This is a genomic window from Nocardioides sp. L-11A, from assembly GCA_029961745.1.
Classification (GTDB): Bacteria; Actinomycetota; Actinomycetes; order Propionibacteriales; family Nocardioidaceae; genus Nocardioides.
This window is the reverse complement of the sequence record CP124680.1, coordinates 689,659-745,771: the sequence shown is the minus strand read 5'-3', so window position 1 is coordinate 745,771 and position 56,113 is coordinate 689,659. Positions and strand designations below refer to the sequence as shown.

Genomic DNA, 56,113 nt, shown 5'->3' with positions numbered 1-56,113 from the left:
ACACCTACCTCGCCTGCAGCGACAGCTGCGACTGCGCGCCCACCGTGCTGCCGGGCACCGTCGCCCTGGCCGCCTGAGCGTGGATCCAGGCTGAGCCGCCCGCGCTCAGCGCCCGTCGGGCTCCTCCGCCCGGGCACGGACACCATCGGCACCATCCGGACCAGCCGCGGACGAGGACTGCTGGCGCCGCCGACGGATCTCGGCGCGGGCGAGGACGAAGGCCACGACCACGGGTACGACGTACTGGGCGTTGTCGAGGACGAACTCGACCCAGCCCGGCACCGTGACGTCCGGCAGGTCGACGCTCGGCCACGGGATGCTCGGCAGGTCGATGCTCGGCCAGGGGATGCTGGGCAGGTCGATGTCGGGCCACGGGATGTCCGGCCAGGGGATCGTCGTCGCCAGGCGGGCCAGCAGGGCGATGACCACGATCGGCACGATGACGCCGGCCGCGGCGCCGAGCGTGGTGATCGCGGTGTAGCGGCGTGGGTGGGCGAGCACCTTGTCGTGGTGGACGGCGGCCGGGGAGCCCGGCGCCGGGGTGAGGTCGGTCCCGCCGACCAGCTCCTCCGGACCCAGCACGGTCGCCCGCCGGGGCCTGGTCGAGAGCCGGGTGGTGCGTACGACGAGGCGCACCGCCGCGCCCTCGCGCTCGTGCGGCTCGGCCAGGGTGACCTTCGCGTCGGTGATCTTCTTGGTCGCGACCGGCCGGTCGTCGATGCTCCAGGAGAGGAGGGGAAGCAGCCCGCCGCTCATCTCGACGCGGTGGTGGCGGCCGTCGACGACTCCCTCCCATACCTGCACCGGGGGCTTCTCGCTCATGATGCGTCCACGGTAGGCGGCCGGATCGACCGACCACATCCTCCGGCAGGCTGGTCCTTCCCGACTTTGGTCGAGGATCGCCGGCCGGACGCCCGTGCCCTGTGGTCTACACCGGCAGCAGGAGCAGCTGGATCCGAGCCCGCTCGTCCGGACTCAGGTGCGGCCCGTAGTAGTCGACGAGGTCCTGCCGGGCCAGCGCCTCGGCGGCCCGGCCGTCACGGTCGCGGATCGCCTGCAGGTACGCGCCGTGACGGCGCAGCGTCTCCTGGATCCGCTCCGACGGGTCGCCGGACTCCTTGAGGTTCTCGGTGGTCAGCGCGAGCACCGTGTCGCGCGCGAACTCGCTGCAGGCGCTGAACAGCGAGTTGCTCGAGCAGGACGCGACAGCCAGGTGGAAGGCGACGTCGGCCGCGGAGAACGCCTCGTAGGAGATGCCGGCGGCCTCCTCCATCCGGGCGAACGCCTCCTCCATCGACCCCAGCGCAGCCTCGTCGTGCAGCTCGGCGGCCAGGCGCACGGCACTGCCCTCGACCACCATCCGGAACTCGATCAGCTCACCGACACCGATCTGTCCGAGCTTGACGAAGGTCGTCAGCGCCTTCGCCAGCCGCGCCGAGGAGTTCGCCTGGACCGTCGCGCCGCCCGGGTCACCGGGGCGCGACCGGATCAGGCCGCCGCTCTCCAGCACCCGCAGCGCCTCGCGGACGGTGCCGCGGGAGACGCCGAACTGCGCCATCAGATCGCGCTCGGACGGCAGCCGGTCACCGGGGACGAGCTGGCCGGCGAACACCGCGTCCTCGATCTGGGCGACGACGCTCTCGTAGGCGCGCACCGGGGTGACGCTGGTGAACTGAGGACGGGCCTCATCGCGGGAGCTGGTCACCGCCTGGACTCCTCAAGATCGCGGCTGGTTCGGAAGGTCGAGCGAGGCGAGCGTATCCGGCAACCCGGTGAGATCCGGGAGGACCCCGACGACCTGCGCCGGGTCCCGGCCCTCGCGCTCCCGATCGACGAACACCGAGGGCACGCCGGCCCGGGCCGCCGGGAGGACGTCGTGGAACCAGCTGCAGGCCACGTGGACCCAGCGCCCCTCGACCGGACGCGCCCGGCGGCGGAACTCCTTGAAGTGGCCGAGGTCGGGCTTGTAGGAGCCGACCTCCTCGGCCGTGACGACGACGTCGATCGGCGCGCCCAGCAGGTCGAGCGTCTGCGCGATGACGTCGTCGTCGACGTTCGAGAGGATGGCGAGGCGCCAGCCGGCGGACCGCAGCTCCCGCAGCACGCCGGCCGTCTCGGCGAACGGCTGCCAGGTCGGCATCGTGTCGGCGAGCACCGTGCTCAACGCGTCCGGTACGTCGATGCCGAGCTCCCGCGCGGACGCCAGCAATCCGTCGCGCAGCACCTCGCGATAGCTCAGCAGCGGACGCCGCTGCTGCAGCGCCGGCTCCGCGCGGTGGTAGCCCGCGAGCAGATCGGCGACCCGGGCCGGGGCGACCCGGGCCAGGGCGTCCTCCATGCCGGTGCGCCAGTCGACCAGGGTGCCGTAGCAGTCGAACGTCAACCACCCGCGCTCCGTCGTCATCGCCGCGTCCGATCCTGGAGCCGGTCGGCGATCTGTCGCGCGTCGACGATCGCCCGCTCGTGCTCGACCACCGCACACTCGCCCAGCGCGTCGCTGACGACCACGCGGAACCGCAGGCGCCGCCCCTCCCGGCCGACCGCGCTCGCGACGGCCGTCAGCGTCTCCCCGACCGGCGTCGGCGCCCGATGGCTCACCGTCGCGGCCACGCCGACGGTGATCTGCCCGTCGGCCAGCTCAGCCGCGACCGCCTCGTGGCAGGCGACCTCGGCGAGCCCGAGGACGAAGGGCGTGGCAGCGGCCTCGGGGAAGTCCGCGCCGAAAGCGCGCGCGGTGTCGGCGGCGCTCACCTCACGGGCGAGGGTCGCCGTCCGCGCGGCGGGGGTGGGGTCGTTCATCGCGGTCCTCTCGCAGGTCGTCGTCCGGGCATTTTCCCCGGACGGCTTGACATGGATCACTTTTCTGCTCTTCACTCTAGCACACTGGTCCTACCAGTACACCTAGTAAGCACGACGTCAGGAGGCGCAGCATGGTCGCGAACACCGGCACGGGATCTCGGGCCACCACTCATCCCCGCCACCGCCACCGCCGGCGGCTGGCCGGCGTCACGCTCGCCGTGGCCGCCGTCGCCCTCGCGGGCACGGCCTGCGCGAGCCGCGACACCGCCACCGGAGTCACCGACGGCGACCTCGCGATCGGCGTCGGCGTCCCGCTGTCAGGCCCCTACGCCCGCGCCGGCCGGGAGACGGTCAACGCCGTCAAGATCGCGGTCGCCGAGATCAACGAGGCCGGCGGGATCGACGGGCGCAAGGTCAAGGTGCTCGAGGGCGACGACCAGGGCGAGCCGCAGACCGGTCAGTCCGTCGCCCAGAAGTTCTGCGACGACGACGCGGTGGTCGCGGTGATCGGCCACTACAACAGCGGCGTCACCATCCCGGCCTCCGACGTATACCGCCGCTGCGGGCTGGCCCAGGTCTCGCCGCTGAGCTCCAACCCCGAGGTCACCAGCCGCGGCCTGGAGAACATCTTCCGGGTCGGCGCGCGCGACGACTACATGGGCCCGGCGCTCGCGACGTACCTCGCGACGAAGACCGACCTCACGAAGATCGGCACCATCGACGACCAGTCCAGCTACGGCGTCGGGCTGGTCGACCAGTTCACCGCCAAGGCCGAGCAGGCCGGGCTCGACATCATCAAGTCGGCAGCCATCAAGGCCGGCGACAAGGACTTCCGCGCCGTGCTCGGCTCCTTCCCCGACGAGACCCAGGTGATCTACTTCGGCGGCTACCCCGCCGACGCCGCGCTCCTGGCCCAGCAGGCGCGCGAGGTCGGCCTCGACGTCCTGCTCGCCGGCGGCGACGGGCTCTACGACCCCGACCTGCTCAAGGGAGGCGACGCGGTCGAGGGCACGCTCCTCACCGCGAGTGCCGGCAACCCGACCGATGACGCCCAGGCGTTCCTCGACGCCTACCGCGCCGACTACGGCCAGCCGTCCGGCTACGGCCTGCTGGAGTACAACGCCGCCCGGCTGGTGCTCCAGGCACTGGCCGACGTCGACGACCTGAGCCGCGACGCCGTCGTCGACGCGATCTCCGCCATCACCTACGCACCGGTCGAGGGCGGCGCCCCGATCGAGTTCGACGACCAGGGCGACAACGCCAACGCCCAGGTCCACATCTTCACGGTGGCCGACGGCGCGTTCGACGAGGTCGCCGTCCTCAACCCGGACGAGTTCCGCTGATGGACGTCCTCAACTCACTGCCGCAGCAGCTGGTCTACGGGCTGGCCCTCGGCTCCGTCTACGCGATGATCGCGCTCGGCTACTCGATGGTCTACGGCGTGCTCGAGTTCATCAACTTCTCGCACGGCGAGGTGTTCATGGTCGGCGCGTTCGCTTCCCTGCTCACCCTGACCGCCCTGACCGGCATCGGCGGAGTCGTGGCCTGGGGACCGGTACTGCTCCTGCTCATGCTGTTGGCGGCGATGGCGGCCAGCGGCGCGCTCGGGGTGGCGGTCGAGCGCCTGGCCTACCGGCCGCTGCGCCGCAGCAGTCGGCTCGCCCCGCTGATCAGCGCGATCGGCGTGAGCCTCATCCTGCAGAACATCGTGATGCTCCTGCAGGTGCACTTCCAGGGCGACTCCCGGCCCCAGTTCGTGCCGGCCGGCGACGTCGTCCCGGCCGGCAGCTGGGAGGTCCTGGGCGTGCGGATCAGCCACACGGCGGGCCTGGTGTTCGGCGTGAGCATCGTGCTGATGCTCGCCCTCGGTGCACTGGTCACGCGCAGCGCGCTCGGCCGCTCCATGCGGGCCACCGCCCAGGACCCGGAGGTCGCGGGCCTGATGGGCATCAACGTCTCGGGGGTGATCACCCGGACGTTCCTCATCGGCTCCGGGCTGGCCGGCGCCGCGGGGTGCCTCGTGGCGCTCTACTACACGCAGATCGACTACACGATGGGCTTCAGCGCCGGGATCAAGGCGTTCGCCGCCGCGGTGCTGGGTGGCATCGGCAGCATCCGGGGCGCGATGGCCGGCGGTCTCGTGCTCGGCGTGACCGAGGCCTTCGCGGCCACCTTCATGTCGGCGGCGTACAAGGACCTCATCGCGTTCGCGCTGCTCGTCCTGGTGCTCGCCATCCGGCCCGCGGGCCTGCTCGGCCGCAAGACCCTGGAGCGGGTGTGATGACGACCCTCGCCCCGTCCCCGCCGGTCGAGGCCGAGCCCGCCCGCCGAACCTCCTCGCCGGACGCCGCGTCGCGGCGTACCGCCGCCAAGCAGGTCGGCGCCCTCGTGGCCGTCTGCCTGCTCGTCATCCTCGCCGCGCCCAGCGACTACACGGTCCGCATCGCGACGCTGGTGCTCGTCTACGCCGCCCTGGCGATGGGCCTCAACGTCGTGGTCGGCCTCGCCGGCCTGCTCGACCTCGGCTTCATCGCGTTCTTCGGCGTCGGCGCGTACACCTACGCGCTGCTGGCCAGCGATCTGCACGACATCCACCTCAACTTCTGGGTCCTGCTGCCGGTCGGGATGCTGGTCGCGGCGATGCTCGGCGTCCTGGTCGGCCTGCCGGCGTTGCGCACGCACGGCGACTACCTGGCGATCGTCACGCTGGGCTTCGGCGAGATCGTCTTCATCCTGCTCGTGAACCTGGACCGGCCGGTCAACATCACCAACGGCCCCCAGGGCGTGCTCGGGATCGACCTGCCGTCGATCGGCGGCTGGGAGCTCGGCGGCGAGGGCGTCTTCCTCGGCGCGTTCGGCCTGACGCCGACGATGCAGTTCTTCGTCCTCGCCACCCTGTACGTCGCCGCGGTGATGTACTGCGCGCTCCGCCTCCGCGACGCGCGGCTCGGCCGGGCCTGGCGGGCGATGCGCGAGAGCGAGGCCGCGACCAGCTCGTGCGGCGTCAGCATCGTGCGGGCGAAGATGTCGGCCTTCGTGTTCGGCGCCAGCGTGGCCGGCGGCGCCGGCGTGCTGACCGCCGCCTGGTACGGCTCGGTGTTCCCCGACAGCTTCCTGTTCTCCGAGTCCATCAAGGTGCTGGCGATGGTGGTGCTCGGCGGCATCGGCAGCGTCTGGGGTGCTCTCGCCGGCGCGCTGGTGCTGGTCCTCATGCCCGAGCTGCTGCGGGAGTTCGACCAGTACCGCCTGCTGATCTTCGGCCTGGTCCTGGTGCTCGTGATGCGCCTGCGGCCACAGGGCCTGTTCGGGTCCCGCGGCCCCGGAGTCCGCGGCCCCGGCATCCGTGCCACCGGCACGCTCGGGGACCGGATCCGACGGCGGCTGCGCCGTCCCACCGACCGAGGAGGTAGGTCATGACCACCGAGCAGCTGCTCGCGGCCCACGGGCTCGCCAAGCGCTTCGGGGGGCTGGTCGCGGTCGACGGCGTCGACCTCGCCGTGCCGGCGGGACAGATCGTCGGCATCATCGGGCCCAACGGCGCCGGCAAGACCACGCTGCTCAACCTGCTCAGCGGCGCGCTGCGCGCCGACGAGGGCACGATCCTGCTCGACGGCGCGGACATCACCCGCCGCAACGCCGCACAGCGGGCGGCACTCGGGCTGCGTCGTACCTTCCAGAACATCCGGCTCTTCGGGGGGATGAGCGTCCTCGAGAACGTCGTCGTCGGCATGCACGCACAGACCCGCGGCTGGATCGCCGGCGGCATCGTCGGTGGCCCCCGGGTCGCCCGGGCCGAGCAGGACGCGTTCGACACCGCCCTCGCGGTGCTGGACGCGCTCGACCTCGGCACGAGGGTCGACCACCTCGCCGGCAGCCTCTCGTACGGCGAGCAGCGCCGCGTGGAGATCGCCCGTGCCCTCGCGTCGTCGCCGCGGATCCTGCTGCTGGACGAGCCGGCCGCCGGACTCAACAGCGCGGAGAAGCGGGCAGCGGCCGAGCTGATCCGCACCCTGCCGGAGCGCTACGGCCTGTCCGTGGTCCTGGTGGAGCACGACATGGACCTGGTGACCCACACCTGCGCGACGGTCTCGGTGATCGAGTACGGCCGGCCGCTCTGCGCCGGCCGGCCCGCCGAGGTGCTCAGCGACCAGCGCGTCATCGACGCCTATCTCGGAACGGCGGTGGCCCGATGACACTCGACGCGACGGACCTGGAGGTCGGCTACGGCGCGGTCCGCGCCCTCAAGGGCGTCAGCCTGCGGATCGCGGACGGCGAGGCGGTGGCCCTGATCGGCAGCAACGGGGCGGGCAAGAGCACCACCCTGAAGACGCTGAGCGGCATGCTCACGCCGCGGTCGGGCGCGGTGCGGCACGACGGCACGGACATCGCCGGGGCACCCACGCACGTAATCGCCCGGCGCGGGATCGCGCACGTCCCCGAGGGGCGTCGCCTGTTCCCGCGGATGAGCGTGCGCGAGAACCTCCGCCTCGGCGCCTTCCACCGCAAGGACCGGCAGGTCCAGCAGGATCTCGACGCCCAGCTCGACCTCTTCCCACGGCTGCGCGAGCGGCTCGACCAGGAGGCCGGGACGCTCTCGGGCGGCGAGCAGCAGATGGTGGCGATCTCGCGCGCCCTGATGTCACGACCGTCGCTGCTCCTGCTCGACGAGCCGAGTCTCGGCCTCTCCCCCCTCATGGTGACCACCGTGTTCGAGGCCGTCGCCGCGATCCACGCGTCCGGTACGGCGCTCCTGCTCGTCGAGCAGAACGCCGGTCAGGCGCTCGCGGTCACCAGTCGCGGCTACGTGATGCGCAGCGGCGAGATCGTCAAGGAGGGGGCCAGCCAGGAGCTGGCGACAGACCCGATGGTGCGCGAGATCTACCTCGGCGCCGCTCCCTCCCCCGAGCCCGCGGCCTGACCCGGGCCATCCCCCACCGACCAGAGGAGTACCCATGACCACCCCCAGTCCCGAGCCCGTCGTCGTCGAGTCCGGACCCGGCGACGTCGCCGTGATCACGCTGAACCGCCCACAGGCGCTGAACGCGCTCAACGTCGACCTGCTGGTCGGCCTCACCGACGCCCTGCGCGAGGTCCAGGGCGGCGGCCCGGTCGTCGTCCGCGGCGCCGGGCGCGCGTTCTGCGTGGGCGAGGACCTCAAGGAGACCCTCGCGCCGCGGACCGGCACGGCCGAGGAGCTGCGGACCGCGTTCGAGCTGCTCCAGGACGTCACCCGGCTGATGGTCGGCAATCCCGCGCCGATCGTCGCCGCCGTCCAGGGGTACGCCGTCGGCGGCGGTGCCGAGATCGCGCTCGCGGCCGACCTCGTCGTGCTCGAGCGGGGTACCCGGATCCGGTTCCCCGAGGTGCCGATCGGGCATGCGCACACCGGCGGCATCAGTGCCCGGCTGCCGCAGCTGGTCGGGCTGATGCGGGCCAAGGAGCTGCTCCTCACCGGCCGCTGGATCGAGGCCGAGGAAGCGTCACGCATCGGGCTGGTCACCACGGTGGCCGACGACGCGTCCCGCGTCGCCCTCGACCTGGCCGCGACGCTCGGCGGCCAGCCGGCCCGTTCGCTCGCCGCGACCAAGCGCGCCGTCGAGGCGGCCTGCTCGACCCAGCTGGAGCCGACCCTGCGCCTGGAGGTCGAGGCGGCGCTCTACTGCTTCGCGTCGGCCGAGGCCGAGGCCACCTTCGAGCAGTTCACGACCAGCGGCACCGTGGCAGGCGCTCGATGAGCCTGCTCGTCGGCTCGCTCGACATCGACCGCACCCTCCCCGAGCTGCTGGACCGGGCCGCCCACCGATGGCCGGACCGGGTCTTCCTGCGCATCGACGGCGTCGACACGACCTTCGCCGAGTTCCGCGACCAGGTCACCCGACTCGCGAGCGGACTGGCCCGACAGGGCCTCGGCCCGGGCACCCGGCTGAACGTCTTCATGCGCAACTCGCTCGCCTGCGTGCAGACCTGGTTCGCCGCCACCTGGCTGGGCGCGTCCTGGGTCCCCGTCAACACCGAATGGCGCGGCCAGACGCTCCACAACGCGATCGCGCTCGCCGACCCCGCCGTCGTCGTCGCGGACGGCGACCTCGCCGACGCGCTCCGCGACGCACTGGGCGACGACCTCCGGGCCCCGCTGCTGTCGGCCGCGATGCCGGACGGGGTCGCCTCGCTCGCCGCGTGGATGGGCGGCGCCGGCCTGGCTCCGGCCGAGCAGCGGTCGACGGACACGGCCGGGATGCTCTACACCTCGGGCACCACCGGCCGGTCGAAGGCGTGCGTGCTGTCCCATCGCTACTTCGTCTCCCAGGCGGCGATCGCGGTGCGCGACTTCGGGCTGGGTGAGGACGACGTCCTGTACTGCCCGTTCCCCCTCTTCCACGCCGACGCCACCGCCCTCACCACCGTGCCCGCGCTGCTCGTCGGCGCGACCGCCGCACTCTCGCGACGGTTCTCCGCGTCGCGGTTCTGGGACGAGGTCCGCGCGACCGGCGCCACGGTCTTCGACTTCATGGGCGCGACCCTCTCGATCCTCTACAAGGCCGACCCGCGGGCCGACGATCGCGACCATCGGGTCCGCCTCGCGTGGGGCGTGCCGGTCCCGGACTGGGCACCCGAGTTCGAGCGGCGCTTCGGGCTGCGGGTCGTCGAGCTCTACGGCAGCGTCGAGGCGAACATCCCGATCACCCAGCCGTGGGATCAGCCGAAGGTGCTCGGCTCCTGTGGCCGGGTCACCCCCGAGTTCGAGATCCGGCTCGCCGACGAGGGGGGCGACGACGTACCGGACGGGGAGGTGGGCGAGCTGCTCATCCGCCCCCGCATCGCGGGCACCGTCCTCGACGCCTACTTCGCGAACCCCGAGGCGACGGCGGGCGCCTTCCGCGGCCTGTGGTTCCACAGTGGCGACCTGGCCCGGCGCGACGGCGACGGCAACGTCTTCTTCGTGGGCCGCGGCAAGGACTCGATCCGGCGGCGCGGGGAGAACATCAGCGCGCTGGAGGTGGAGGAGGGCATCGAGGCACATCCCGACGTCCTCGAGTGCGCCGCGGTGGGCGTGCCCAGCGAGCTCACCGAGGAGGAGGTCAAGGTGTTCGTGGTGCCGCGGCCGGGCAGCGGCGTCGACGCGGCGTCGATCTGGAAGCACAGCGAGGCGACGATGGCCCGCTTCCAGGTGCCCCGCTACGTCGCGTTCGTCGACGCGCTGCCGAAGACGCCCACCGGCAAGGTGAGCAAGTCGGCCTTCGCCGACGTGTTCGCCGACGTGCCGACGTACGAACGACAGGACACCCGGTGATCCCTGCTGAGGGTTCGGGAACGAAGCGGCTGACCGGCGTGCCGTCTGAGCGCCTTCCCCGCGCGGCCCGGAGCAGCGCTCAGGCCTCCGCGCGGCGGGTCACCTCGGTCAGCAGCGTGTCGACGTCCGTCTGGTGATAGCCCTCGCGCCAGCGGGTGGTGCCGAAGGTCGCGTCCTTCACGAGTGGCCGCACCGGACGCCCCGCGTCGAGCTCCTCGACCAGGCGGTCGAGGAGCTCGTCGACCTGGCCCATGTCGTAGCCGTGAGCGATCCGCACCGGCCGGAACCGCGCCTCGCGGATCAGCGCCTGCAGGCCACCGGAACCGCGGTTCGGGTAGTACCGATTCATCCCGTCCACCCTCAGGGGTACCTCAGGTCCACGGTCTCCTCGCTGATCTCCCACAGCCGGCGCGCGTTCTCGGCGTTGCGCGCCAGCTTGCTCCGGCCGACCTCGCGGGGCCGGCCGGAGAGCTGCCGGTACCCGCCCGGACCCACGAACGTGTTCCCGGGCAGATCGGCGGTCGCGGCCATCAGCGACGGCCAGGCGCCGGCCTCGGCGGACTGGGAGACCGCCTTCACGCCGGCGTCGAGGATGGTGGCGATGCCGCCGGAGGAACGGCCGTACTGGCCGTTGGCGGCCAGATGGGTGCCCGCGAAGCCGGGGTGGGCGGCCAGCGCGCGGACCGGGAGGTCGGCCGCGCGCAGGCGGCGGTCGAGCTCGGCGGTGAGGTAGAGATTGGCGAGCTTCGTCTGCCCGTAGACCCGCCAGGTGTGGTAGCGCCCGGTCTGCTCGCGCGGGTCGCCGAGCGGGGCCTTGCCGGCGAAGGTGTGGAACAGCGAGGACACGGTGACCACGCGACCATCGGCACTCTGCACGAGTTGGGGCAGCAGCAGGCCGGTCAACAGGAAGGGCCCGAAGTGGTTGGTCGCCATCTGCAGCTCGAGCCCGTCGGCGGTGCGGGAGTACTTCGTGCCCATCACACCGGCGTTGTTGACCAGGACGTCGATCGGGCCGACCTGTGCGACCGCCGCGGCCGCCGTGCGGACCGAGCTGAGGCTGGCGAGGTCGAGGTGCAGCGCCTCGAGCTGGGCGCCGGCGACGTCGGCGCGGATCGCGGCGACGGTCTCCTCGACCTTCGCCGGGTTGCGGCCGGCGAGGATCACCCGGGCGCCGCGGCGGGCCAGCTCGAGCGCGGTGTGGTGGCCGAGACCCCCGAGCGTCGGCCCGGTCACCACCACGGTGCGGCCGGACTGGTCGGGCAGGTCGGCGACGTTCCAGTCGGACATCGGTCTTCCTTAGGGCGTGGTGGCGAGCCCGGCGACGATCCGCTCGCCGAGCTCCTGGTCCCCCGAGATGGTGACGGCGCCGGGCGCCGCCGCGCGGCGGCCGCCGGCGAGCACGATGAAGCTCTCCCGGTCCAGGGCGAGCGACACCGTCGGCGCGTCCGGTACGACGTCGAGCCGCTGTGCCCGGCCGTCGTCGCCCACCCGCACCGCGATCGGCGTGCTGCCCTCGACGGCGAGCAGCGCCGTCGTACCGGCCGGCGGGGCGATCCGCTTGCCGACGACGAAGCCGAACGCCTCGACGAGATAGTCGGCCGTGTGCTGAGCCCCCGGCGTGTCCAGGCCGCCCGGACGACCGACCGCGCGGCGGATGTCCTGCTCGTGCATCCACACGTCGAGCGGACGGTTGCGCAGCAGGGTCCGGGTGTTCCAGCCGATCAGGCCGAAGATGCCGTCGGCAGGAGCGGCGGCATCCTCCGGCGGCGCGGCGTCGAGCGCCGCGCGACGCGCCCCGGTCGCCGTACGGATCTCCTCGATGATGGCGGCCGGATCCCGGTCGCGACGGGTGACCACGCCGATCTCGGTGAACTGCCCCATCGGCCCCGTGACGTGCGACGGGGCACCGATGTCGGCGCTCTCCTCCGGCCCGCCCGCCAGGATCGACTCCAGGTGGGCGGTGTGCGACGCGACCGCCTTCACGTCCCAGCCGGCGAGGTCCGTCGGCGTGCTCCAGTCGTCGGGGCCGAGCTCCTCCAGCAGGGCGACGAAGTCGCCGACCGCGCTCCACCAGTTCTCGACGTAGCCGGCCAGGAGGTCGCGGTCGCTCATGTCGCCGAGCCTAGCGACCCCCGCCGCGGCCAGCGGCAGGAACGCCGGACGAGGAGGCGCAGGGAGCGAGGAACGAGCGACCGGAGCCGAGGAGCACGGCGTTCCCGCCGTGCCGACGTGCTGCCGCCAGGCGGACGGTGGCCGTACGCGGGCCAACCGCGTGCGCGGCAGCGCGGCGCGAGGAACGAGCGACACGCTCGCGCCGATCAATAGGGCGTGGGAACGCGCGCCGGGACACCCTTGCGGGTGAGGTACTTCTTCACCGTCGGCACGCCGGCCGGGAAGGTGAGCCGCGCGGCGTACATCGCCCGGCGGCCGTACTTCTCCCCGCCGTTCCAGGCCCAGTAGCCCGCACCCTTCGGCTTGGAGGAGTGCAGCCGCACCCAGCCGTGGAAGTAGAGCGTGGTGCGCCCCTTGTGCTTGAGCACGTCGCCACCGGCCGGTCCGCAGAGGCCGCCGGTGATGGTCCGGTCGAGCAGCACCGCCGGCACCGAGGCGGACCAGTCGGTGAGCGACGGGGACTGGCGCCAGGTCTGCTGGTAGGAGCACCGGGCGAAGTCCCCCTCGGAGGCGAACAGGTAGTAGCCGCCGGCGTTGCGCAGCAGCACCGGGTTCTCGATGACACCCTCGGCCCGCACCAGCTCGACACTCGGATCGGCCGGGTCCTGGCCGGTGCGCACCTTGCGCCCGCTCCTGCTCAACGGCAGCAGCCGGATGGACGACGGCCGGCCGTCGGTCTTGTACACCAGGTAGTGCTGCTTGCCCTCGGTGTACAGCGACGGGTCGATCACGCCGCGGCTGGGCAGGTCCGGGGTCGCGACCGGGTCGTGCGCGGTCGGCACCAGCGCCCGCGACGGGCAGACCAGCGGCCGCTTGCCGACCGGCCTGAACGGGTCGAGTGCCTTCTTGGCCACGGCGACGCCGATGCAGCGCCCGAACTCACCGAGGCCGGCGACCGGGACCGCGAAGTAGAGGACCCACCTCTTGCCGACCTTCGCGATGTCGGCCGCCCAGATGCCGCCCTGCTCCGCCGCCCACGCCGGTCGCCGGGTGAGCACCGGCTGCTCGTAGCGCCAGGTCCGGCCGGGGTCTTTGTAGGCACGGTTGATCTGCGGCCCGGTCGCCACCACGACCATCCGCTTGCCGACCATCGCGACGCTCGGGTCCCCCACGTTGCCGTTGAAGAACGGCTCGGGGTAGCGCTCGCTCGGGTCGTCGGCCCGGGCCGGCGTCCCGCACAGGGTCAGCACCAGCGCGGCGAGGACGGCGAGGACGCAGGCGAGGCGGGGAGCGGGTCGAGACACCCGCAGACCATAGGCCACGCCGGGCCCGAACCGACCCCCCGGCGTACGACGACGGCCGCCCCGGTTGCCCGGAACGGCCGTCGCACGGTCAGACGCCGTGGGGCGTCGACGGTGGGATCAGAAGGCAGCCTCGTCGAGCTCCATCACGTCCAGGCCGGTGGCCTGGGCGATCCGCAGCTCCGCGGACACCCGCGGCAGGTTGAGCTGCGCGAACCACTGGGCAGCGGCGAGCTTGCCCTCGTAGAACGCCTTGTCGTTGCCGGCGTCGCCGTCGAGCTTCTCCAGCGCGACCTCGGCCCCGCGCAGCAGCAGCCAGGCGCAGACGACGTCGCCGAGCGCCATCAGCAGCCGCGTCGTGTTGAGCCCGACCTTGTAGATGTTCTTGATCTCGTCCTGGGCGGACATGAGGTCGTTGATCATCAGCCCGACCATCGCCTCGGCGTCGGCCAGTGCGGTGGCGAGCAGCTCGCGCTCGTTCTTGAGGCGGCCGTTGCCCGCACCCGACTCGATGAACGCCTTGATCTCGCCCGCGAGGTGGCCCAGCGCCTTGCCCTGGTCCTTGACGATCTTGCGGAAGAAGAAGTCCTGGCCCTGGATCGCGGTGGTGCCCTCGTAGAGCGTGTCGATCTTGGCATCGCGGACGTACTGCTCGATCGGGTACTCCTGCAGGAAGCCCGAGCCGCCGAAGGTCTGCAGCGACTCGGTGCCGAGCAGCACCCAGGAGCGCTCGGAGCCGTAGCCCTTGACGATCGGGAGCAGCAGGTCGTTGACGGCCTCGGCCAGCTCGTCGCGCTCGCCGGCGGCCTTGGCGCGGTAGACCGTGTCCTGCCAGGTCGCGGTGTAGAGGACCAGCGAGCGCATCGCCTCGGCGAAGGACTTCTGGGTCATCAGCGAGCGGCGTACGTCGGGGTGGTGGGTGATCGTGACCCGCGGCGCGGCCTTGTCGGAGGCCTGCGTGAGGTCGGAGCCCTGGACCCGCTCCTTGGCGTAGTCGAGCGCGTTGAGGTAGCCGGTCGACAGCGTCGCGATGGCCTTGGTGCCGACCATCATCCGGGCGTTCTCGATGACGTCGAACATCTGGCGGATGCCGTCGTGGACCTCGCCGAGGAGCCAGCCCTGCGCGGGCTCGCCGCCGCCGACCTGCGGGTCGCCGAAGGTGAGCTCGCAGGTGTTGGACACCTTGATGCCCATCTTGTGCTCGACGTTGGTGACGTAGACGCCGTTGCGCTCGCCGGTGAGCTCACCGGTCTGGTGGTCGAAGTGGTACTTCGGGACGAGGAAGAGGCTCAGCCCCTTCGTGCCCGGGCCGCCGATGCCCTCGACGCCCTTCGGGCGGGCGAGGACGAGGTGCATGATGTTCTCCTGCAGGTCCGACTCGGCGCTGGTGATGAAGCGCTTGACGCCGGAGATGTTCCAGGAGCCGTCCTCGTTGGGCGTGGCATAGGTCTTGCCGGCGCCGACGTCGGAGCCCGCGTCGGGCTCGGTGAGCACCATGGTGGCGCCCCACAGGCGCTCGACCATGATCTCCGCGATCCGGACGTCGCGGGCGACGCCGTTGGCGTTCTTGAAGACGACCGAGCCCATCGACGGGCCCGTGCAGTACATCCAGATCGGCGCGTGCGCGCCGAGCACCATCTCGGCGCTGCCCCAGACCAGCGACGGCGGCGCGGTGGTGCCGCCGATCTCCTCGGGCAGGCCCAGGCCCCAGAAGCCCGACTCCATCCAGGTGTCGTAGGACTTCTTGAAGGACGCCGGGAGCGGCGCGGTGTTGGTCGCCGGGTCGAACACCGGCGGGTTGCGGTCGGAGTCGACGAAGGAGGCCGCGAGGTCCTCGCGGGCGATCCGCTCGACCTCGGAGAGGATCTCGCGCGCGGTGTCGGCGTCCATCTCCTCGTAGATGCCGGTGCCGAGGTAGTCCTGCACGTTGAAGAGCTCGAAGAGGTTGAACTCGATGTCGCGCAGGTTGCTCTTGTAGTGGCTCACAGTTCCCACCATTTCCAGGGTTCGGAGAGGGTTCTCATTGGCTGCTACTCGCCAGTAACTTCATCATACGGGGGGTGCTAGCTGCGGGCAAGCACGGGGGCCGCGCGATCGCTCACACCCGCCGCCGCCCAGCGGTCCAGGACACGGGGCCCGCGAACCCCACCTAGGTCGACTGAGTCGATCGAGCAATCTGACAGACTGTCCCCATGCGCGTCTCCGCCAAGTCCGACTACGCACTGCGGGCCCTGATCGCCATGGCGAGCCGGTCCGACGGTCGGGCGGTGAGCGCCGAGGAGCTGGGCCGGCTCCAGGACATCCCCCACGGCTTCCTCCAGGCGATCCTCGCCGACCTGCGCCGCGCGGGCATCGTGATGTCCCAGCGCGGCCAGTCCGGCGGCTGGCGGATGGCCCGCGAGGCCGCGACGGTCTCGGTCGCCGACGTGATCCGCGCCGTCGACGGCCCGCTCGTCTCCGTCTACGGCCTGCGCCCCGAGGCGGTCAACTACAACGCCGCCGCCGAGGTCCTCCAGCACGTGTGGATCGCCGCCCGCCGCGCCCTGCGCGAGGTGTTCGAGGACGTCTCGATCCAGCAGCTCGCCGACGGGGAGCTCCCCGAGACCGTCACGTCCCGAACCGCGGACGACGACGCCTGGGCTCCGCACTAGACCCACTCGGGTTGTCGGTTCAACTACCGGATCTGTTGCGAAACGCGCGCGCTGGCGACGAATTCGGTAGGTGAACCGTTCAGGCGGCGCTGTTCAGCTTCCGCTTCAGCTTGCGGCGCCTGCGATCCAGCTCCTCGAGCCGGACCTCGAGGGAGGCGTTGCGGCGGGCCAGCCGCTCGATCTCGCGCAGCGCCTCCGGCAGGGTCTGCAGGGTCGCCGACGCGCGCGGTACGGCGTCGAGCCGCAGGGACGCCGTACCGAAGCCGACGGTGCGGCCGAAGGCGGTCCAGACCTCGCCGGGCTCGAGGCCGTCGGTCTCGATGACATGCAGGCGCTCGGGCTTGCGGCAGGCCCCCTGCCAGCGCGCGATCGCCGAGGTCTCGTCCTCGTGGCCGGCGGTGAGCACGACGTGGACCTGGTGGCCCGCGAGGGCGTCGACGAGGAGCGCGACCTGGTCGGGGGCGGCCGCGGCGAGCAGCGACTGGCTGAAGACCAGGTCGCAACGGCTGCTGCGGGCCCTGCGGACCAGGCGCGTCCACTGGCCCTCGACGTCGCTGCGCTTGAGGCCCCAGTCCCGGTGGGAGCGGGTCATCTCCACCGCGGCGCGGAAGCTCTCCGCCGTCGACCGGGCGAGGGAGGCGACGCCGAGCTCGACGAGCGCCGCGTGATGGTGGGCGAGGGCCGACTCGACGACGTCGCCCGCGCCGGGCATGCCCACGTGGATCCAGGCCTTCTGCTTCTTCGCCATGCTCGCACCGTGACAGTCGCCGATGAGCGCCCCGTGAACCCACGGTGACGCGGAGCGGTCCACTCGGAGGGCTAGAACACGTTCTAGATTCGCCCTACGATGGGCCCATGATCACCTCCGACGCGATCGTCTGGAACGCGCCCAACGACCCGCACCCGGCCCGCGCGGCATCCCAGCGCTCCTACTCCGCGGTCGCGAAGGGCGACCTCGCCGAGTGGCTCACGGTGTACGCCGAGGACGCGGTGCTCGAGGATCCGGTCGGCCCGTCGATGTTCGATCCCGAGGGCAGGGGGCACCACGGCCACGCCGGCATCTCGGCGTTCTGGGAGAAGGCGATCGCGCCGATCGCGACCTTCGAGTTCCAGATCGACGACTCGTTCGCCAACCCGGGCGGGAACACCTGCGCCAACATCGGCCGGATCAAGACGTCCTTCCCCGACGGCTCGCACACCACGACCGACCTGATCATGGTCTACGTCGTCGACGACGACGGCCGGGTGAAGTCGATGAAGGCGTTCTGGGAGCCGGACCGCACGATGGCGAGTTTCACCTCCGCCTGATCCGTCCCGGAAAATCGGTGGCGGGGGCGCCTAGGGTGGATCGACGTGGAGCCCCTCACCGAGCAACAGATCCGTGCGTCCTTCGTGAACTGCTCGAAGGGCGAGGCGAAGCGGCTCAACGTCCCGCGCACCCTCGACGAGCAGCCGTGGGAACAGCTCGACTTCCTCGGCTGGCGCGACCCGCAGTCGCGGGTGCGGGGCTACGTCGTCGCCGAGGTCGACGGGGCGCCGTACGGCATCGTGCTCCGGGCGACCGACGGCAGCGCCGGGATGCCGCGCAAGAACCTCTGCGGGCTGTGCCTGACCCCGCACGGCTCCGGCGGCGTGGTGCTGATGGTGGCGCCGCGCGCCGGGAAGGCCGGGCAGAACGGCGACTCCGTGGGCACCTACATGTGCGCGGACCTGCAGTGCTCGCTGTACGTGCGCGGCAAGAAGGTCAGTGACCAGGGCCGGCTGCCGGAGTCGCTCGGCCCGGAGCAGCAGGTCGAGCGGCTGACCGACAACCTCGCGACCTTCCTGCGCCGGGTGCGGGGCTGACCGCGGCCGTCACTCCGCGATCGCGGCGGCGAGCCAGCTGACCAGCGGCGCAGCCGACACCAGTCCTCACGAACGCGACCTGGCGCCTCTTGTCCCTTCGCGAAACGAACGTCAAGGGCAACGGGAAATCGTTGACAGCCCTATATCCCGCATGCCAACATGGCGTATCGCTTGACGTGAATGATCTTCTTCAAGCGGTCGAGATGTAGATCGACGGTCCCGGTGATGCCGAGCGCCCCGGATGACCGACCTTCTGCTGACGTATCCGATCGTTCGAATGCACGCCATCCGCGCGTGACGGACGCTACGTCAGAGAGGAGTCGATCCGAATACATCACCTTCTGTTGCGACTCGTCCCCGATGGGTCGCACCCGCCACTCAGTACCAGGGCCTTCTCGGCCGTTACTGAGACCGCGGCACCCCGTCTCTGATTCGACGTCGTTCCCGCGACGTCAATTCGTGACGCCCTGATTTTGGGCGCGAGCCTTTCTTGGCGACCCAACAAACCCAATCGCTGCCTACAAGTGAGGAACTATGAAGACCATTTCACAGCTTGCGCTCAGCGGATTGACCGTTGTTCTCGGATTGACCGTCAGCGCGTGCGGCTCGGACTCGAACGCTGCCGACACGTCGGACCGTCAGCCGGTGGAAGGCGCGACCGACATCGCGGGCTACGCCCCGGACGACGCGGCATGTCAGCGGAACAAGGAAGCAGGGAAGATCACCTACATCTCGTCCTACAGCTACGCCGCCAGCGGCTCGATCATGGACGTCTTCATGGCGCGAGACCTGGGCTATTACGACGCCCTGTGCCTCGACGTCGAGATGAACACCGCCGGCGCGTCGGGCCAGCAACTGGTCAACGCCAACAAGGCCCAGTTCACCTCCGTGGGGTCGGCGCCCAGCGTCCTGGACACCGTGGTGAACGCCGACAACATCACCGCGGTGGCGACCTACGGCACCACCGACCCGCACTGCATCCTGGCCCACAAGGACATCAAGACCCTCAAGGACCTGGAGGGCAAGCGGCTCGGCTACTTCACCCAGGTCGCCCCGGTGGCCCGGGCACAGCTCGCCAAGGCCGGCGTCGACCTGGACAAGGTGAAGTTCACCAAGATCACCAACTACGACCCGACCATCGTCACCCGCGGCACGATCGACGCCGAGATCGCCTACGCGTCGAGTCAGTGCGCCAGCCTCAAGGAACAGGGCATCGAGTTCAGCGAGTTCCTGCCGGCCGACGCAGGCGTCGAGAGCACCTACAGCGTGATGGAGGTGAACTCGACCTTCCTCGAGGAGCACCGGGACACCGCCGCCGACTTCATGCGGGCCACGTTGAAGGCGCTCCAGTACTGCCTGGACAACGAGGACAAGTGCGTGGAACACGTGACCGAGCTGGCCGCCCAGGACAACCAGGGCGACTCGTTCCCGTTGGACCAGCAGAAGCGGACCTGGGCCGTGGAGTCGCAGTGGATCCGGGACAGCACGGTCAAGCCGCTGGGTGCCCACACCCGTGAGGAGTGGGAGGCAGCCGCTGCGCTGACTCGGGAGTTCAGCGACACGAAGGAGATCCCGGATCTCGACACCGTGGTCGACTTCGACCTGGTCACGGACCTGTACGACGCTGCCGGCGTGCTGATCTGGCCCGGCGAATGAACGCGGCGCTGACCACCGCAGGTGCCGAGGTCACGGCACGAGGAGTCACCAAGAGGTTCGGCGTCCGCGGCCAACCGGTCACGGTTCTCGATGACGTCGATCTGCGCATCGCCCCGGGCGAGTTCGTCTCGGTGATCGGTCCCAGCGGCTGCGGCAAGTCCACCCTGCTGCGCATCATCGCCGGGCTCCTGGATGCCGACGAGGGGTCGGTCGCGATCAACGGCGAGGCAGTTCCCCAGGCGATTCGCCACAAGGCGATGGGACTGGTGCCGCAGACCCCGGCCCTGCTGCCCTGGCGCTCGGTACGCGACAACGTCCTGTTGCCCACCCAGGTGAACACCGCTGCCAACGCGGGCCGCAACCTGTTGGACGTCGACGAGCTGCTCACCTCCTTCGGCCTGGGGAAGGACCTGCGCAAGTACCCACGCCAGTTGTCCGGTGGCATGCAGCAGCGCGTCGCGATTGCCCGCGCCTTCGTGTTCGACCCGCCCGTCCTGCTCATGGACGAGCCGTTCTCAGCCCTGGACGAGATCACGCGGGACCAGCAACGACTGGGGCTCCTGGACTTCTGGCAGTCCAACCGGCGGTCGGTCATGTTCATCACGCACTCGGTTCCCGAGGCGATCCTGCTTTCGGACCGCGTGGTGCTGATGGCGGCTCGACCGGGACGAATCGCCGAGATCACCGAGATCGACCTGCCACGACCCCGGGACGAATCGGTGTTCCTGAGTCCGCAGTTCCGTGAGTACGAGATCCGGATCCGGGAGGGCCTGAGGAGGGTGATGAAGAATGCCGAGGACTGAGGAGGCATCCAGCGTGACGGTGGAGCTGGAGCAAACACGTCGACCACGTGCCGAGAAAGCCGCAGGAAAGACCCTGAAGAGTGCGGTTCCGAAGGGGTCTGCCCGGGCGCGCTGGCGTTTCGGTCTCTGGGTTCCGCCCCTGGTCACCTTTGCGCTGCTGGGAATCGCATGGGAATATGTGGCCCACTCGAACCCCTTCGTCATCCCACCTCTGGGAAATATCGTCGAAAGCATCACCAACGACCCCAGCGCCTATGGGAACAATCTCCTGGTCACCCTGAAAGAGGTGGCGGTGGGAGGCGGCGCTGCCGTCGTCCTGGGTTATCTGTTGGCCGTTCTGATGTGCGAGTTCAAGATTCTGGAACGCGCTCTCATGCCGGTGGTGATGGTCATCATGGTGACGCCGGTGATCGCGATTGCTCCGGCGTTGGTCGTGGCCTTCGGATTCGGGATGCTGCCCAAGTACATCGTCACCATCATCGTGGCGATCTTCCCGATCCTGATCAACTCCCTGGCCGGGCTCAGAGCGGTGGACCCGGGCACGCTGGACGTGCTCCGGGTGGTCGACGCGAGCAGGTGGGAGATCTTCTGGAGGCTACGGTTCCCGGGGAGCATGCCGTTCTTCTTCGCCGGGCTGAGGATCGCCATCCCCTTCGCGATCATCGGGGCCGCGGTCGCCGAGTTCGTGGCTGCCGGAGAGGCGGCCGGGTTGGGCGCCATGGTCTCCATCGCCGCATCCCAGGCGAACCTCGAAGTGACCTGGGCCGGAATCTCGATGTTCTGCGCGCTGGGACTGCTCCTGGTCGCTGTGTTGACGCTGCTGCGCCGTCGGATCCTGTGGTGGGACAACCACGGCCGGGCCCCCAAGTAGTGCCGGAGCCGGCCCGTGGCCCGCGCGGACGGGCGGCCGGCAGTGACGTTCGAAGGTCCACAGATGAGTGAGAGAAGAAGGTGTTCGTTGTGAGTTCTGGAGTCAGGTTCACCAGCATGATCGAGTCCACGAAGGAGGACTGGGACCTCATCACGCCGGGCTGGGCGACCGAACAGAGCAAGGTGCCCGAGCACGCCCTGCAGATGTTGCGGACTCTGGGAGACGCCAAGGGCGAGTTCCCGATCACTCGGCTCGAACACTCCCTGCAGACGGCCACCCGCGCCGAGGCAGATGGTCGGGACGAGGAGTACATCCTCTGCGCGTTGCTGCACGACATCGGGGACGTGATGGCTCCGGCCAACCACCCCGACATCGCCGCGGCGGTACTGAAGCCGTTCGTCTCCGAGGCGAACCACTGGATGGTCGCCAACCATGACGTCTTCCAGGGGTACTACTTCTGGCACCACCTGGGGTGGGACCGCAACACCCGGGAGAAGTTCCGCGGCTCCGAGTACTTCGAGTACACCGAGGAGTTCTGCTTCAAGTACGACCAGGCCGCGTTCGACCCGGACTACGTGAGTGCCCCGCTGGAGCACTTCGAGCCGTTGGTGCACGAGATCCTGTCCCGCAGGAACTCGTTCTGACCGCTGGGGGCGGGGCCGGCTCGGTCCGGCCACGCCCCCTCTGCTGGGCCCCGGCGGCGTGGAGCTGGGGAGTTCGTTCGTCACGGTCCGGAGTGGAGGAGGGGAGATGTCGTTGCCTGCGTTCAGGGTCGAGGACCTGCGGGTGTACGAGTTCGAGTTCGATGGGTTGCCGCACGCCATGGTGCGGGTGCGACTCGACCAGGGGGTGACGGGATTCGGTGAGGCGAGCGATGGATACGGGTTCGCCCATCCCGGTCTGCTGCGCACGATCGTGCAGGACGTGCTGGCTCCGCTGCTGGGACGACCGGGCCTGGTCTCGGTGCCCCAGGTCGCCGGTCTGCTGAAGTCGGAGCTGCGGCGCCGACCCGGGCTCGCCGGCCCGGTCGGCCACGCCGTGAGCGCGGTCGAGATGGCCCTGTGGGACGCGGTGGGTCGCCGGGACGGGCTTAGCGTGCGCAGCATGCTGGGCGGCCACCGGGAGCGGCTCGGGGTCTACGCCTCCAGCCACTTCCTCTTCCAGGGCGATGCCGACTGGCACGTGCACAACCTCGAGCCCTGGCTGGCGCGCGGGGTGGGGGCGGTGAAGCTCCGGCTGGGACTGGACTGGCGTACGGACCTGGCCACCCTGGCCCAGGTGCGCGATCGACTGGGGCCGACGGTCGACATCTTCGTGGACGGCACCGAGCACTACAGCCTGGACACGGCCCTGCGCGTCAGCCGGGCCCTGGCCGACCTGGGGGTCTCGATGTTCGAGGAGCCCCTCCCCCAGGAGCGGCACCTGGGCGTGCAACGGCTGGTGGATCAGTCCGCGGTGGCGATTGGGTACGGTGAGCACTTCGGCATGGCGGGGGACTACGACCACGCGATCAGGGACGGGCGTGCCGACGTCCTCCAGCCGGACCCGGCCACCTCCGGGGGGCTGCTGGAGATGGTGCGGATCGGGGAGCTCGCCGAACTGGCCGGTGTACCGGTCATGCCGCACTCGGCCGCCGGCCCGGTCGCCTTCGCGGCGAACCTGCACGCCTCCAGTGCCCTCACGACGCTCCGCCTGGTGGAGTTCCCCTACTCGATGGCGGAGCCGTGGCACGAGATCCTCGACGCGAGCCCCTTCACCCTCGAGCACCTGGAGAGGGGTGCGTTCGCGGTGCCGACAGGACCGGGCCTGGGCATCGAGGTGCACGAGGCCGCGCTTGCCGGGCGCTCTGCTCGGGTCACCGACATCGCGGTGCCGGCCAGCACTGCTGCTTGGACGGACTGGTCACAAGGCAACGTCTGACCCTGACCTGGTCGAGCGGTGTGCCGGGTGGGCAGCCCGTTCCAGGAGGACGAGCAACAGATCGGACTGCTCCGACTACTCGGCGATCGCCTCGGCGACCCAGGTGACGAGCGGGCGCAGCCGGCGCCAGTCGTCGCGGACCCGGTCGAGCAACTCGGCGGTGTGCACGACCGGCTCGAAGCCGTAGGACCGCATACCGAGCACGGTCCTCATCTTGAGCAGCTCGATGCGCGGGTGGTCCTTCTCGTAGCCCCGGGGCGCGGTCTTGAGCCGCTCGCCGGCCACCTCGAAGCCGCCGCGCTCCAGGTCGCGCAGGATCCGCTGCAGCACCTTGCCTGTCTTCTCCTCGGCCATCGCCTCGCGCAGCCGGGCGAGGCGGGCTCCCGACGCCTCGTAGATCCCGCCGCCCACCCGGACGCCGGGCGCCGCCACCTCGACGTACCACCCGGTCGCCGAGCCGACGCCGACGAACGCACCCTGGTGGGTCTTGTAGGGCGTCTTGTCCTTCGCGAAGCGCACGTCACGGTAGGGCCGGAACACCTTCGCCGCGCCGAACTCCTGGCCGAGCGCGTCGGTCAGCGCCACCATCGGCGCCTTCACGCTCTCGTTGTAGACCGACTTGTGCGCCTCCCAGAACGACTTGGTGTTGTCGACCTCGAGGTCGTCGTAGAAGTCGAGTGCCGCGACGGGGAATCCGGTGAAGTCCACGTCAGGAGGGTACGGCGGGCCGGTCGGTGCGCACCCGCGGGACCGGCACGTTCCAGCGCAGGGCGTGCTGGATGCCGATGACCATCAGCCGGTCGTCGGTGGGCCGCGCAGGGTCGTACCAGATCACGGTCCGCTGCCCCTCGACGAGCGGGGCGCTGGCGGGGATGATGACACCGCGGCGCACACGGTAGACGGTGCCGTCGACGCCGGTGAACCGGAAGACGGCCGTGGTGATCACGTTGGACGCCTCCTCGAAGTCGTCGGGGTCCAGGCCGGACTCCACGACCGTGGCCGCCACGGGGGTGCCATGGGCGATCAGGTCGAGTTCCAGACGCCAGCGCCGGTGCCGCCGCGCGGCCGCCGCGACCGCGAGGAGCAGCGTGAGCGCACCGGCCGCTGCGCCGATGGCGGCGGCCCCGGCGTACCACCCGGTGACGCCCAGCTCGATCACGGCCAGCCACAGTCCGCCCGCAGCCGCGGGGAGCAGGACGCCGGGGGCGTGCAGCTGGCCGAGCGAGCGCGGGTACCGGTCGACGAGGAGGGACCAGGTCAGCCAGCCGACCACGGCCGCGAGCGTCCCGCCGATCGCGGCCAGGCCGATCGAGTCGCCCGCGACGTACGCCGCCGGTGCATCGTCGTTGCCGTCGATGACCGTGCAGCCGATGCCGTAGCCGGCGTACACCCCGCCGATCAGGAGCAGGCACAGCGCGGTGAGCAGCCCGAGCGGACGGCCGGTCCGGGGCTCGAAGGTGAAGGGCGGTGGCTCCTCGTGCGCCATGGCCCCATTCAACCCGACATCGGCCCGGCGTCGCCCGGGTGGAATGGGGCACCCTGGTGCTACCGGGCCGACCGGCCCCGACCGGAGGAGAGAGCATGGCGAAGAAGCGCTGGAGCGACCTGAGCCCGCGGACGCGGCGGATCATCATCGTGACCGGGGCGGTCGACGGCGCGCTCAAGGCGGTCGCGCTCGCCGACCTGAAGCGCCGTGACGAGGACCAGGTGAACGGCTCGAAGCGGGTGTGGGCGACCGCGCTGGCGCTGGTCAACTCCGCCGGCATCCTGCCGATCGTCTACTTCCTGCGCGGGCGCCGCTCCCCCGCCTGACGCGGCGTGGCAGCGTGGCCGCACACCGGCGTCGTCTCGCCGCCCTGCCGAGCCTGGACGCACCCAACCCGACCGCGGCGTGGCAGCGTGTCGCCCGCGCGCAGCGCGTCGTCTCCCCGCCATGCCGAGCCTGGACGCACCCAACCCGACCGCGCGCGTGGCAGCGTGTCGCCGCCGGCGCCATGGCTGCATGCAGACGTCGTCGTGCCGCCCTGCCGAGCCTGGACGCACCCAACCCGACCGCGGCGTGGCAGCGTGTCGCCCGCGCGCAGCGCGTCGGAGGCAAGCATGGGCCCGAAGGGTCTGTGCGCCGCCTTCGACTGGCGACACGCTCACGCAACTCAATCGGAGCGGATGACGAGGTTCGAACTCGCGACATTCAGCTTGGGAAGCTGACGCTCTACCAACTGAGCTACATCCGCAGACCCCGGCGAACCGGAGCGAGGAGGATGCTACCCGATGGGCTGGAACGTCGGTCGCTTCGGTGCCACCCCGTCGCCCGACGAGCGGCCGGTGACCCGGCGCTGCACCCACGGCGCCAGGTGGGTGCGGGCCCACGCGAGGTCGGCGGCACGCTGCTCGCGCGCGGACAGGACCGGCGCGGACACCGGGTCGAACGGCTGGAGGTCGTGCTCGACCCCGAGCGCGTCGAGGGCCGCGATCGCGATCGCCTGGTGACCGACGGCGTTGAGGTGCAGCCGGTCCTCGTCCATCACCTCCGCCACCTTCCACCCGCGCATCCGCCACATGTCGACGAGCGTGGCGCCGTGCTTCTCCGCGATCTCGCGGGCCCATTCGTTGAAGATCGCGGTCCGGCCGCGGATCACCTTCATCACCCCGCTGTCGCCGGTGTCGGCGATGGTGAACATGACGACGTGGGCACCGCCGGCCGTGAGCCGGCCGATCGCCTCGTCGTACGACGCCGCGAGGGCGTCGATGTCGACCTTGGGACGCAGCACGTCGTTGCCGCCGCCGTGGATGCTGACCAGGTCCGGGCCCAGCGCGAGGGCCGCGTCGACCTGCTCGTCGATGATCGCGGGCAGCTTGCGGCCGCGGATGGCGAGGTTGGCGTAGCCGAAGTCGACGCCCTCCGCGCTCGCGCGCGCGGCGAGGGCCTCCGCCGTCCGGTCGGCCCATCCCCGCAGGCCGTTGGGGCGCGCCGGGTCGGGGTCACCGACCCCTTCGGTGAACGAGTCGCCCAGGGCGACGTACCTGCTGAACGTCATTGCTGCATTCTGCGCCCGTGATCGGCGCCACGCGCAACCGGCACCGGCCGGTAGGGTGCGGGGCGTGCTGCTCAGCGACCGCGACATCACCGCCGAGATCGACGCAGGCCGGATCGGCCTGGAACCGTACGACCCCGGGCTGATGCAGCCGTCGTCGGTGGACTTCCGCCTCGACCGCTTCTTCCGCGTCTTCGACAACCACAAGTACCCCTCGATCGACCCCGCTGCCGACCAGTCCGACCTCACCCGGGTGGTCGAGCCGGAGGGCGACGAGCCGTTCATCCTGCACCCCGGAGAGTTCGTGCTCGGCTCGACGTACGAGGTCGTGACGCTGCCCGACGACATCGCTGCGCGCGTCGAGGGCAAGTCCTCGCTGGGCCGGCTGGGCCTGCTCACCCACGCGACGGCCGGATTCGTCGACCCCGGCTTCTCGGGGCACGTGACACTCGAGCTGGCGAACGTCGCGACCCTGCCGATCAAGCTCTATCCCGGCATGAAGATCGGACAGTTCTGCTTCTTCCGGCTGTCGTCGCCGAGCGAGCACCCGTACGGCTCGGCGAAGTACGGCTCGCGCTACCAGGGGCAGCGCGGTCCCACCCCGTCACGGTCGTTCCAGAACTTCCACCGCACGACGATCTGACTTGTCGGGCATCTCCTGCGCTTGTCGGGCGTTGCAACGCCCGACAAGCGCAGGAATCACCGGTCGACCGGCGATTCCTGCAGTTAGGTTAGCCTGACCTCATGACCGTCGAGCAGAACGAGTACGTCGCCACCCTGCCCATGCTCCTCACCGAGGTCGAGGTGCTGCGTGTCGAGCGCGTCTCGCCCTCGTTCGTGCGCGTGGAGCTCGGCGGCGCGGCGCTGGCCGAGCTCGGTCCGGACGGACCGGTCCACGACCAGCGGATCAAGCTCATCTTCCCCAACGCGGCAGGCACGCTGCCGTCGTTCGCGCACGCGGACGAGTCCTGGTGGACCACCTGGATCGAGATCCCGGAGCACGAGCGGGGCTCGATGCGGACCTACACGATCCGCGACATCCTCGGCGAGGGATCGGACACCCGCCTGGTCGTCGACATCGTGGTGCACGAGAGCGACGACGCCGACGGACACGGCGACGGCCTCGACGGCGCCGGCAACCGCTGGGCGCTCCAGGCGGCGCCCGGGCAGCGCCTGGTCACACTGGCGCCCCGCAAGGGCCACGAGTTCGGCGGCATCGAGTGGTCGCCGGGCGAGGCGAGCCGCCTGCTGCTCGTCGGCGACGAGACCGCCGTCCCCGCCATCCGCGGGGTGCTGCGCGACCTGCCGGCCGACGCGACCGGCGCCGCGTACCTCGAGGTCCCGGTCGACGCCGACATCCAGGAGCTCGTCGCACCGTCGGGCGTCGGCGTGACCTGGCTGCCGCGCAACGGCGGCGCCCGCGGCGAGGAGCTCCACGCCGCGGTCCTCGCGCACCTCACCGGCGCCACGCACACCGAGGCCATCGTCGTCACCGACGACGAGATCGACCCCGACCTGTGGGAGACGCCGGTCCACTCCTCCTCCGGCGAGGAGGTCGCCACCGCGACCGCCGTCCCGACCGGCGACGCGCCGTACGCCGGCCTCTACGCGTGGATCGCCGGCGAGTCCAAGGTCGTGACCGGCCTGCGCCGCAAGCTGGTCAAGGACCTCGGCCTCGACCGGCGCCAGGTCGCCTTCATGGGCTACTGGCGCGAGGGCGTCTCCATGCGCTCCTGAAGCGCGGTCAGGCCGCGCCCCACAGCGCGAGGTACGCCGCGCGGTAGTCGACGTCACCGTCCCACATCCCGTTCTCCGACGAGTCGACGACTGCACGAGCCACCTCTGCGTCGATGAGCTTCACTCCGAGACCGTAGACGGCGTCCGACGCCGGGCTGCCGGCGAGCACGCGCAGCATGCTGTCCGCCGCGGCCCAGCCGATGCCGTCGAGCGAGAACGCGGTCGTCGCGGCCTGACCGCAGTCCGAGGCGATGCACTGGGTCGCGTCCACCGTGCCGTTCGAACCGAGCACGAGTACGTCGTCACGGCCCACCGACCGCAGGCCCTGCAGCAGTGGCGGCACCGCGTCGTCGTAGTCGACGTAGAAGGTGTTGACGTCGGGGTGACGCTGGACGAGCTGCTGGACCAGGCGCGGGACGCCGACGGCCAGGTCCGCCGAGGTGAAGGTCTGCTCCTCCAAGACCTCGCACGACGAGCACGCGTCCAGTCCTTCGACGAAGCCTCGGAAGCGGGGCTCGAGCACGGCGAAACCCTCGTCATGCAGGACCAGCGCCTTGACCGCACCCTTCTGTTCGGTGATCGCGAGGTCGGCCAGGAGAGTGCCGGTCGCCGTGTAGTCGGCGACGGTCGGTCCGACGTTGGCATCCACGAGCTCGCTCTCGCCCAGCGCGGCGAGACTGACGACCGCGACACCCTGGCGCCGCGCCTCCCCCAACGCCTGCTGCACGGTCTCGGGGTCGATCGCAGAGGTGATGATCCCGTCCGGGCGCAGTGCCAGGGCCTGCCGGATGGCGGCGTTCTGCTTGTCGCTGGTGCCCTGTCCATCGATCAGCTTGGCGCGGAGTCCGGCCGCCTCGAGCGCCTCGACCGCACCCCGGGCCGGGTCTGCGCAGCCGGGCTGCGCGGCGTTGCACGCCACGACAGCCACGAAACGGTCCGTGGGCGCCTCGATCGGCGCATCAGGCAGGTCGGCAGGCAACGCGTCGCGCGCCGACGCCACCCGTTGCGAAGCGGCGGCGACGCTCTCCTGGTCGATATCCCCGCTGCCGCCGCCGGCCCCCTCGCCGCAGGCGCTCAGAACTACGAGGGCTGTGCCGGCCAGAGTGAGTCGGATCGTCATCCTGTTCGTTCGAGTCAACGCTTCTCCTCAGTAGCAGTGCGGGTGATACGGACGACGACCTTCCCGAGAGAGGCGCCATCGCGAAGGTCGGCCAACGCGGTCTCCACGTCGTCCAGGTCGTGGACCGCGCCGACCGGCGGACGAATCCGATGACGCTCGACGAAGGCGAGCATCGCGGCGAACTCCGGGGCGCTCGCCATCGAGCTCCCCGTCACCGAGACCTGCCGGAAGAACAGATCCCGCAGGTCGAGCGCCGTCAACGCCCCGACCGTCGCGCCGAAGCTGACGAGCCGCCCTCCCGGCCGCAGTGCGCGCAGCGCGCGGGGGAAGGCCGGCGCGCCGACCGAGTCGAGGACGACGTCGACGGCGCCGAGCTCGGCGGACCAGTCTGCGGCGTCGAGCACGCCCGCGTCCGCGCCGAGCGCGGCTGCATGCTCGAGCGCCCGTGTCGAGCGGGAGGTGGTCGCCACCCAGGCACCCGCGGCGTGCGCCAAGGTGATCGCGAGGCCGGCGACCCCACCGCCGGCGCCGGTGATCAGCACCCGGGTCCCGTCGGCGACGCCACCCTGACTGAACAGTGCGCGGTACGCCGTCATCGCCGCGAGCCCGAGCCCGGCGGCCTCGTCGGGCTTTAGGTGGGCAGGCGCGGGGACGACGTTCTCCCATGGCAGGGCGACGTACTCGGCGAGGGTGCCAGGTCGCGGATCGCCCAGCACCTCGGGGACCAAGGGAGGCCGGGCCGGGTCGGACCAGCCCAGGCAGGGGTTGACGATGACGCTGCGACCGAGCATCGCGTCGTCGACGCCGGGACTGCACGCCACGACCTCGCCTACGGCGTCGGAGCCGAGCACGAGTCCGCGCACGGTGTCGTCCGCGCGGTCGAGCACGAAGAGGTCGTGCCGGTTGAGTCCCGCGCGGTCGACGCGCAGCAGTACCTCACCCGGGCCGGGCACCGGCACCGGGACCTCGCGCACTACCACCCGGCCGCCGGGGCCGCCCTCGCACACGGCGGCGCGCATCAGGCGCGGGATCGGGGTCTGCTCAATCACGTGGAGCCTCCTGGAGTAGGGCGGCGGCCAGGTCCAGCAGCCGCAGGTCGGTGCCGTGCGCGCCGACGATCTGGAGCCCGGAGGGCATCCCGTCGGCGAGCGAGAGCGGGACGGAGAGCGCCGGCTGGCCGGTCACGTTGGCGAAGCCGGTGTTGCCCAGGACCGCCCAGCCGCGGCGCACCTGGTCCTCCGGTCCAGCGGCCATCACCGGAAACGGCGGGAACGGTGTGGTCGGGGTGAGCACGAAGTCGAACTCGGCGAGCAGCGCCGTGAACGCGGCGGTCAATGCTCCCGCCTGCGCGGCGGCCCGACTGTAGGCCTCACCCGGACGGGTCCGAGCGAGCGTGCGCGCCGCGGCCAGCGTCACGCGTACGGCGAGGCTGAGCCGCTCCTCGTGCCGGCGCACTCCGTCCTCGAGCGCGCGGGTGAGCTCACGCCACTCGACGTGCCGGTGCCCGAATCCGGACGCCGTACCGGCCAGCGTGGCTGCCAGCCCCTCGACGAACAGCCCGGCGGCGACCGGGCCGAAGGCATCGGGATCGAGGTCGGTCTCGACCACGTTCACCCCCAGGGCCCGGACGGCGTCGCAGTCGCGACGAAATGCCGCGGCGACCTCGGGCGCCGACCGGTCGACCAGAGCGCGCAGCACGACGGCCCGAGCGCCTAGCGGACCGGCGGACGTCGACTCCGAGAGACGGGGCACGCCGCGCTGGCGCAGATCGGTCCCGTCGTCGATGGCGACCACACCCAGCACTCGGCGCAGCACGCCGGTCGTGCGCGCGAGCAGACCGATGTGGTCGAGGCTGGGCTCTCCCGGCACCACCCCGGTGTACGGCACCAGACCGCGGGTCGGCTTGAGCCCGAGAACCCCGCACCACGACGCTGGGACACGCGACGAACCGCCCTGGTCGGTGCCGATCGCGACATCGACGCCGTCGAGGTGCAGAGAGGCCGCGGCACCGCTGGACGAGCCGCCCGCGCTGCGGGTCGGGTCGTGCGGGTTGAGCACGGGGCCGTCGACGCACGAGTCGCCACCACCGGAGAAGGCGAGGTCGTCCATCGTGGTGACGGCAACCAGTTCGGCACCGGCGTCCAACAACTCCCGCACGACCGAGGCGTCACCCGACGGTATGAAGTCGGGCAGGGCCGCCGAGCCGCAGGTCAGCGGCACCCCACCGATCGCGACCGAGTCCTTGAGCGAGACCCGGAGTCCGGACAACGCACCGGTCCGGTCACCACGCACCGAGATCCACCGGCGCACCGCGTTCCACGGGTCGTCAGACCGCGCGCCGGCTCGCACCTCCCGCTCCACGGTCGGCGTCAGCGCGAGCGCAGGCACTGCCGGGAGGTGCTCACCGGCAGCGACGAGGTCGGCGACGACACCCTCCGGCGGCTCCACGGCGCTCACCATCCCGCCCCGAGATCGGTGAGCCGGTGCAGCCGGAGCTCCAGCGACGCGATCAGCCACGCCCCGTCCACGCAGACGAAGCGATCACGGTAGGTGCCGGTGGCGACCACCGAGCCTGCCGGTCCCGGTGCTGCTCGCCGGTCGGTGGCGAGCTGCACCAGCTCCCACCTCCCGTCAGCGGTTCCGGCGTCGAGGTCGATGTCGACAGAGCCGTTGGCGAGGTAGTGCGCCGCCCAGGAGAACCGGTCGGCGCCCACCGTCGCGAGGAAGTCGGCGATGGCCGCGCGGCCGGTGAACGGACCGTCGTGGTCGCTGCTCCAGCTGCCATCGGGGGCGAACAGCGCAGCGAGAGCAGCACCGTCGTATCCCTCGTCGCAGAGCTGGGCGTAGCGACGCTTGAGCCGGTGGACAGCAGCTTCGGCCTTGAGCAGGTCGACCTGCCGGCCGAGCCGCTCGACCTGCGCGGCGAGGTCGCCCGTCATCGGCTGAACCTGCCGCTGGTGAGCGCGACGGCCACGAGCAGGACGCCGCCCTTGAGCAGCGACTCGATGTAGAACGGCAGGCCGAGCTGCTGCAGGCCCGCGACTAGTGCCGCCAGGATGAGGACCGCGACCACGGTCCCGATCACGTTGTAGCGGCCGATCGTGTAGATCGCGGCGCCGAGGAACACCGCGGCGAAGGCGGGCAGCAGGAAGCCCGCACCCACCTGGGGGTTGCCCGACCCGAGGATCGCCGCCTCGACGACACCGGCCACCCCGGCCACCGTGCCGGACGCGACGAACGAGCCGACGGTGAGCGTCGTCGTCGGCAGTCCGACCAGACGGGCGGCAACAGGTCCGTCGCCCATGGCGTAGAGGTAGCGTCCGGTCGGCGTCTTCTCCAGGATCCACCATGCGAGGAGGCACAAGACGCCGGCGTACACGATCGGAAGCGGTACCGGACCGACCCGGTCGCCCAGGCTGCGGAAACCCGGCGGCACGTTCTCGGCGAAGATCGAGCCGTTGGTCCACCACAGCGCGATGCCGAGCGCGATGCTGCCGGTGGCGAGCGTGGCGACCATGGCGTTGATCTCGAGCCACGCCACGCAGAACCCGTTGACCAGTCCGAACAACGAGCCGATCAGGACGCCCGCCAGACAGGCGACGGGCGTCGGGGTCTCGAAGAACTGGAAGCAGCCGATCGACACGATCATCGACAGCGTCAGCACACTCGCGACCGACAGGTCGAAGTAGCCGGCCACGACCGGAATCAGGATCGCGATGGCGAGGATCAGGCCGACCGCCTCGTTTCCGAGCACGGCGGTCAGGTTGGTCATCGTGGGATAGGTGACCGGCAGCAGCACGCTGAAGAGGACGACGACTCCCACCACGCCGTAGAACCCGAACCAGCGTGGGTGGACGAGGCCGCCGGCGCCGCGCCGGGCAGGTCCCTCCTGGGCGGCGTGGACCTCGGGCACCTGAGTCTCACTGATCTCGGTGGTCACTTGTCTTCCGGCCTTTCGTTGGTTGCCGCGAGATGCAGCACGTCTGTCTCGTTGAGTCCCTCGTTGGGGAGGGCCGCCCTGATCGCGCCGCGCCGCATCACGAGGATCCGGTCGCTGATCGTGATCAGCTCGCCGATGTCCGATGAGACGGCTACGACGGCCATCCCGTCGGCGGCCATCTGCCGCACGGTCGCGTGGATCTGCTGGCGGGCGTGCACGTCGACGCCCTGGGTCGGCTCGTCGAGCAGGAGGACCGACGGCCGGGTCTGAGCGCAGCGGCTGATGATCGCCTTCTGCTGGTTGCCGCCGCTGAGCAGGGCGAATCTGCGCTCGGGCATCCGTGGGCGGATGTCGAGAGCCTCCATCGACTCGGCGGTCCTCCGGCGCTCGCTCCGGGCCCTGATCCACCACGGGCGCGACAGCTCCGGCAGTGCGGCGATCGTCAGGTTCTCCGACAGCGTCATGCCGGCGAAAGCCGCCTGGCCACGCCGGTCCTCCGGCACGAACGCGATGCCGTTGCTCCGCGCGACCCGCGGACTGCCGCCGGGCACGCTCCTGCCACCGACGACGACCCGGCCGCCTTCGCGTCCCTGCGCGCCGGCGATCATCCGGAGCAGGGTGCTTCTGCCGGAGCCGAGCAGTCCGGCGATCCCGACCACCTCACCCGCCTGCACCTGCAGGTCCAGGTCGCGAACCCGGCCGCCCGTGACCCCGGCGCAGACCAGGGTCGGCTCGCCGCCGCGTGTCGAGGCGACACGTACGACGGACCGGTGGGCCGTGTCACCGCCGGCCATCAGGTCAGCCAGTTCACGTTCCGTGGTCGTGCTGGCCGACTCACTCCCCACCAGCCGGCCGTCGCGCAGCACCGACACCCGGTCGGAGAGCTCGATCAGGGCGGCCAGGTCGTGGGTGATGTAGAGCACCGGTATCCCGCGCTCGGCGACCCGCCGTACCAGGTCGGTGACGAGGGACGCCTCGTGCTCGGGCAGGGAGGCGGTCGGCTCGTCGAGGACCAGTAGTCCCCGGTCGTCGAGATCCTGGACGGCACGGGCGATGGCGACCATGGTCCGCTCGGTGGGCGAGAGCTCCCCGAGTACCGCGCGCGGGTCGACGCCCTCGATGCCGAGGCGGGTGAGCACCTCGCGGCTGAGCTCACGCTCGCGCCCGACCCGCACCCGCGTCGCCCTGCTGCGTCCGTAGAAGGAGCCGAGCGAGATGTTGTCCGCCACCGTCATCGTCGGGAAGACCGCCGGATCCTGGTGGAGCACGCGGAGCCCGAGCTCGGTCGCCTTGGCCGGGGTGAGCGAGCGGTGCGACTCGGTCCCGAAGCGAAGCGTGCCCTCGTCGGGGGTGTAGACGCCCGCCAGGATCTTGACCAGGGTCGACTTCCCCGAGCCGTTCATTCCCGCCAGGCCGTGGATCTCGCCCCTTCCGAAGCCGATCGAGACTCCGTCCAGCGCCGTCTGACCGCCGAAGCGCTTGGTGATGCCGATGAGCTCGACGCTCGCCGTGGTCATCAGCCGACCTTCCAGAGCGTCCGGTACGCCGCCTCGTAGTCGACGTCGCCGCCCCAGAGTCCGTCGATGTCCTGAGCAATGCTCTGATCGATCAGCTTGACGCCGATGACCTCGGCGGCGGGTTCCGGGCTCTCTCCGGCGAAGATCCGGTTGAGCGCGTCCACGTCCGACCAGCCGATCCACCCGAGCGCGAACGCGGTCGTCGCCGACTGGCCGCCGCCCTCGCGGATCAGCTGGATCGCGGCCGACGTCCCGTCGGATCCCAGGACGACCTTGCCCTCGGTCCCGATCGAGCGGAGTCCTTGGAGCACCGCCGGCACGGCGTAGTCGTAGTCGATGTAGATGGTGTTGAAGTCGGGGTGACGCTGGGCCATCTGCTGTACGAGGCGCGGCACGGAGTTGGCCAGGTCGGAGAACGTGAAGGTCTGGTCCTCCTGGATGGTGCAGGTCTTGCACTCCCTCAGCCGATCGACGAACGCACCGTGCCGGTCCACGAGCACGTCGAAGCCGGTGTCGTGCAGCACCAGTGCCTTCACCCTCCCTTTCGTCCGGGTGATCGCGTAGTCGGCGAGCAGCGATCCACTCAACTTCCAGGCCTCGGTCGAGGGGTTGTCGGAGAAGTCGACCAGGTCCGACTTCGTCGCCGACGACGCGACGACTTTCACTCCCTGACGGCGAGCCTCGTCCAGCGCTCCTTGAATGGTCTTCGGGTTGATGGCGAAGGTGATGATGCCGTCGGGCTTCAGAGCCAGCGCCTGCCGGACCGCGGCGTTCTGCGTGTCAGCGGTGTCCTTGCCGTCGATCATCTGGGCCCGCCAGCCGATCTCCTCGGCAGCGTCCAAGGCTGCCCGCGCCGGCTGGGCGCAGCCCTCGGAGGCGACCGAGCACGGGATCATGATGACGAACTTGTCCTTCTGGACCGGCGGGCTCGACGACGGCGCACCGGTGGTGACGTCAGCCATCGCGGCCTTCACCCGGGCGTCTGACTCCTTGACGATGGCGGCCGCGTCAGCATCCGAGCCGCCGCCACCGGCACCCGCGGACTGGCAGGCCGCGAGCAGAGGCGTGACCAGCAGACCGACAGCGAGCAGGCCGCGGGCCGGGCGACGACCGCGAGCGGGCCGAAGGTGGTGGGTGTTCATGCGATCTCCTTGAGGTTCTCCCGGGCGGTGCCGGCGCGTGCGAGGCCGCCGAGCCGGCAAGAGGTCTGTCCTAGCCGTCGTGGGCGGCGAGCGAGTAGCGGTCCTGTGACCAGTCGCCGAGGTGGTGGGCCATCAGGCCGAAGTCGACGTGGATCCGCCGGTACCGCCAGCAACCGTCACGCCACACGAACTCGTTGTCGTAACGGCCCGCGAGCCAGCCCGCTCGCGCCGTACCGGCGGTCTCGTCGACGCAGGGCATCAGCAGATACCAGACGCCGGTCGCGTGCCGCTCGCCCTCGGCGAGCGTGATCCGCACCGGCACGTTGACGTGCAGCGCCCAGGGATACGCCGCCCCGGCCACGCGGAAATGCTCGGCGATCTCGTCGCGACCGCGCCGGATCACTCCGTTCGGCGCGCTCTCCCACACGCCGTCCGCGACGAACAGGTCGGCAATCCGGTCGGGCGGGAAGCCCTGGTCGCACAGCTCGGCGTAGCGGCCGTGCAACTCCTCGATCGCCACCCGATGCTCGAGCCGGCGAAGGGCCGTGCTGGTCATCGCCGGACCTCGTCACGGGCCCATTGCTCCTGCCCGAGGGGCTCGGGCAGGTCCAACTCGGCGACATAGGTGCCGTACTCGATCCGCAGCGTCGCCTCGCCGTACGCGAACCCGCCGCTCGGACGCTCGGCGAGAAGGTAGAGAGGATCCGAGACGCTTCGGCCCCAATGGAGCTCGGCCCGGCCTGTCTGCACGACCCTGGCGTCGGCGAAGGTCCACGGAAGCCGGACCAGACGGCACACGTCGTACCCGCGCCCGTCGGCGCTGGGTATCACCTTCGCGGTGTGGTGCTCGCCGAACCAGGACGGCACGAGCTCGGTCCCGGCCGTCTCGTCGACATCGACAGAGGCGCCGCGCAGCAGCCGCAGATCGGAGGCGCTCACGATCGCGAAGGAGATACGCCCGTCCGCCTCGAGCAGCTCGACCTGACGGACCTGCTTCTTCGGCAGACCGAACAGCTCGCGGCCGAGGATGCCGTGGTTGAGACCGGCCACGAACGTCTCGAGGGCGTACGCGCCGGGCACGCCGTCTCTCGCGCAGGCGAGCGAGACCCCGCCCTGAAAGTACGGCGGCCGTACGTCGGCGCCCTTGCCGTCGTCGAAGGTGGCGTTGCTGAACTCACCGAGCCAGAGCGCCGCCCGCGGCCGGTCGGGCAGGCTGAGAGGTGCCGGGAGCGCCCGGCGCGCGACATCGGCGTCGACGTCGTACACGACGGTCAGCCAGCGGACGCCGACCGTCTCCTCCCCCGCGCGGAACAGCGGAGCGAAGGCGGGCATCGACAGGGGCGTCATGCGACGGTCACCGCAACGTCGTGGGCAGCACGGCGCAGCGCGTCGAGGATGCGGGAGGCGTCCGGGACGACCGCGCCCGCCAGCTGCACGGCGGCGGGGATCCGCGTGGGCGGCGTCCCGACCCGCACCAGCGGCACGCGCAGAGCGATCCCGGCCTCCGCGACCTGCGCCGAGATCTCGCTGCCGAAGCCCCCGAAGGTATGGGCCTCGTGAGCGATCACGACCCGACGGGTGCGCTCGATGCTGCCGAGCACGGTGTCGGCGTCGAAAGGACGGATCCAGCGCAGGTCGACCACCTCGACGTCGATGCCCTCCGCCGCGGCGGACTCGGCGGCGGCGAGCGCCTGGTGGAGCATCGAGCCCCAGGTCACCAACGTCACGTCGCTGCCGGGCCGACGGATGGCCGCGCCGCCGATCGGCTCGACGGGACCGCCGGTGAGGATGCTCTCCTTGCGTCCGTGATAGAGCGTCCGGTTCTCGATGATCACCGTCGGGTCGTCGTCGGCGATCGCCGCGAGCGTCAGGTCATAGGCATCCTGGTGAGTCACCGGCATGCAGACGTTGATCCCTGGGATCTGCGCGAACAGCGCCTCGAGCGACTGCGAGTGCTGGGCGCACGCGCCGGGAGCGGAGCCCTGCTGGGTGCGGATGGTGAGCGGAGCCGACAGCCGGCCACGCGACACGTAGCGGACGTTCGCCGCCTGGTTGGCGATCTGGTCGAAGGCGACGAGGGCGAAGTCGGCCCACATGATCTCCACGATCGGACGGGCACCCATCATCGCCGAGCCGACGGCCCCACCCAGGATGGCCGACTCGGAGATCGGCGTGTCGAAGACGCGCTCGCCGAACAGCCGGCGCAGGCCCTTGGTCACTCCGAAGACGCCACCGGGCAAGGCGACGTCCTCACCGAAGAGGAGGGCCTCGGGCCAATCGGTCAGCGCCCGTCGCAATGCGGCGTTGACGCTCTCGGCATACGACAGGGTCTCGGTGCGGATCTCCGTCGGCGTGGTCAGCTCAGGCATAGAGGTGCTCCAGGACGCTCGTGGGGTCGGTCAGCGGGGCGGCCGTGGCCTCGGCGACGGCCGCGGCCACCTCGGCCGAGACCCGGGCCTCCACCTCCCGCAGTACGTCGGCGCTCGCGCCGAGCCCGGCCAGCACACGGGTGAGGCGACCGATCGGCTCGGCGGCCATCGAGGCCTCGACCTCACCGGCCGGCCGGTACTGCTGAGCGTCGCCGATGTAGTGGCCGACCAGACGCTGGGTGAGCATCTCGAGCAGGACCGGACCGGCGCCCTTGCGCGCGCGCTCGGTGGCCTGGCTCATCGCGGACGCGACCGCCTCGGGGTCGTTGCCGTCGACCCGCGCCCCGGGCATGCCGTAGCCGGCAGCTCGCTTGAACAGTCGCTCGATGCGCACCATGCTCGCGATCGGGGTGAGCTCGGAGTAGCTGTTGTTCTCCACGACGAAGATGACCGGCAGCGAGCGCACAGCCGCGAAGTTCATCGCCTCGTGCACCGAGCCCTGGTTCATGGCGCCATCGCCGAACGCTGCGACCGCGACCCGGCCGGAACCGTCGAAAGTAGCGGCGAGCGCCGCGCCGGCCGCGATCGGGGCACCGGCGCCCACGATCGAGTTCTCGCCGTACATGCCGTAGTCGGGGGCCGTGAAGTACGCCGAGCCGCCGCGTCCGCCGTTGACGCCGACCGTGCGGCCCATCAGCTCGCCGAACAGCTGAACCAGCGGCACACCGCAGGCGATCGCCCAGCCGTGCCCGCGATAGGTCGGGAAGACCGCGTCGCGGGTCAGGTCGAGTGCGGCGCAGGAGCCGACGTAGATCGCCTCCTGGCCGTTGCACAGGTGCACCGAGCCGACGATCTCCTCGCGCGCCCGCAGTTCCTGGACCTTCTCCTCGAACTGACGGATCCGCACCATCTGCTCCAGGTGGACCGTCAGTGCGGCCACCCGTTCCTCATTGCTCACTTGCTCTCCATCGGTTGGTGCGACCCGTCTGGTGGCGGGCCGCCTCGGTCGGGCGGTTCGGACAGATCGGGTAGCGAGAGCCGACCGGTCGTCATCAGTCGGGTCGCGATGGACGCCGCCTGCGTCGCGCTCTCGATGAGACGGGCCTTGCTCCGCTGGAATCGCTCGGTCGGCACCGAGACCGTGAAGGCGCCGAGTGGGTTGCCGTCGCGGTCGAAGTAGGGCGCAGACACGCAGCTGACCCCGTCGACGTACTCCTCACGATCGATCGCGAAGCCCTGGCGCCGGGTCTGGACGAGCTCGACCCTGAGCTCCTCGAAGTCGGTGATCGTGTTGGCGGTGAGCGCGACCAGGCGCACTCCCGAGAACATGGCGGCGACGTGCTCCTCGGGCAGGTGGGCGAGCACCGCCTTGCAGGACGCGCGAGCGTGCATGTCGCCGGTGTATCCGACCGCGAGGCGCCCGACGTTGAGCGCATGGAGGCCCGCGATGTAGTGCAGCAGCACGATGTTCCCGTCGCGCCACCCGGAGATGTACGCCGTCTCCCGAGTCAGGTTGTGCAACCGCGTCAACACGAGCGCGAGCTCCGGCTGGATCGCGTACTTGGCCTGCACCGCCTTCGCGTAGGCGTGGGACCGCGGGCCGACGTCGTAGGTGCCGTCCTCGAGACGGGCCAGGAAGCCGCAGCCGACCAGGGTGCGCAGCACGTGATAGCAGCTGCTCGTCTTGAGATCCATCTCGCGCGCGACCCGCTTGGCGGTGATCGGGCCGTGCTCGGCGACGTACTCGAGCATCGCGATGCCGCGCTCGAGCGTGCTCAGCGTGCTGGAGGCGCTCATGCCAGCCCCGCCAGGGCCAACGCCAGGGTCGTTGCGCATTCCAACACGTCGACCATCGCCACCGACTCGTCGGGCGCATGCGCGAGGGCCACGTCGCCGGGGCCGAAGACGACCGTCGGGACCAGCGCGGCGCCGTACACGGCCGCGTCGGAGCCGGCGGTAAATCCGGTCAGCTCCGCGCTTCCGGTGGCGAGGTCGCGCGCGCGGACCAACGCACGGACCACGTCGCTGTCCTGGTCCGTGTCCCACCCCGGCAGACCCATGTGGTCCCAGATCAGCTCGGGCCGGTGGTCGCGCAGCCACGGGTCCCGGTCGGCGATCTCGTCGATCGCGGCGGCGAAGGCGGCGCGCGCCTCCCGCACGGACTCCCCCGGTTGCAGCCCGTAGCGACCGGTCATCCTGGCGTGCGCGGGCACGGCGGCGCGATAGGTACCGGCGCTCACCTCTCCGACCACGAACGGCATCGGGTCGGGGACGCCGGCAAGCAGCGGGTGTCGGTAGCGGGCCGAGCGTCGCTGCGCCTCGGCCTGCATCGCCTCCCGGACCAGGAGGAGCTTGGCGAACGCGTCGACGCCCTCCCAGGGCGCGGAGCTGTGCGCGGCTCGACCACTCACCCGGACGTCGAAGAACTGGAGGCCGGTGTTGACCGTGACGATCCGGCCGCAGGTCGGCTCGAGCACGATGGCGCCGGCCACCTCCGTGAGGTCGAGGGCTCGCACCGCCTCTCGGGTGCCGACCCCGGTCGTCTCCTCCCCCACCACCAGCTGGAGCTCGATCTGATGGGTGAGCTCGATCCCGGCGCTCTCGAGTGCCAGGAGCGCCCCGATGCCGGCCACGATGCCGCCCTTCATGTCGACCGAGCCGCGACCGTGGATCCGCCCGTCGACCACCTGACCCGAGTACGGCGAGCGCGTCCAGGCGTCTGCAGGCCCCGGCGGCACGACGTCGAGGTGGCCGTTGAGAACGAGCAGTGGGCCCTCGGCCGCGCCCCGGCGGACGATGACATTGGCCCGGTCGTGGCCCGCGGTCGGCTCGACCCTCACCAGCGTCGGCGTCCAGCCGCGCGCCGTCATCCACTCGTGCAGCAAGACGGCGACCTCGCCTTCGCCGCCGGTCACGCTGGGACTGCGGACGGCCCGCACCAGCAACTCGGTCAACGGCGCGCTCAGCACGTCGACGGCATCGCGGATCCGGGTCACGTCCCGGTCTGTCAGATCGATCACGAAGGTGCCTCCTCGGGGCATGATCCTCACCACATCGCCGAGCTGGTGCGCCTAAAGCGAACGGCGATTTCGACTATCTGAAATTTCCCACCATGCACGCCGGAGCGCACGAGCGGACGTCTACGTTGCGTGCATGGCTATGGACGAGCGGACGGGCACGGACGCGGCGCTGCTGGAGCGGCACCGGAACGTCATGCCGGACTGGATGACGCTGTACTACGAGGAGCCGCTGGAGCTCGTGTCCGGCAAGGGCCGGCACGTGGTCGGCGGAGACGGCCGGACCTACCTGGACTTCTTCGGCGGGCTGTTGGCGACGATGGTCGGCCACGACATCGAGGAGATCGGCGAGGCGATCCGGGCGCAGAGCCATCGGATCCTGCACTCCTCGACGCTCTACCTGATCCGCTCGCAGGTCGAGCTCGCCGAGCGGATCGCCGCACGTAGCGGCATCCCGGACGCGCGGGTGTTCTTCGTGAACTCCGGCAGCGAGGCGGTCGAGGCGGCGCTGCTGCTGATGACCACGCGTCAGCGGAGCAACCAGGTCCTCGCCCTGCGCGGCAGCTACCACGGGCGCAGCTTCGGCACCGTCGCGACGACAGGCATCCGGGCCTGGTCGGCGACCTCGCTCAGCCCGCTGAACGTCACGTATGTGCACAGCGGCTACCGGTACCGGAGCCCGTTCGGACACCTTCCCGACGACGAGTTCAACCGTGCCTGCGCCGACGAGCTGAAGACGATGATCGAGACCGCGACGAGCGGAAGCGTCGCCTGCCTGCTGGCCGAGCCGGTCCAGGGCGCGGGCGGCTTCGCCACGCCGCCGCCCGGCTTCTTCCGGCTGGCGAAGGAGGTGCTGGACCAGTACGACATCCCCCTGGTCTCCGACGAGGTCCAGTCGGGGTGGGGGCGCACCGGCAAGGCCTACTTCGGGATGCACGCCCACGACGTCCGGCCGGACGCGATCACCTTCGCCAAGGGACTGGCCAACGGCCTGGCTGTCGGCGGCGTCGTCACCGATGCGCGCACGATGAACTGCCTTCAGGCGAACTCGATCTCCACCGCGGGGGGCAACCCCGTCGCGATGTCCGCTGCGCTGGCGGTCCTCGACTACATCGAGGACCACGACCTGCAGCGCAATGCCGACCTCGTCGGCGGCTACCTACGAGGCGAGTTGGAGGCGATCGCCGCCGAGAACCCTGTCGTCGGCGAGGTGCGCGGCATGGGGCTGATGCTCGGTGTCGAGCTCGTGCGTCCCGGCAGCCGTGACGTCGCGCCGGAGGCCGCGGCGGCGTGCCTGGAGATCGCCCGGCGACGCGGCCTGCTCATCGGTCGCGGCGGCCTCTACGGCAACGTCCTGCGGATCACCCCGCCGATGTCGGTCACCCGCGAGGAGGCACGGGAGGCGCTGACGATCCTGCGGGAGAGCCTGGCCGAACTCGCGGCCGCGATGGTGGCCCCGCGCTCCTGACCCGCACCCGTCGTACCGGACAAAACGGTCGCGAATCCGCCGGATTCGCGACCGTTTTGTCCGGTACGACGCGCAGATGCGGGCTCAGACGAGAGCAGCCTCGCGTTCGGCCACGATGGTCAGCGCGATGTCGACGATCATGTCCTCCTGGCCACCGACGAGGCGACGGCGACCGCACTCCATGAGGATGTCGCGGACGTCGACGTCGTACTGCTCGGCGGCGCGCTCGGCGTGGCGCAGGAACGAGGAGTAGACGCCGGCGTAGCCGAGGGTGAGCGTCTCCCGGTCGACCCGGACCGGGCGATCCTGGAGCGGGCGGACGATGTCGTCGGCAGCGTCCTGGAGCTTGAAGACGTCGCAGCGGTGCTCGAAGCCCATCAGGTCGGCGACCGCGATGAACGGCTCGATCGGGCAGTTGCCCGCGCCGGCGCCGTGGCCGGCGAGCGAGGCGTCGACGCGGTAGACGCCGTTCTGGACGGCGACGACCGAGTTGGCGACCGAGAGCGAGAGGTTCTCGTGGGCGTGGATGCCGATCTCGGTGCCCTCGTCGAGGACCGCGCGGTAGGCCTGGATCCGGGCGGCGACGTCGTCCATGGTCAGCCGGCCGCCGGAGTCGGTGACGTAGACGCAGTGGGCGCCGTACGACTCCATCAGCTTGGCCTGCCGGGCCAGCTCCTCCGGGGGAGCCATGTGCGAGAGCATCAGGAAGCCGGAGACGTCCATGCCGAGCTCGCGGGCCGCCGCGATGTGCTGCGCGGAGACGTCGGCCTCGGTGCAGTGGGTCGCGATCCGCACCGAGCGGACGCCGAGGTCGTAGGCGCGCTTCAGCTCGTGGACGGTGCCGACGCCGGGCAGCAGCAGCGTGGTCAGGCGCGCGTTCTTCAGCACCGACGCGGCGGCCTCGAGCCACTCCCAGTCGGTGTGCGAGCCCGGGCCGTAGTTGACCGAGCCGCCGGCCAGGCCGTCGCCGTGGGCGACCTCGAGCGCGTCGACGCCGGCCTCGTCGAGGGCGACCACGATCCGCTTCACGTCGGCGGGCGAGATCCGGTGCCGGATCGCGTGCATGCCGTCACGCAGGGTGACGTCCTGGACGAAGATCTTGGTCTTCTCGGTCACAACGCACTCTCCTTCGCCGCAGCGATCCGCTCGGCGACCTGCAGGCCGGCCGAGGTCATGATGTCGAGGTTGCCGGCGTACGCCGGGAGGTAGTGGCCGGCACCGGTGACCTGGAGGAACACCGACACCTGGTGGGTCGGGCGGTCCGCGCCGTCGACCAGCAGGGTCTCGACCGGCTGGTCGGCCGGGATCTCCGCGATCTGGACCTTCTGGACCAGCTGGTAGCCGGGGACGTACGCCGCCACGTCGGCGACCATCTTCTCCACGCTCGCGCGGATCTCGTCGTGCACGGTCGGGTCCGGCGCGTGGACCAGGGCGAAGACCGTGTCGCGCATCATCAGCGGCGGCTCGGCCGGGTTGAGGATGATGACGGCCTTGCCGCGCTTCGCCCCGCCCACTGCAGCGATCGCGCCGGACGTGGTCTCGGTGAACTCGTCGATATTGGCGCGGGTGCCCGGGCCGGCGGACTTCGAGGAGATCGAGGCGACGATCTCGGCGTACTCCACCGGGACGACGCGGGAGATCGCGGCCACGATCGGGATCGTGGCCTGACCGCCGCAGGTGACCATGTTGAGGTTCGGCGCGGCGAGGTGCTCGTCGATGTTGACGGCCGGGACCACGAACGGGCCGACGGCGGCCGGCGTCAGGTCGATCAGCCGCTTGCCGAGCGGGCGCAGCAGCGCGTCGTTGTGGAGGTGCGCCTTGGCCGAGGTGGCGTCGAAGACGATGTCGATGTCGGCGAACCCGGGCATCGCGATCAGGCCCTCGACACCCTCGTGGGTCGTCGGTACGCCGAGGTCGCGGGCCCGCGCGAGTCCGTCGGAGTCCGGGTCGATCCCGACCAGGGCCCCCATCTCGACGTGCTGGGCGGTCTGCATCACCTTGATCATCAGGTCGGTCCCGATGTTGCCGGACCCGATGATCGCCACCTTGGTCTTGCTCATGGTCATGACTCCTTCGTGCCGAAGCTGAGGGCGACGGAGCCGAGTCCGTCGATCGAGAGGGTGACGTCGGCGCCGGGCGCCGCGGGGCGCATCGGGCCGAGAGCGCCGGAGAGGACCACCTGGCCGGCCCGCAGCGGGTCGCCGAGGTCGCGGGCCTGCCGGGCCAGCCACTGCAGCGCGACCAGCGGGTCCCCGAGCGAGGCGGCGCCGGTGCCGACCACGTCGTCCTGACCCGTGACGGTCATCGTCATGGCGGCGTCCTTCGGCACGAAGCCGTCGGCGAGGGTACGCCGCTCGGTGCCGAGGACGTACCCGCCCGCGGAGGCGTTGTCGGCGACGGTGTCGGCGAAGCTGATGTCCCAGTCGGCGATCCGACTGTCGCAGACCTCGATCGCGGCGACGGCGTACGCGACGGCGTCGGCGACCTGCGCGAGATCGAGGTCGCCCTCGACGAGGTCGGCCCCGAGCACGAAGGCGATCTCGCCCTCGACCTTGGGCTGGAGCAGGCCGCTGATGTCGACGGGCGCGGAGACGTCGTACTCCATGTCGTCGAAGAGCACGCCGAGGTCGGGGGTGTCGACACCCAGCTGCTGCTGGACCGCCACGGACGTCGCGCCGATCTTGCGGCCGACGACGACGGCACCGGCCGCGAGCCGGTGCGCGTTGAGCTGCTGCTGCACGGCGTAGGCGATGGTGATGTCCCGGTCGCCGATGAGGTCGCGGATCGGGGCGCAGGGGCGGTTCTCGACCAGCGCGGTGTGCAGGCGCTCGGCAGCGGCGCCGACCGCGGCGGCCGTGGCGTCCGCGTCGGTGGCGGGGTCGAGAGCGGCGGATTCCGTCATGCGCCTACTCTCGGGGCCGCGGGCTCGGGCGACCACCCGAGCGTTCCACTCACCGGTACGCTGTGGGGGTGGCGGACGAGCAGGGCCTGGACACCGTTCTCGGCAAGGCGGTCGCGCTGCTGCGGGCCTTCGGCGCCGACGATCGGCTGCTCCCCCTCGCCGAGCTGGTCCGCCGCACCGGGCTCCCCAAGGGCACCGTGCACCGGGTCGCCGGCGACCTGGTCCAGCACCGCCTGCTGGAGAAGACCGACCACGGCTACCGGCTCGCCGGCGGGCTGTTCGAACTGGGCATGCGGGCGGCCACCGAGCGGACCCTGCTGGAGGTGGCGATGCCCTTCCTGCAGGACCTCTACGAGCGCACCCACGAGACCGTCCACCTCGGCGTCCGCGACGGCACCGAGGTGGTCTACGTCGCCAAGATCGGCGGCCACCGCCAGGCCCGCAGCCCCTCGCGGGCCGGCGGCCGGATGCCGATGCACTGCACCGCCCTCGGCAAGGTGCTGCTCGCGCACGCCGACCCCGCGATCCGCACCGCCGTGCTGTCCGGCCCGCTCCCCCGGCGTACGCCGCACACGGTGGTGGCTCCCGGACTGCTGGAGCAGCAGCTGGACCGGGCCCTGGAGACCGGGCTGGCCTTCGAGCGCGAGGAGTCGACGCCGGGGCTGCTGTGCGTCGCCGCGCCGGTGCTCCACACCGACGGCGCGACCGCCCTCGCGGCGATCAGCGTGACCGGGCCGATCGGCCGGTTCCGGCCCGAGGCCCACCAGAACGCCGTCCGGGCGGCGGCCACGGCGCTCGCGAGCACCCTGGCCCGCCGCCCCGGCGGGCTGTAGAAGTCACCAGGGCACTCCGGCGGGGGCTCGGGGTCGAGCGCTGTAACACGCTGTCCACCCGACTGGTCGTCGGATGTCAGCGCGACACGCCGACGACACGCCGTGCTCCCCGCGGAAAGCCGTCAGGTAGTCGGGCAGACAACGTGTTACAACCCACCGGCGCCCGAACCGCGCCCAGCCGGTCAACCGATCAGCGCACCGCCATGGTCAACACCGACGGGTACTGCGGCCCGGTGTGGACGGTGACCGGCACCAGCTGGGTGAGCAGGTCGGTGACCGGCGAGAGCAGGTGCGGGACGTCGAAGGCCTGCACCGCGATCCGCAGCCGGTGCCCCTTCGCGATCACCGCGCCGGTCGGGAAGATCTCGACGTCGACCGGTGCCACCTGGCCGGCGGGCAGCTTCGCCTTCGCCTCGCGCGTGAACGGGTGGTAGGGCTGCAGCAGCTCGCCGTCGAGGTAGCGCGAGCGCCCCTCGTCGAGGGCACGGTGCGCGATCGTCTGCCAGCCGCCGCTGATCCGGGAGACCGTGCCGTCCGGCGCCACGTCCTCGACGGCCACCGACAACATCCCGTCGCCGCTGGGCGTCGAGACGTGCAGGCGGGCGTTGAGCGGCCCCTGGAAGCGGACGTCGGCGTCCAGCGGCGCGGTGTCGAAGGTGACGCCGCCGAGGTCGTTGAGCTTGTTGTCGTGGAAGCAGGGCAGGTCGGCGAGCAGCACGTTCGGCAGCCCCGCCGTCCACTGGTTGGCCGAGCGGGTGCACAGCCCCGTCACCGGCAGCGGCGGTACGACGGCCGAGCCCGCCTCCGGCGTACCGGTGGTCAGAGCGCCGGCCCTCCCGCCGACCGCGGCGGAGCCGGAGAGTCGGTAGCTGCGCGCGGACAGGTCGTCGTCGATCCACTTCGCCCTGCGCACCCAGGCACCGGAGCCCTGCTCGTAGTACGTGAGCGGCGCGATCTGGTCGAGCTGGCCGTCGATGCCGCCGAGGTACTGGTCGAACCAACGCAGCTGCAGTTCGGCGAGCGGACCGTAGCCGGCCTTGCCGACCTCGGCGCCCGCCGAGCCCTGGAGGTGGTCCCACGGCCCGAGGATCAGCTTCGTCGGCACGCCGCGCTGCTGGAGGCGCTCGAAGACGAGCGGTGTGCCGCGCTGGAAGAGGTCGAACTCGCCGCCGACGAGGAAGGTCGGCACGGTGACCTTGTCGAGCACGTCGATCGGCGAGCGCTCGCGGTAGAACGGTCCGTCGTACGCCGGATCGCCGCCGAGCAGCGCCTGGGTGGCCAGCGGCAGGGTGAAGGTGAGCCCGCCCATCAGGTGGTCGAGCGCCATCTGCAGGCCGGCCTGCGGCTCGTCGAGCCCGTACGCCGGCGGGATCACGCCGGTCGCGGTGACCAGGCCGAGCCAGAGGGGGATGAAGCCGACGTCGATCTGCCCGCCGGACGCGACGACGTCGCGGTAGACGTCGGCCGCCGGGACCTGCGGGAAGATCGCCTTGAGCCCCTTCGGCTGCTGGGCCGCGGCGAAGAGCTGCGAGATGCCCATGTAGGACGCGCCGGTCATGCCGACCTTGCCGTTGCTCCACGGCTGGGCGGCCGCCCACTCGACGATCGCGCCGGCGTCCTTGCCCTCCCGGGCGCTGAACGCGCCCCACTGGCCCTGGGAGCCGCCGGTGCCGCGCGCGTCGACGGTCAACTGGGCGTAGCCGCGCTTGACGAGGTACGCCGGGTCTGCCCCGGAGAGGACCGCGCCCGCGCCGGCGGAGAGGACCGTCTTGTTGTAGGCGGTGATGGTGACGATCACGGGCAGCGGGGTCGCGACCGGCGTGCCGTCGGCACCGGCCGGCCGCTGGAGGTCGCCGCGGAGGACGACGCCGTCGTCCATGACGATCGGGATGTCGCGGGTGAGGACCGTCGCGTCGTAGGTCGCCGGGCGCGGGGTCCACGGCGCGACCGACGGCGGCGCGGGCGCCGGCCCGCCGGATCCGCCGGCCGGGGGTACGGCGCTCGGCAGCGGCGCCGCCGCCGCGCCCTTCTTCGCCTTGCCGCACTTCTTGTGCTTCTTGTGCTTCTTGTGCTTCTTGGCCTTCTTGCACTTCTTCGGCTTCTGGGCGACCGGGGCGGCCGCGCCGGCCCGCTCGGCCGACGCCGCGTGCCGCGCGGCATCGGCGGCCGGCGTACCGACCGCGTCGCCGGCGAGCGGGAGCAGGAAGCCGGCGGCGAGGCCGGTGCTGAGCAGGGTCGCCACCAGACGGCGGCGCAGGGCGTGGTCGTTCATCCGGAGGTCCCTCCCGTGGTCTACTCACGGGTAACGACACGACCGTGGCGTCGGTCACGCCCGCCGGACGCGGACCGTGAGAGTCAGGCGGGCACGAGGGAGATGTCGCCCGAGACCGTGGTGGCACGCAGCTCGACGTGATCGGCGCCGGCCTCGGGCGGACCGACCGGCGGCAGCGTGGAGCTGACCCGACCGGTCACCGTGGTGACATCGGTCCACACCGGCGTCCCGGTCGGGACGCCGACGTGCACCCGGGTCGAGGCCCCCTTGACGTGGATCCGGCCGCAGCGCGCCGTACGCACGACCACGTCACCGGAGCCGGTCCTGCTCGTGAGGTCGGCGCGGCTCTCCCCGACCTCGAGGTCCCCGGAGCCGGTCTTGACGACCACGGTGCCGAGCACCTGGCCCAGACACACGTCGCCGGATCCGGTGGACACGGTGGCGGACCGCTCGATGCGGCCGAGGTCGACCGTCCCGGAGCCGGTACGGACCCGGACGTCGCCGTCCACCTCCGCGACGGTGACGTCCCCGGAGCCCGTGGCGACGACGACCGTCGTGGCCTGGTCGAGGGTCACGGCGCCCGACCCGCTCTTGACGCGCGCGGTCATCAGTCGGCCGCCGGCGGTCACGGCGGCGCTGCCGCTGCGGGCGTCGAGGTCGCTGTCGAGCGGTACGACGACCTCGATGTGCAGCTCGTCGCCGCCACCGAAGATGCCCCCGCGCGGCTTGGGTGCGCGGATGTCGACGCGACGGCTGTCCTGGACCACCCGCACCTCGGCGGCGCGGGGGCCGCTGAGCGTGACGTCGGTGGTCGCCTGGTCCGCGGCCCGCACACTGATCCGGCCACGGCCGTTCTCGACGACGAGCTTCACCGGGCCGGGGGTGTCGAGGATCTGGCGCAGTGGTTCGTGGGTGGTCATCGGCTCTCCTGGTGGGCTGCTGGGACGGGAGGGGGTGGAGGCGGCGGGTCAGAGCCAGCCGGTCATCCGCCGGTCGGCGCCGGGCGGCGTACCGAACGGGAAGTCGGCGCCGAACGGCCGGCTGGACAGGTCGACGTCGACGCGGATCGCCCGCTCACTGGTCGCCGCCCGGATCAACGTGACCAGCCAGGTGTTGAGCGACTGCCCGGCCCGGGCGGCCGCGTCATCGGCCCGCGCCTTGACCGACTCGGGCAGCCGTAGGCTGACCCGCGCCTGCCCCTCGTCCTCGCCCGGCATCTCGGCGGGCACCGGCCCGGTGACCTGGTGCGGCGGCGCCGACTCCTCGGGACCGCCCGGGGTGACGACGAAGTCGAGGTCGCGACCGTCGAGCCGGACGTCCACGCCGCCCGCGGGCATCGCCGCGGTGATCTCGGTCGCCGCCTGGCTGATCGCCTCCATCACCGCGAGCCGCACGGCCGGGTCCAGCGCGTATCCCAGCCGCTCGGCGACCTCACGCGCCTGCGGGCCGGCACTCTCGGCCGCCGCCAGGAGATCCCGACGGAGGCTGTCGACGTACGGCGTGATGTCCATGTGCACCACAATGACATCATGATGACGTCATTTCAAGTCATGATGATGTCATCCCACCGACCCGTCGCATCTGAACGCGAAAAAGCCGCCGACCCGGCGCGTTTGAACGCGCCGGGTCGGCGGGGGGTGGATCAGCCTGCGTCAGGTGCGTCAGGTGGGCGTCAGCCCAGGCCGAGTAGCTCGGTGGAGCGCTCGCGCATCTCGACCTTGCGGATCTTGCCGGTGACGGTCATCGGGAAGTCCTCGACCAGCAGGACGTAGCGCGGGATCTTGTAGTGGGCGAGCCTGCCGGTCGCGAAAGCCCGGACCGCGTCGGCGTCGAGGGGATCGGCGCCGGCCCGGAGCCGGATCCAGGCGCACAGCTCCTCGCCGTACTTCTCGTCGGGGACACCGACGACCTGGACGTCCTCGACGTCGGGGTGGGTGTAGAGGAACTCCTCGATCTCGCGGGGGTAGATGTTCTCGCCGCCGCGGATGACCATGTCCTTGATCCGGCCGACGATATTGGCGTAGCCGTCCTCGCGCATGACGGCGAGGTCGCCGGTGTGCATCCAGCCGTCGGCGTCGATCGCCTCGGCGGTCTTCGCCGGGTCCTCCCAGTAGCCGAGCATCACGGAGTAGCCGCGGGTGCAGAACTCGCCCGGCTCGCCCCGCGGCACGGTCTCCCCCGTCGCCGGGTCGACGATCCGGATCTCGACGTGCGGCGCGGCGCGCCCGATCGTGGAGGTACGCCGGTCGAGGTCGTCGTCCGCCCGGGTCTGGCAGCTCACGGGGCTGGTCTCGGTCATGCCGTAGGCGATGGACACCTCCGCCATGTGCATGTCGTTGATGCAGCGCTTCATCACCTCCACCGGGCAGATGGAGCCGGCCATGATGCCGGTGCGGAGGGTGGCGAGGTCGTAGTCGGCGAAGTCGGGGGCGTTCTGCATCGCGATGAACATGGTCGGTACGCCGTAGACCGCGGTGCAGCGCTCGTCCTGGACGGTGCGCAGGGTGATCGACGGGTCGAAGCCGGGAGCCGGGATCACCATGGTCGCGCCGTGGGTCACGCAACCCAGGTTGGCCATCACCATCCCGAAGCAGTGGTAGAAGGGCACCGGGATGCAGAGTCGGTCCTGCTCGGTGAAGTTGATCAGCTCGGTGACGAAGTAGCCGTTGTTGAGGATGTTGCGGTGGCTGAGCGTCGCGCCCTTCGGGAAGCCCGTGGTGCCGCTGGTGTACTGGATGTTGATCGGGTCGTCGGGCGTCAGGTCGCGCTGCCGCTCGGTGAGGGCGTCCGCAGGGAGGTCCCTGCCGGCGGCGATGAGCACCTGCCAGTCGTCGCCGTCGACGTACAGCGTCCGCTCCAGTCCGGGGACCTCGCCCTTGGCCGTGACCTCCTCGACCATGCCCCGGTAGTCGCTGGTCTTGAAGCTGGTCGCGGCGAGCAGCAGGCGCAGGCCGGACTGGTTGACGGCGTAGGCGAACTCGTGGGTGCGGTACGACGGGTTGACGTTGACCAGGATCGCGCCGGCCTTGGCCGCGGCGAACTGGATGATGGTCCACTCCGCGCAGTTCGGCGCCCACATCCCGACCCGGTCGCCCTTCGCGATGCCGAGGCCGATCAGGCCGCGCGCCGCCTCGTCGACCGCGTGGTCGAACGCGCGCCAGGTCCACCGGCGTCCGCTCGCCACCTCGACCAGTGCCTCCCGGTCGGGCCACTGCGCGACCGTGCGCTCGAGGTTGGCACCGATGGTCTCGTCCAGCAGGGGCGTGGTGGTCTCGCCGGCGGCGTACGACTCCGTCATACCCCCATGGTGACGCCCCGGTGAGCGCCATCACACCCCTCGAAAGGGGGTGGCTGTCCACAGGCCCGCGCGAGCGGGTGTCAGCGGCGCCTCGGAGCGGGCATCGACCGGCCATGACCGCATCGGCTCCGCACCCGTCGCGCCAGCTCACGACGTTGCTCGACCTGCAGGCAGGGGTCGTATCGCGACGCCAGGCACGCGCCGGCGGGATGACCCGCCACGACATCGACCGGATGATCCGGCGCCGGGAGTGGGTCGCGGTCCACCCGTGCGTGTACGTCGGCCACACCGGATCGCTCACCTGGCAGCAGCGAGCCTGGGCGGCGGTCCTCGCCTGCTGGCCGGCCGCCCTCGAAGGCCGATCCGCGATCCGGGCGCACGAGGGGCCCCGGCCGGCGCGGCACGGAGTCGGGCCCGATCGAGGTCGTCGTGGCCCGGGATCGGCGGATTCGCCCGCCGAGCGGCGTCGTGGTGCACCGCGCGGCGAGCTTCGACTCGAGCGTGCAGTGGAACCTCTCGCCTCCGCGGGTGCGCTACGACGACGCCGTGCTCCGAGTGGCCGATGTGGCGCCGCGCGACCTCGATGCGATCGCCGCGCTGGCCGATGGGTGCGGCGCCCGCCGGACGACCGCGCGGCGTCTTCGCGCTCGGCTCGACCAGCTGCCGCGCCTGCATCGACGTGCCTGGTTGGCTCGGGTGCTCGACGACATCGCAGCGGGCACCTGCTCGGTCCTGGAGCACGGCTATCTCACTCTGGTCGAGCGCCCCCACGGACTGCCCCGGGCGGAGCGGCAGGTCGGCGCGTCGAGCGCGGACGGGCGGCCGATGCTTCGCGATGTCGTGTACCGCGGCGCCCGATCGCGCTGGGTCCAGATCATCGAGCTCGACGGACGCCTCGGCCACGACGGCCCCACGGACCGGGATCGCGACCTCGAACGCGACCTGGATGCAGCCCTCGATCGCGAGCACACGGTCCGCATCGGCTACGGCCAGGTGTTCGACCGTGGCTGCTCGACGGCCGCGAAGGTGGCTCGCCTGCTCCAGCTCCGCGGCTGGGAAGGCCACGCGGACCCGTGCCCGCGATGCGCGTGAGGGCTCGAGACGCAGAAGTGTGGAGCCTGGTGCGCACGATCGCGGCACCAGACTCCACAACTTCAGGAGCTCAGAGGTCGAACAGGGACTCCGCGGCGTTGATGTCGGCGTCGGTGCGGGGCTGGTGGGCCTCGCCGGAGGACGACGGGGGGGCCGGCGCCGGGGTGGGCTCGGGCTCGGGGGCCGGCTCGACCTCGGCGGCGGCCGGCTCGACCTCGGCGGCGGCCGGCTCGGGCTCGGCGGCCGGCTCGGGCTCGGCGGCCGGGGCGGCCGGGGCGGCCGGGGCGGCCGGGGCGGCCGGGGCGGCCGGGGCGGCCGGGGCGGCCGGGGCGGCGATGTCGAACAGCGAACCCATGGCGTTGATGTCGACGTCGGTGGCCGGCGCGGCTGCGGGAGCGGCAGGCGCCGGGGCCGGCGCAGGCGCCTCGTCGGCGACGGCGGCCTCCTCGGCCCGCGCCTCGGCCTCGACAGGCTCCTGCTCGGCGACCGGCGCCGTGGCCTCGGCGGCCGTGGCCTCGGCGGCCGTGGCCTCGGCGGCCGGGGCCTCGGCGGCCGGGGTCTCGGCGGGGGCGGCGATGTCGAACAGCGAGCCACCCGCGTTCAGGTCGACCGTCGGAGCCGGGCTGGCCTCGGAAGCAGCAGCCTGGGAAGCAGCAGCCTCGGGGGCGGCCGGCGTCTCGGGAGCAGCAGGGGTCTCAGCGGGGGCGGCGATGTCGAACAGCGACCCGCCGGCGCCGAGGTCGGTCGTCGGCGTGGGGGCCTCCGCCTTGGTGGCCGCGGCCGGCGGAGCCTCAGCCGGCGGAGCCTCGGCCTTGGCCGCCTCGGGGGCGGGGGCCGGGGTGTCGAACAGCGAGCCGCCCTCGTCGAAGAGCGAGCCGCCGCCCGCGGGCGCGGCCTTCTCCGGGGCCGGCGCGGCCGCGGCAGGAGGTGTGGCCGGGGTGTCGAAGAGCGAGCCCGGGTCGTCGAAGAGCGAGCCGCCGGCGGGGGCGGCCTTGTCCTCAGCCGGAGCAGCAGGGGCCTCCGGGGCAGCCGGGGCAGGCGTGTCGAACATGGAGCCCGGGTCGTCGAACATCGAGGAGCCGCCGCCCGACGACGACGCCTTGGCGGCCGGGCCGGCGTCCTCGGTGGCGACGACGGTGTCGTCGGTGATGGTGACATCGCCGGCCTCGGGCTCGGCCTTGGCGGCGACCGGGTCCGCAGCGGCGGCGGGAGCGGCAGCGGCGGCCTTGGGGGCCAGTGGCGCGCCCTCACCGGGCAGCAGCTTGGTCGCCTGCTCGCCCTTGACCGAGGCGAGCAGCATCTGCGCCACGTCGAGGACCTCGACCTCCTCGCGGGCCTCGCCGTCGGCCTGCATCTTGGTGAGGCCGTCGGAGAGCATGACGCGGCAGAAGGGGCAGCCGACGGCGACCTGGTCGGCGCCGGTGCCGACCGCCTCGGCGGTGCGGTTCAGGTTGATCCGCTCACCGATGGTCTCCTCCATCCACATCCGCGCACCGCCGGCACCGCAGCAGAAGGACCGCTCCGCCGAGCGCTCCATCTCGGCGAGCTCGGCGCCCGGCAGGATCTGCAGCAGGTCCCGCGGAGGCGTGTAGACCTGGTTGTGGCGGCCGAGGAAGCACGGGTCGTGGTAGGTGATCTTGCGCTGGTGGGCGCCGGCACCCTGGGTGACCGGCGTCAGCTTGCCCTCGCGGACGAGTCGGTTGAGCAGCTGGGTGTGGTGGATGACCTCGAGCTCGAGACCGAGCTGGCGGTACTCGTTCTTGAGCGTGTTCATGCAGTGCGGGCAGGTCGAGACGACCTTCTTCGCCTTCGCGTCGGTCAGCGTCTCGATGTTCTGCTGCGCGAGGCCCTGGAACACGAACTCGTTGCCGGCGCGACGGGCGGAGTCGCCGGTGCAGGTCTCGCCGTTGCCGAGGACGCCGAACGAGACGCCCGCGAGGTCGAGCAGCTCGGCCACGGCACGGGTGGTCTTCTTGGCCCGGTCCTCGTAGGCGCCGGCGCAGCCGACCCAGAACAGCCAGTCGACCTCGTCGAGCGACTCGATCGAGTCACCGACGACCTTGACGTCGAAGGGCAGGTCCTTGGCCCAGTCGAGGCGCGCCGTGGGCGACATGTTCCACGGGTTGCCCTTGTTCTCCAGGCCCTTGAACAGGCCGTTGAGCTCGGAGGGGAAGTTCGACTCGACGAGCACCTGGTAGCGGCGCATGTCGATGAAGTGGTCGACGTGCTCGATGTCGACCGGGCACTGCTGGACGCAGGCACCGCAGTTGGTGCAGGCCCACAGGGCGTCCTCGTCGACGACGAAGTCACCGCCCTCGGGCATGTAGAACCAGTCGTCGACACCGTCGCTCTGCTCGCGGCCGGCGGAGCCGACGAGGGCGCGCTGCTCGGCACCACCGGCGACGGCGTACGCCTCCTCGCGCATCGCCATCATCATCAGCTTCGGCGAGAGCGGCTTCTCGGTGTTCCAGGCCGGGCACTGCGACTGGCAGCGGCCGCACTCGGTGCACGTCGTGAAGTCGAGGATGTCCTTCCAGGAGAAGTCCCAGATGGAGCCGGCGCCGAGGACGGCGTCCTCGTCGAGGTCGTCGACGTCGTCGAGGGTGATCGCCTTGCCGCCCGAGGTCAGCGGCTTGACCGCACCGAGAGCGGTCCGGCCGCTGTCCTCACGCTTGAACCAGATGTTGAACCAGGCGGTGAAGCGGTGCCAGGCGACGCCCATCGTGAGGTGGGTCGAGATCACCATCAGCCAGACCATCGCGGAGACGATCTTGATCATCGCGATGAAGAAGATCGCGTTCTCGAGCGAGCCGATGGAGTCCTGGCCGGTCGGGAAGAGATGGGCGAAGAACTGCGAGACCGGGAAGTGGAAGGCATCGGCGTGCTCGGCGGCCTCGCCGCCGTGGGCCTTCGCCAGGTTGTACTCCGCGCCGCGGATGAACAGGATCGCGGAGCTCTCGAGGAGCACCATGGCCTCGACGAAGTACGCCTGCCACATGGTCGAGCCGAAGAACCGGCTGCGCCGACCGAGCTGCGCGGGCTGGTGGGTGACCCGGTAGACGATCAGCGGGATGATCGCGAGCGTGCCGAGCAGGCCGAGCAGCTCGGCGAGCCACTCGTAG

Annotated in this window: 56 protein-coding genes and 1 tRNA gene (2 of these 57 running past the window's edge); 22 read left to right on the top strand and 35 right to left on the bottom strand. The window is 71.3% G+C overall.

Features of this window, described 5'->3' with window-relative positions:
* Positions 1-77, top strand: the 3' end of a protein-coding gene (locus tag QJ852_03375) for a hypothetical protein (GenBank protein ID WGX97483.1). 79 nt of this gene lie to the left of the window's left edge; only the last 77 of its 156 coding nucleotides appear in the window; its start codon lies off the left edge, out of view; its stop codon occupies positions 75-77.
* 28 nt (positions 78-105) lie between these two features.
* Here the strand turns inward: QJ852_03375 and QJ852_03370 are convergent, their stop codons facing one another.
* The 4 genes from QJ852_03370 to QJ852_03355 form a co-directional block, all read right to left on the bottom strand.
* Positions 106-822: a hypothetical protein gene (locus QJ852_03370; GenBank protein WGX97482.1), complete on the bottom strand. Its 717-nt coding sequence runs from the start codon at positions 820-822 to the stop codon at positions 106-108.
* A 106-nt stretch (positions 823-928) separates the two neighbouring features.
* On the bottom strand, positions 929-1,705 hold the full coding sequence (locus QJ852_03365) for a FadR/GntR family transcriptional regulator (GenBank protein ID WGX97481.1): 777 nt from the start codon (positions 1,703-1,705) through the stop codon (positions 929-931).
* 12 nt (positions 1,706-1,717) lie between these two features.
* Positions 1,718-2,404 carry an HAD hydrolase-like protein gene (locus tag QJ852_03360; GenBank protein ID WGX97480.1) on the bottom strand — a complete coding sequence of 229 codons (687 nt, stop codon included), beginning with the start codon at positions 2,402-2,404 and terminating at the stop codon, positions 1,718-1,720.
* On the bottom strand, positions 2,401-2,799 hold the full coding sequence (locus QJ852_03355) for a hotdog domain-containing protein (protein ID WGX97479.1): 399 nt from the start codon (positions 2,797-2,799) through the stop codon (positions 2,401-2,403). The genes QJ852_03360 and QJ852_03355 overlap by 4 nt, the downstream gene beginning before the upstream one ends.
* Positions 2,800-2,930: 131 nt before the next feature.
* On the opposite strand from QJ852_03355, the gene QJ852_03350 reads away from it, so the two are divergent.
* From QJ852_03350 to QJ852_03320, 7 genes are read left to right on the top strand one after another with little or no spacing between them, the layout of a single operon-like run.
* Positions 2,931-4,142: a branched-chain amino acid ABC transporter substrate-binding protein gene (locus QJ852_03350; protein ID WGX97478.1), complete on the top strand. Its 1,212-nt coding sequence runs from the start codon at positions 2,931-2,933 to the stop codon at positions 4,140-4,142.
* Positions 4,142-5,080, top strand: a complete 939-nt coding sequence (locus QJ852_03345; protein ID WGX97477.1) for a branched-chain amino acid ABC transporter permease — start codon at positions 4,142-4,144, stop codon at positions 5,078-5,080. The genes QJ852_03350 and QJ852_03345 overlap by 1 nt, the downstream gene beginning before the upstream one ends.
* A complete protein-coding gene (locus tag QJ852_03340; protein ID WGX97476.1) occupies positions 5,080-6,216 on the top strand; it encodes a branched-chain amino acid ABC transporter permease in 1,137 nt (378 codons plus the stop codon). The genes QJ852_03345 and QJ852_03340 overlap by 1 nt, the downstream gene beginning before the upstream one ends.
* Positions 6,213-6,992 (top strand): ABC transporter ATP-binding protein, encoded by a 780-nt coding sequence (locus QJ852_03335; GenBank protein WGX97475.1) that lies wholly within the window; start codon positions 6,213-6,215, stop codon positions 6,990-6,992. Before QJ852_03340 ends, QJ852_03335 begins: the two co-directional genes overlap by 4 nt.
* A complete protein-coding gene (locus QJ852_03330; GenBank protein WGX97474.1) occupies positions 6,989-7,717 on the top strand; it encodes an ABC transporter ATP-binding protein in 729 nt (242 codons plus the stop codon). Before QJ852_03335 ends, QJ852_03330 begins: the two co-directional genes overlap by 4 nt.
* 34 nt (positions 7,718-7,751) lie before the next feature.
* Positions 7,752-8,534: an enoyl-CoA hydratase/isomerase family protein gene (locus QJ852_03325; GenBank protein WGX97473.1), complete on the top strand. Its 783-nt coding sequence runs from the start codon at positions 7,752-7,754 to the stop codon at positions 8,532-8,534.
* Positions 8,531-10,090 carry an AMP-binding protein gene (locus QJ852_03320; GenBank protein WGX97472.1) on the top strand — a complete coding sequence of 520 codons (1,560 nt, stop codon included), beginning with the start codon at positions 8,531-8,533 and terminating at the stop codon, positions 10,088-10,090. Before QJ852_03325 ends, QJ852_03320 begins: the two co-directional genes overlap by 4 nt.
* A gap of 79 nt (positions 10,091-10,169) precedes the next feature.
* Here QJ852_03320 and QJ852_03315 read toward each other — a convergent pair whose 3' ends face one another.
* The 5 genes from QJ852_03315 to QJ852_03295 all read right to left on the bottom strand — a co-directional run bounded on the left by QJ852_03315 (position 10,170) and on the right by QJ852_03295 (position 15,489).
* Positions 10,170-10,439 (bottom strand): DivIVA domain-containing protein, encoded by a 270-nt coding sequence (locus QJ852_03315; protein WGX97471.1) that lies wholly within the window; start codon positions 10,437-10,439, stop codon positions 10,170-10,172.
* Positions 10,440-10,450: 11 nt separating this feature from the next.
* On the bottom strand, positions 10,451-11,377 hold the full coding sequence (locus QJ852_03310) for an oxidoreductase (protein WGX97470.1): 927 nt from the start codon (positions 11,375-11,377) through the stop codon (positions 10,451-10,453).
* A 9-nt stretch (positions 11,378-11,386) separates the two neighbouring features.
* Positions 11,387-12,202, bottom strand: a complete 816-nt coding sequence (locus QJ852_03305) for a maleylpyruvate isomerase family mycothiol-dependent enzyme (protein ID WGX97469.1) — start codon at positions 12,200-12,202, stop codon at positions 11,387-11,389.
* A 206-nt stretch (positions 12,203-12,408) separates the two neighbouring features.
* On the bottom strand, positions 12,409-13,506 hold the full coding sequence (locus QJ852_03300) for a family 43 glycosylhydrolase (GenBank protein WGX97468.1): 1,098 nt from the start codon (positions 13,504-13,506) through the stop codon (positions 12,409-12,411).
* 117 nt (positions 13,507-13,623) lie between these two features.
* Positions 13,624-15,489, bottom strand: a complete 1,866-nt coding sequence (locus QJ852_03295; GenBank protein ID WGX97467.1) for an acyl-CoA dehydrogenase — start codon at positions 15,487-15,489, stop codon at positions 13,624-13,626.
* Positions 15,490-15,695: 206 nt separating this feature from the next.
* Here QJ852_03295 and QJ852_03290 point away from each other — a divergent pair, with 206 nt between their 5' ends.
* Complete coding sequence (locus QJ852_03290) at positions 15,696-16,154, top strand: Rrf2 family transcriptional regulator (protein WGX97466.1); 459 nt, start codon at positions 15,696-15,698, stop codon at positions 16,152-16,154.
* A gap of 79 nt (positions 16,155-16,233) precedes the next feature.
* On the opposite strand, the gene QJ852_03285 is transcribed toward QJ852_03290, so the two are convergent.
* Complete coding sequence (locus tag QJ852_03285) at positions 16,234-16,902, bottom strand: hypothetical protein (protein ID WGX97465.1); 669 nt, start codon at positions 16,900-16,902, stop codon at positions 16,234-16,236.
* Between the two features lie 107 nt (positions 16,903-17,009).
* On the opposite strand from QJ852_03285, the gene QJ852_03280 reads away from it, so the two are divergent.
* The 7 genes from QJ852_03280 (at position 17,010) to QJ852_03250 (ending at position 23,249) form a co-directional block, all read left to right on the top strand.
* Positions 17,010-17,462: a nuclear transport factor 2 family protein gene (locus tag QJ852_03280; protein WGX97464.1), complete on the top strand. Its 453-nt coding sequence runs from the start codon at positions 17,010-17,012 to the stop codon at positions 17,460-17,462.
* Positions 17,463-17,507: 45 nt separating this feature from the next.
* Positions 17,508-17,999 carry an FBP domain-containing protein gene (locus tag QJ852_03275; GenBank protein ID WGX97463.1) on the top strand — a complete coding sequence of 164 codons (492 nt, stop codon included), beginning with the start codon at positions 17,508-17,510 and terminating at the stop codon, positions 17,997-17,999.
* A gap of 645 nt (positions 18,000-18,644) precedes the next feature.
* Positions 18,645-19,655 carry an ABC transporter substrate-binding protein gene (locus QJ852_03270; protein ID WGX97462.1) on the top strand — a complete coding sequence of 337 codons (1,011 nt, stop codon included), beginning with the start codon at positions 18,645-18,647 and terminating at the stop codon, positions 19,653-19,655.
* Positions 19,652-20,458, top strand: a complete 807-nt coding sequence (locus tag QJ852_03265) for an ABC transporter ATP-binding protein (protein ID WGX97461.1) — start codon at positions 19,652-19,654, stop codon at positions 20,456-20,458. The genes QJ852_03270 and QJ852_03265 overlap by 4 nt, the downstream gene beginning before the upstream one ends.
* Before the next feature lie 13 nt (positions 20,459-20,471).
* Complete coding sequence (locus QJ852_03260; GenBank protein ID WGX97460.1) at positions 20,472-21,329, top strand: ABC transporter permease subunit; 858 nt, start codon at positions 20,472-20,474, stop codon at positions 21,327-21,329.
* 116 nt (positions 21,330-21,445) lie between these two features.
* Entirely contained in the window at positions 21,446-21,973 is a 528-nt protein-coding gene (locus tag QJ852_03255; GenBank protein WGX97459.1) for a hypothetical protein, read from the top strand.
* Positions 21,974-22,079: 106 nt separating this feature from the next.
* Positions 22,080-23,249: a mandelate racemase/muconate lactonizing enzyme family protein gene (locus QJ852_03250; GenBank protein ID WGX97458.1), complete on the top strand. Its 1,170-nt coding sequence runs from the start codon at positions 22,080-22,082 to the stop codon at positions 23,247-23,249.
* Between the two features lie 75 nt (positions 23,250-23,324).
* On the opposite strand, the gene QJ852_03245 is transcribed toward QJ852_03250, so the two are convergent.
* Positions 23,325-23,957 carry a DUF2461 domain-containing protein gene (locus tag QJ852_03245; GenBank protein WGX97457.1) on the bottom strand — a complete coding sequence of 211 codons (633 nt, stop codon included), beginning with the start codon at positions 23,955-23,957 and terminating at the stop codon, positions 23,325-23,327.
* A 1-nt stretch (position 23,958) separates the two neighbouring features.
* On the bottom strand, positions 23,959-24,735 hold the full coding sequence (locus QJ852_03240) for a hypothetical protein (protein WGX97456.1): 777 nt from the start codon (positions 24,733-24,735) through the stop codon (positions 23,959-23,961).
* A gap of 95 nt (positions 24,736-24,830) precedes the next feature.
* On the opposite strand from QJ852_03240, the gene QJ852_03235 reads away from it, so the two are divergent.
* On the top strand, positions 24,831-25,061 hold the full coding sequence (locus QJ852_03235) for a DUF5652 family protein (protein WGX97455.1): 231 nt from the start codon (positions 24,831-24,833) through the stop codon (positions 25,059-25,061).
* Between the two features lie 349 nt (positions 25,062-25,410).
* Here QJ852_03235 and QJ852_03230 read toward each other — a convergent pair.
* Positions 25,411-25,483, bottom strand: a tRNA-Gly gene (locus QJ852_03230).
* Positions 25,484-25,513: 30 nt separating this feature from the next.
* Entirely contained in the window at positions 25,514-26,287 is a 774-nt protein-coding gene (locus tag QJ852_03225) for an SGNH/GDSL hydrolase family protein (protein ID WGX97454.1), read from the bottom strand.
* 64 nt (positions 26,288-26,351) lie between these two features.
* On the opposite strand from QJ852_03225, the gene dcd reads away from it, so the two are divergent.
* On the top strand, positions 26,352-26,927 hold the full coding sequence (gene dcd / locus QJ852_03220; protein WGX97453.1) for a dCTP deaminase: 576 nt from the start codon (positions 26,352-26,354) through the stop codon (positions 26,925-26,927).
* 101 nt (positions 26,928-27,028) lie between these two features.
* The gene (locus QJ852_03215) at positions 27,029-28,021 is read left to right on the top strand and encodes a siderophore-interacting protein (protein WGX97452.1); all 993 of its coding nucleotides are present in this window, start codon (positions 27,029-27,031) and stop codon (positions 28,019-28,021) included.
* A gap of 7 nt (positions 28,022-28,028) precedes the next feature.
* Here QJ852_03215 and QJ852_03210 read toward each other — a convergent pair whose 3' ends face one another.
* The 13 genes from QJ852_03210 to QJ852_03150 form a co-directional block, all read right to left on the bottom strand.
* Positions 28,029-28,949 (bottom strand): substrate-binding domain-containing protein, encoded by a 921-nt coding sequence (locus tag QJ852_03210; GenBank protein ID WGX97451.1) that lies wholly within the window; start codon positions 28,947-28,949, stop codon positions 28,029-28,031.
* A gap of 206 nt (positions 28,950-29,155) precedes the next feature.
* A complete protein-coding gene (locus QJ852_03205; protein WGX97450.1) occupies positions 29,156-30,190 on the bottom strand; it encodes a zinc-binding dehydrogenase in 1,035 nt (344 codons plus the stop codon).
* Positions 30,183-31,589: an amidase family protein gene (locus QJ852_03200; GenBank protein WGX97449.1), complete on the bottom strand. Its 1,407-nt coding sequence runs from the start codon at positions 31,587-31,589 to the stop codon at positions 30,183-30,185. Before QJ852_03200 ends, QJ852_03205 begins: the two co-directional genes overlap by 8 nt.
* Before the next feature lie 5 nt (positions 31,590-31,594).
* Complete coding sequence (locus tag QJ852_03195) at positions 31,595-32,080, bottom strand: nuclear transport factor 2 family protein (GenBank protein ID WGX97448.1); 486 nt, start codon at positions 32,078-32,080, stop codon at positions 31,595-31,597.
* Complete coding sequence (locus tag QJ852_03190) at positions 32,077-33,081, bottom strand: ABC transporter permease (protein ID WGX97447.1); 1,005 nt, start codon at positions 33,079-33,081, stop codon at positions 32,077-32,079. The genes QJ852_03195 and QJ852_03190 overlap by 4 nt, the downstream gene beginning before the upstream one ends.
* Positions 33,078-34,598: a sugar ABC transporter ATP-binding protein gene (locus tag QJ852_03185; protein ID WGX97446.1), complete on the bottom strand. Its 1,521-nt coding sequence runs from the start codon at positions 34,596-34,598 to the stop codon at positions 33,078-33,080. Before QJ852_03185 ends, QJ852_03190 begins: the two co-directional genes overlap by 4 nt.
* Positions 34,598-35,740, bottom strand: coding sequence for a substrate-binding domain-containing protein (locus QJ852_03180; protein ID WGX97445.1), 1,143 nt, complete (start codon positions 35,738-35,740; stop codon positions 34,598-34,600). The genes QJ852_03185 and QJ852_03180 overlap by 1 nt, the downstream gene beginning before the upstream one ends.
* A gap of 70 nt (positions 35,741-35,810) precedes the next feature.
* Positions 35,811-36,296, bottom strand: coding sequence for a nuclear transport factor 2 family protein (locus tag QJ852_03175; GenBank protein ID WGX97444.1), 486 nt, complete (start codon positions 36,294-36,296; stop codon positions 35,811-35,813).
* The gene (locus QJ852_03170) at positions 36,293-37,087 is read right to left on the bottom strand and encodes an acetoacetate decarboxylase family protein (GenBank protein ID WGX97443.1); all 795 of its coding nucleotides are present in this window, start codon (positions 37,085-37,087) and stop codon (positions 36,293-36,295) included. Before QJ852_03170 ends, QJ852_03175 begins: the two co-directional genes overlap by 4 nt.
* Positions 37,084-38,109 (bottom strand): transketolase C-terminal domain-containing protein, encoded by a 1,026-nt coding sequence (locus tag QJ852_03165; GenBank protein WGX97442.1) that lies wholly within the window; start codon positions 38,107-38,109, stop codon positions 37,084-37,086. Before QJ852_03165 ends, QJ852_03170 begins: the two co-directional genes overlap by 4 nt.
* Entirely contained in the window at positions 38,102-39,049 is a 948-nt protein-coding gene (locus QJ852_03160) for a thiamine pyrophosphate-dependent dehydrogenase E1 component subunit alpha (protein WGX97441.1), read from the bottom strand. The genes QJ852_03165 and QJ852_03160 overlap by 8 nt, the downstream gene beginning before the upstream one ends.
* Before the next feature lie 14 nt (positions 39,050-39,063).
* Positions 39,064-39,906, bottom strand: a complete 843-nt coding sequence (locus QJ852_03155; protein ID WGX97440.1) for an IclR family transcriptional regulator — start codon at positions 39,904-39,906, stop codon at positions 39,064-39,066.
* Entirely contained in the window at positions 39,903-41,129 is a 1,227-nt protein-coding gene (locus QJ852_03150; protein ID WGX97439.1) for a M20 family metallopeptidase, read from the bottom strand. Before QJ852_03150 ends, QJ852_03155 begins: the two co-directional genes overlap by 4 nt.
* 133 nt (positions 41,130-41,262) lie before the next feature.
* On the opposite strand from QJ852_03150, the gene QJ852_03145 reads away from it, so the two are divergent.
* Positions 41,263-42,594 (top strand): aspartate aminotransferase family protein, encoded by a 1,332-nt coding sequence (locus QJ852_03145; protein WGX97438.1) that lies wholly within the window; start codon positions 41,263-41,265, stop codon positions 42,592-42,594.
* Between the two features lie 84 nt (positions 42,595-42,678).
* On the opposite strand, the gene dmpG is transcribed toward QJ852_03145, so the two are convergent.
* Genes dmpG through QJ852_03130 form a run of 3 tightly spaced genes read right to left on the bottom strand, consistent with a single transcriptional unit; the run spans position 42,679 to position 45,496 of the window.
* Positions 42,679-43,710: a 4-hydroxy-2-oxovalerate aldolase gene (gene dmpG, locus QJ852_03140; protein WGX97437.1), complete on the bottom strand. Its 1,032-nt coding sequence runs from the start codon at positions 43,708-43,710 to the stop codon at positions 42,679-42,681.
* Positions 43,707-44,654, bottom strand: a complete 948-nt coding sequence (locus QJ852_03135; GenBank protein WGX97436.1) for an acetaldehyde dehydrogenase (acetylating) — start codon at positions 44,652-44,654, stop codon at positions 43,707-43,709. The genes dmpG and QJ852_03135 overlap by 4 nt, the downstream gene beginning before the upstream one ends.
* A gap of 2 nt (positions 44,655-44,656) precedes the next feature.
* Positions 44,657-45,496 (bottom strand): fumarylacetoacetate hydrolase family protein, encoded by an 840-nt coding sequence (locus QJ852_03130; GenBank protein ID WGX97435.1) that lies wholly within the window; start codon positions 45,494-45,496, stop codon positions 44,657-44,659.
* A 68-nt stretch (positions 45,497-45,564) separates the two neighbouring features.
* Between QJ852_03130 and QJ852_03125 the strand changes: the two genes are divergently transcribed.
* On the top strand, positions 45,565-46,329 hold the full coding sequence (locus QJ852_03125; protein WGX97434.1) for an IclR family transcriptional regulator: 765 nt from the start codon (positions 45,565-45,567) through the stop codon (positions 46,327-46,329).
* Between the two features lie 190 nt (positions 46,330-46,519).
* Here QJ852_03125 and QJ852_03120 read toward each other — a convergent pair whose 3' ends face one another.
* From QJ852_03120 to QJ852_03105, 4 genes are all read right to left on the bottom strand, one after another.
* Positions 46,520-48,601: a CocE/NonD family hydrolase gene (locus QJ852_03120; GenBank protein ID WGX97433.1), complete on the bottom strand. Its 2,082-nt coding sequence runs from the start codon at positions 48,599-48,601 to the stop codon at positions 46,520-46,522.
* 83 nt (positions 48,602-48,684) lie between these two features.
* Positions 48,685-49,521: a DUF4097 family beta strand repeat-containing protein gene (locus tag QJ852_03115; protein ID WGX97432.1), complete on the bottom strand. Its 837-nt coding sequence runs from the start codon at positions 49,519-49,521 to the stop codon at positions 48,685-48,687.
* Positions 49,522-49,569: 48 nt separating this feature from the next.
* On the bottom strand, positions 49,570-50,112 hold the full coding sequence (locus QJ852_03110; protein WGX99523.1) for a pilus assembly protein HicB: 543 nt from the start codon (positions 50,110-50,112) through the stop codon (positions 49,570-49,572).
* Positions 50,113-50,273: 161 nt separating this feature from the next.
* Entirely contained in the window at positions 50,274-51,899 is a 1,626-nt protein-coding gene (locus QJ852_03105) for an AMP-binding protein (protein WGX97431.1), read from the bottom strand.
* 468 nt (positions 51,900-52,367) lie between these two features.
* Here QJ852_03105 and QJ852_03100 point away from each other — a divergent pair, with 468 nt between their 5' ends.
* Positions 52,368-52,991, top strand: coding sequence for a hypothetical protein (locus QJ852_03100; GenBank protein ID WGX97430.1), 624 nt, complete (start codon positions 52,368-52,370; stop codon positions 52,989-52,991).
* 70 nt (positions 52,992-53,061) lie between these two features.
* On the opposite strand, the gene QJ852_03095 is transcribed toward QJ852_03100, so the two are convergent.
* Positions 53,062-56,113, bottom strand: the 3' portion of a protein-coding gene (locus QJ852_03095; protein WGX97429.1) for a (Fe-S)-binding protein. The gene runs 320 nt beyond the window's last position; 3,052 of the gene's 3,372 nt are visible here — the last part of the coding sequence; its start codon lies beyond the right edge, outside the window — the gene reads right to left on this strand; its stop codon occupies positions 53,062-53,064.

Coding starts and splice junctions, on each gene's coding strand:
- QJ852_03265 (WGX97461.1), top strand. CDS start 19,652: ATGAACGCGGCGCTGACCACCGCAGGTGCCGAGGTCACGGCACGAGGA.
- QJ852_03195 (WGX97448.1), bottom strand. CDS start 32,080: ATGACGGGCGACCTCGCCGCGCAGGTCGAGCGGCTCGGCCGGCAGGTC.
- QJ852_03370 (WGX97482.1), bottom strand. CDS start 822: ATGAGCGAGAAGCCCCCGGTGCAGGTATGGGAGGGAGTCGTCGACGGC.
- QJ852_03130 (WGX97435.1), bottom strand. CDS start 45,496: ATGACGGAATCCGCCGCTCTCGACCCCGCCACCGACGCGGACGCCACG.
- QJ852_03290 (WGX97466.1), top strand. CDS start 15,696: ATGCGCGTCTCCGCCAAGTCCGACTACGCACTGCGGGCCCTGATCGCC.
- QJ852_03280 (WGX97464.1), top strand. CDS start 17,010: ATGATCACCTCCGACGCGATCGTCTGGAACGCGCCCAACGACCCGCAC.
- QJ852_03155 (WGX97440.1), bottom strand. CDS start 39,906: ATGAGCGCCTCCAGCACGCTGAGCACGCTCGAGCGCGGCATCGCGATG.
- QJ852_03235 (WGX97455.1), top strand. CDS start 24,831: ATGGCGAAGAAGCGCTGGAGCGACCTGAGCCCGCGGACGCGGCGGATC.
- QJ852_03145 (WGX97438.1), top strand. CDS start 41,263: ATGGCTATGGACGAGCGGACGGGCACGGACGCGGCGCTGCTGGAGCGG.
- QJ852_03310 (WGX97470.1), bottom strand. CDS start 11,377: ATGTCCGACTGGAACGTCGCCGACCTGCCCGACCAGTCCGGCCGCACC.
- QJ852_03350 (WGX97478.1), top strand. CDS start 2,931: ATGGTCGCGAACACCGGCACGGGATCTCGGGCCACCACTCATCCCCGC.
- QJ852_03340 (WGX97476.1), top strand. CDS start 5,080: ATGACGACCCTCGCCCCGTCCCCGCCGGTCGAGGCCGAGCCCGCCCGC.
- QJ852_03355 (WGX97479.1), bottom strand. CDS start 2,799: ATGAACGACCCCACCCCCGCCGCGCGGACGGCGACCCTCGCCCGTGAG.
- QJ852_03255 (WGX97459.1), top strand. CDS start 21,446: ATGATCGAGTCCACGAAGGAGGACTGGGACCTCATCACGCCGGGCTGG.
- QJ852_03225 (WGX97454.1), bottom strand. CDS start 26,287: ATGACGTTCAGCAGGTACGTCGCCCTGGGCGACTCGTTCACCGAAGGG.
- QJ852_03115 (WGX97432.1), bottom strand. CDS start 49,521: ATGACCACCCACGAACCACTGCGCCAGATCCTCGACACCCCCGGCCCG.
- QJ852_03250 (WGX97458.1), top strand. CDS start 22,080: ATGTCGTTGCCTGCGTTCAGGGTCGAGGACCTGCGGGTGTACGAGTTC.
- QJ852_03240 (WGX97456.1), bottom strand. CDS start 24,735: ATGGCGCACGAGGAGCCACCGCCCTTCACCTTCGAGCCCCGGACCGGC.
- QJ852_03335 (WGX97475.1), top strand. CDS start 6,213: ATGACCACCGAGCAGCTGCTCGCGGCCCACGGGCTCGCCAAGCGCTTC.
- QJ852_03170 (WGX97443.1), bottom strand. CDS start 37,087: ATGACGCCCCTGTCGATGCCCGCCTTCGCTCCGCTGTTCCGCGCGGGG.
- QJ852_03175 (WGX97444.1), bottom strand. CDS start 36,296: ATGACCAGCACGGCCCTTCGCCGGCTCGAGCATCGGGTGGCGATCGAG.
- QJ852_03120 (WGX97433.1), bottom strand. CDS start 48,601: ATGAACGACCACGCCCTGCGCCGCCGTCTGGTGGCGACCCTGCTCAGC.
- QJ852_03180 (WGX97445.1), bottom strand. CDS start 35,740: ATGAACACCCACCACCTTCGGCCCGCTCGCGGTCGTCGCCCGGCCCGC.
- QJ852_03105 (WGX97431.1), bottom strand. CDS start 51,899: ATGACGGAGTCGTACGCCGCCGGCGAGACCACCACGCCCCTGCTGGAC.
- QJ852_03330 (WGX97474.1), top strand. CDS start 6,989: ATGACACTCGACGCGACGGACCTGGAGGTCGGCTACGGCGCGGTCCGC.
- QJ852_03325 (WGX97473.1), top strand. CDS start 7,752: ATGACCACCCCCAGTCCCGAGCCCGTCGTCGTCGAGTCCGGACCCGGC.
- QJ852_03320 (WGX97472.1), top strand. CDS start 8,531: ATGAGCCTGCTCGTCGGCTCGCTCGACATCGACCGCACCCTCCCCGAG.
- QJ852_03165 (WGX97442.1), bottom strand. CDS start 38,109: ATGCCTGAGCTGACCACGCCGACGGAGATCCGCACCGAGACCCTGTCG.
- QJ852_03110 (WGX99523.1), bottom strand. CDS start 50,112: ATGGACATCACGCCGTACGTCGACAGCCTCCGTCGGGATCTCCTGGCG.
- QJ852_03135 (WGX97436.1), bottom strand. CDS start 44,654: ATGAGCAAGACCAAGGTGGCGATCATCGGGTCCGGCAACATCGGGACC.
- QJ852_03285 (WGX97465.1), bottom strand. CDS start 16,902: ATGGCGAAGAAGCAGAAGGCCTGGATCCACGTGGGCATGCCCGGCGCG.
- QJ852_03315 (WGX97471.1), bottom strand. CDS start 10,439: ATGAATCGGTACTACCCGAACCGCGGTTCCGGTGGCCTGCAGGCGCTG.
- QJ852_03360 (WGX97480.1), bottom strand. CDS start 2,404: ATGACGACGGAGCGCGGGTGGTTGACGTTCGACTGCTACGGCACCCTG.
- QJ852_03345 (WGX97477.1), top strand. CDS start 4,142: ATGGACGTCCTCAACTCACTGCCGCAGCAGCTGGTCTACGGGCTGGCC.
- QJ852_03185 (WGX97446.1), bottom strand. CDS start 34,598: ATGACCACGGCGAGCGTCGAGCTCATCGGCATCACCAAGCGCTTCGGC.
- QJ852_03215 (WGX97452.1), top strand. CDS start 27,029: ATGACCGTCGAGCAGAACGAGTACGTCGCCACCCTGCCCATGCTCCTC.
- QJ852_03305 (WGX97469.1), bottom strand. CDS start 12,202: ATGAGCGACCGCGACCTCCTGGCCGGCTACGTCGAGAACTGGTGGAGC.